The sequence below is a fragment of the Dermatophilus congolensis genome, from assembly GCF_900187045.1.
In the GTDB taxonomy this organism is placed as follows: domain Bacteria; phylum Actinomycetota; class Actinomycetes; order Actinomycetales; family Dermatophilaceae; genus Dermatophilus; species Dermatophilus congolensis.
The window spans coordinates 1,094,380-1,152,050 of the sequence record NZ_LT906453.1 but is presented as its reverse complement, the minus strand read 5'-3'; the positions used below and the strand labels follow the sequence as shown (position 1 = coordinate 1,152,050).

The following is a 57,671-nucleotide window of genomic DNA, read 5'->3' as shown; positions in this document are numbered from 1 at the left end:
GCGCTGGGCGTAATTACTGACCACGGCCATGCACCCACGAAATCCACGTCACAAAAACTTCCGCAACAATCAACGCATCCCGCTCTTACGCAGGAGTTTTCACCCAACGTTAATAACGAAGACCTACCGGAACCTCTCGATACCGTTTACCGTTCCTTGGCAAAGACAGCGATTCACCCCCACGAAGGAGCCGCAATGCGCCCATCCGCTTCGCAGGCTGCTTGGCTGTGCCTAGTCGCTAACGCAATCATCATCATCGTGACCGTATCCCGCGGCACCCATTTCGTATGGCTCACCTGGTTCATCTTCGGCCTGGTCATGCTCATCGGCATCACTGGGGCAATCCTGGGGCTACGCGCTAAAAACATTCCCCTCACCGCGCTCAACACTGCCCTGACCTTGACCGGCATTCCCCTTATCGTCACCCTGGCCTACCTTCTCCACGGCATCTAACCGGCCCTGAAACACCCGAAAACCACGCAATTCCTTTCGGCCGCTTAACAGCTCTTCTACCCACACCAGGCAAGTACCACATGACAGTGGCAGCGCATACTTCACTGCACATTCGCCACTGCGCGATTCGACGACCGCGTCGCCGGAATCACTGAAAGAGCTTTTATGAAAACCAACCTCACCCGCCTGGCACGAGCCTGCCTGTCCACCCTCTCAGCCAGCGCTCTCGTACTGACACTGGCAGGAACAAGCGCCACCGCCGCCCCTGCCGAACCAGCTGCACCAGCCCCCACCACCGCTACTGCTACCGCCGCAGATCCGGCCCTAGACACACTTGTTGCCGGTATCGAGCGCTACCTGGTCAAGAAAGACGGAGAATCCGTCTTCGATGTCGAAAAAGCCCGCCGCGCAGGCGAATCCTCAGAAATCATTGATGCTGGAGAGAAATACAACGAAGTCCGAGACTCCTTCAGCGGCCCCGCTGCCACCGCACGCAGCTTCTCCCTACCCATCTGGGGCAAATACTGCGGACCAGGCCACAGCGGCCCCGGAGACCCCGTAGACACACTCGACCAGCTCTGCAAAGAGCACGACGACTGCTACGGCCAGCGCGCCTACTTCGACTGCCAATGCGACGCCAAACTCAAAGCCGACATCAAACGCCTCTCCCCCACCATGAAACGCAAAGAGCGCATCGTGGCTGCAGCCGTGCGCGTTTGGTTCACCATCTCACCCTGCAAAAAGTAGAAAACGCACTCCCCAGCACAACGGGCCCGCAAGGAAGCACACACCATGCCTACCCTGCGGGCCCGTTCTGTAAGAAACTTCGCTGCGCCCCGCCTCACCCTCGACGGAAAGCAACCAATGCAGACTCCTCACTCGGGAAAGACTCCCAACTACCCGGATGAGCAACCACCGCAGCAGACGCCGGCGGCCACCCATCCTCAGGATGAGCAGACCCTGCCGGAAGATGATCAGCCAACCGACTCGCCAACTGCGGAACCCCCGGGAAATGCCCAATCACCACAACAACATGCGCATCATTAGGCAAAGCATTCACCGACTCGATGATGTCGCGAGCCTCACCGTCATAAATCGCTTTATCGGCCCACAAATCATTAGCGCGCAAGCCACCACGGGTTAACTCTTCCCACGTCTGCACCGTACGCGCTGAGGGCGAAACCACAGCGATATCAGGACGCACATTCTCGCCAACTAGCCACTCCCCCACCATCCTGGCCGCGTTACGACCATCCCGATGCAACGGGCGCTCAAAATCGCCCGCAGGAGAAGAAGACTTAGCCTTCGCATGCCGCATCAGGACAACGACTCGCATGTCCTCCCCTTCTCCGGCGAAACCAGCCAATGCCGACGAAGCAACTAATGAAGAGTCGACCTCAGCGGCACCATGCTCGCCAGCCGCTGAGGCCTGCTGCAGACGCCGACGCATGGCCCCAGGACCCTCAACCGTCTGCACACTCGTCATCGTTTAGCCCTCCACGCCCAAGGTTTCGAGGATCAGCTCACGCACGCGGGCGGCGTCCGCGCTGCCTTTTGTTGCCTTCATTACCTGACCGATCAAAGCACCTGCAGCCTGCACCTTACCGCCGCGAATCTTTTCTGCCACAGAAGGATTCGCAGCAATCGCCGCGTCTACTGCTTCCTGGAGCGCGCTGTCATCATTGACCATGGCCAAGCCACGGGCATCAGCAACCGCCGTCGGCGTACCCTCACCAGCAAGAACACCCTCAAGCACCTGGCGCGCCATCGCATCCGACAGACGCCCCGAAGAGACCAACTGCTCCAACTCAGCAACATCAGCAGGAGCCAGCCCCATATCGACCAACTCACGCTCCTGAGCATTCGCGCGACGCAACACCTCACCCAGCCACCATTTACGCGCCCCAGCCGGGCTAGCACCAGCCAACACGCTCTCATCAATCAGATCCAGCGCACCAGCACCGACCACATCACGCATCTCCAAATCAGTGAAACCCCACTGGCCCTGAAGACGCTCACGACGCAACCCCGGCGGCTCAGGCAGCGTAGCCCGCAACTGCTCAATACGCTCGGCAGTTGTCACAATCGGCAACAAATCCGGCTCCGGGAAATACCGATAATCATCCGCATCAGACTTAGGCCGACCCGAACCAGTAATACCCGTCCCCTCATTCCAGTGACGAGTCTCCTGCAACACCGGCCGCCCAGACTCCAACACCGCTGCCTGACGAGTCATCTCATAACGCACCGCGTCATGCACCGACCGCAACGAGTTCACATTCTTCGTCTCAGTACGCGTACCCAACTTCACCGCAAGCTGCTCTGGCCCCAAACGATCCGCACCAGCACGCGGCCGCAAAGAAACGTTCGCATCACAGCGCAACGACCCCTGCTCCATCCGCGCATCGCTGACCTTCAACGCCTGCATCAACTCACGCAACGCACCCACATATGCCCGAGCCACCTCCGGCGCACGCTCACCAGCCCCATACAAAGGCCGCGTCACAATCTCGATCAACGGAATACCAGCCCGGTTGTAGTCAGCCAGCGAATAATCCGCACCCTGAATACGCCCAGTAGAACCACCGACATGCACCAACTTGCCGGCATCTTCCTCCATGTGCGCACGCTCAATCTCCACCCGGAAAACCGCGCCATCTTCCAACGTCACATCGAGATACCCATTCACCGCAATCGGGTTCTCTGCCTGCGAGGTTTGGAAATTCTTCGTCATATCCGGATAGAAGTAATTCTTCCGCGCAAACCGTGTCACCTGATTGATCTCACAGTTCAACGCCAACCCGATCCGGATAGCCGACTCCACCGCAGCGGCATTCACCACCGGCAACGCCCCAGGCAGCCCCAAACAGACCGGACACACATGCGTATTCGGCTCAGCACCAAAACGCGCCGAACACGAACAAAACATCTTCGTCGCCGTATTTAACTCCACATGGACTTCAAGACCAATCACCGGGTCATACAGCTCAACCACTTCATCGAAATCGATCGTGTCCATCTCCGTAGCGGCAGCAGCCGCAATCGAAGCCAACTCCTTCGCGACCGTGCTCATCGGTCCCCTCCTGTGATGTCAGCAGCCTCACCCTCAAAGGCAGCCACGGCAGCAATAAGATCCGGCATCGACGCCAACACCGGCGCACCCAACCGCTCACGCACAGCCCGCTCCAACCCCGCACCCACACGGTAAAGACGATCATCAGCACGAGCCGGCGCAATAAACTGCATCCCCACCGGCAAACCATCCGCCGACGAAGTACCAACAGGCACACTCATCGCCGGAAGACCAGCCAAGTTCGCCGGAATCGTCAAAGCATCAAGAACATACAAAGCCACCGGGTCATCAATCTTTTCACCCAGCACATACGGAGTCACCGTCGCTGTCGGCGAGGCAATCACATCCACCGACGCAAACGCAGCCGAAAAATCACCAGCAATCAGCGTGCGCACCTTCTGCGCCTGCCCGTAATACGCGTCGTAATACCCCGAACTAAGCGCATACGTACCCAAAATGATGCGGCGCTTAACCTCCGGCCCAAAACCAGCCTCACGCGAAGCAGCCATCACCTGCTCCGCATCCGGCGAAGCCACACCCGCCGGCGCAACCCGACGCCCATACCGCATCGCGTCATACCGAGCGAGATTACTGCTCGCCTCCGAAGGAAGAATCAGATAGTAAGCCGCCACCCCATAACGGAAATGTGGCATCTCAATCTCCACGATCTGCGCACCCGCAGCCTCTAGATCAGCGATCGCAGCAGCATACTGCTCCAACACACCCTCACCGAAACTCTGCGCAGCCTCACCACTGATCAGCTCCGGAATCGCACCAACCCGCAGCCCCTGCAAATCACCACTACGCGCAGCCTCCACAACCGGAGGAACCGGATCAGGCAACGACGTCGAATCCCGCGGATCATGCCCACCCAACACCTCATGCAGCAACGCTGCATCCTCAACTGTGTTCGCGCACGGACCAATCTGATCCAAACTGCTCGCCAAAGAGATCACCCCATACCGGGAAACCCCTCCATACGTAGGCTTCACACCCACCGTGCCCGTAAACGCCGCCGGCTGACGAATCGACCCACCCGTATCAGACCCCACCGCCAACGGCGCCATATGCGCCGCAAGCACCGCCGCGCTACCACCACCAGAACCACCCGGAACCCGATCCAACGACCACGGATTACGCGTCACGCCATACGCAGAATGCTCCGTAGACCCACCCATCGCGAACTCATCCATATTCGTCTTACCCAAAATCGGCATCCGCGCCTGACGAATCCGCTCCACCACCGTGGCGTCATACGGAGGCATCCACCCCTGCAAAAACCGACTCGCCGCCGTCGTAGGCTGCCCCACCGTCGCCGCGATGTCCTTCACCGCAATCGGTACCCCCGCCAACGGCGGCAACTCCTCACCAGCCGCACGCGCCGCATCCACCTCACGCGCTACCGCCAACGCCTCCTGGTCATTACGGTGCAAGAAAGCGTGAACCACACCATCCACAGCATCAATACGGTCCAAAAAAGCCCGAGTGACCTGCTCAGAAGTCACCTCACCGGCACGCATCGCCGCAGCCAACTCAACGGCCGAAGCACGCACAATCTGCTCAGGGGTGCTCAGCATCGGCACCTGCTCCTCACACTCCACAGACGAATCAACAAAAGAAAACGAGCCATCACAGGCCCCAGAAGAAACAGCCACGTCAGTCCTCACCAAGAATGCGCGGCACCACGAAACGGCCATCCTCGGCCTCAGGGGCATTACCCAACACACCCTCACCAGACAAACCCTCACACGGCTCATCTGCGCGCAGCACAGTATTCATCGCCACAGGATTAGCCATCGGCTCCACATCCGCCGAAGCCACCTCACCCACCAACGCGACCGCGTCGAGGATCCCATCCAGCTCACCCGCAAGCCGGCTCAGCTCCTCGTCGTCCATCTCGATACGGGCCAGCATGGCCAGGTGCGCTACCTGGTCTTTCGAAATCGACGCCATGAAACCACCATACGCGGCAAACACCCCCAGCCCCGAGCTGGCCACCATCAACAAGGCTCAACCCCACGCGCAATCTCACACACCCGACGAAACGCCGTCGTCCCCGGCGTCATCACCCCCATATGCCCAGCCGCACCAGACACACACTCCCCAACCCGATGACCACCCACCTCCTCTTCCCACACCCCCGCACCAAAAACCTCCACTCCCACCAAACCCCGCGGATCCACCCCCAACGGCGCAACCCCCACCCCAGACAACAGAAAAACCCACCGCACCGGATCACCCGGAGCAGTACACACAAACCGACGCACCCGACGCACCCGCCCCCACACATCCCACCGCGCATAATCAGCCACCGAACGCACCCCCGGACCCGCCCCCGCAGACCCAAGATGCACCACCACATCAGCAGGCAACCCCACCCGCTCCGCCGCCCCCACCATCGCCGCCCCATAACTATGACCAACCACCGTCACCCGCACCCCTACCGAACCACCAGGCACCCCCAACGCCACTACATCCGAAACCAACGCCCGCCCCGCCGAAACCGCAAACCGCCCCGAAGACGACTCATTCACAATCCCCGTCGGAAACTCATCCCCCACCCAACACAACGCCGCCGTCCGCCCCGACAGATCAGACTCCACCAACACCCGACAACTGCGCTCAGGCATATGAAACCCATACATCCCCGACCCCGTCCCCGGAACAAACACCACCACATTGCGCGTCCGCTCATCCCAACAACCAATCAACTCCACAACATGCCCCACCCCCACCGCATCAAACGCCCACACACACCGCGCCCTACCCCCAGGACGCTCCATCAACAAACGCAGCCACAACCGCACCCGCGCCCGCAAATCACGCCGCACAAACCACGGATAATCCGTCCGCAATGCCACCCACGTCCGCGCCTGCTCCACCCCCGTATACACCGATAACAACCACGACCGCGCCCGCCGCAACACACTCGAAGCATCCCCCACCCGCCTAGCCACCGCCCGCGCCTCCAACTCCACATCAACCACCCGAGCACGCCCCAACTCCGCCCTAATCACCGACGCATTAGCCCTCCCCCGCAACAACGGATCCGCCCCCGGCAACGCACCCACCACCCGCGGCCACAACAACACCAACCGCTCCCGCCCCTGCCACCCCAACGCCACCAACGCCGCACGCACCTCCTCCACTACCCGCACCCCCACCTGCACCCCACCCAACTGACCCCGCATCCGCACCACCGCCGCACGCGCAGCCTCACACTCCACCCCACCCACACCAGCCCCTTCAGCCAACTCCACCACCCGCATCGCCGCCCCAACACCCAACGGAACCCCCAAACCCACCGACTCCAACCCCTCCCGAGCAAAACGCACCCGCACCCCCGGATCCCCCAACACCGCCACCCGCAACACCGGCAACGCCAACCCCGCACACTCCACCCGCGACCCCACCGCCACCTCACCCCCTACCCCCACAACACCCAACACCTGCGACCACCGCCGCACCCCCGCCCGCGGAACCCCACGCACACACTCCTGCACCAACTCCCGCACCCGCACATCCACCTGCGACAACGCATCCGTATGCACCCGCAACTCATCCCGCAACCGCCCCACCTGCCACCACCTACCCACCGGCAACGACTCCAACTCCCCTACCAACCGCGCAACCTGCACACCATGCTCACCCAACGCCTGCGCCAACACCTCACACGCCGAAGCCGCCTGCTCAATCGCCGCAAACACCCCCACTAACTCCGGAGACACCCCCTCATCAGCCACCCCACCCAACACCTCCTGAACCATCCCCACCCCCCGCGACATCTCACGCCCCCGCTGCCGCACAACCTGCGCCAACCACACAAACCCCTCAGGATCCTGCGTCATCCACGGATGCACCACCACCCCAAACAACCGCGCCCTCACCCCTGCTCACCACCAGCAGCAACAGCCTCCACAAAATCCGCCAAATCCGAACACCACAACCCCAACCCCAACACCAAGTCATACGCGGCATGACCAGTCGTAGAACCAGGCAACGCACCATCCAAATACGTCAAATCCCCCGCTAGACCATCACTGCCACCCGCAGCACGAATAACCTCCGCAGCCTGCCGCAACCGCTGCACATCACTGTCATCCATCCCCCCACTCTCGCAGCCAAACACCCCAAAACGACACCATCACGCGCCGAGCAACCCCGCACCAACCCCACCAACAACCACCACAACCCCCGTCACCACAGCAGCCAACACCACCGGAGCCCCACCAACAGCCCGCAACCGCGAAACCTTCACCCCACACCCCAACGCAAACATCGCCGTCGACAAACACACCACCTGAACCCACCGAGCAACCTCCAACACCCCCACCGGCACCACCCCCACACTGCGCACACCCACCGCAACCAAAAAACCCACCACAAACAACGGAACCACCGGCGGCAACGACACCCGCCCCGCCCCACCCCCAGCACGCACACGACGACGCACACCCAACGACAACACCGCCGCCACAGGCGCCAACATCACCACCCGCCCCAACTTCACCATCACCGCCACCGTCAACGCAGCAGGACCCACCACCCCAGCACCAGCAACAACCTGCGCCACCTCATGCGTCGAAGCCCCCACCCACCTACCCGCCTGCACCACCGAAAACCCCACCACCCCAGCCAACACCGGAATCAACGGAATCATCAGCGTGCCAAACAACACCACCAACGCCAACGCCGTCACCACATCAGACTCATCCTTGTCCTCAACCAAATCCTCCACACCCGCCACCGCAGCCGCACCACAAATCGAAGACCCCGCACCAATCAACGTGCGCAACCCACGCGAAACCCCCAACAACCGCCCCACCACCTCAGCAGCAACAAACCCAGCCACCACAACCGCCACCACCAACACCACCGTGCCCCACCCCAACGCCACCACATCCACCAACGAACACGACAACCCCAACGCCACAATCCCCACCCGCAACACCCGCTTAGAAGCCACCGCCATCCCCGGCTCCCACCTACACGGCACCTGCATCACATTCCCCACCACCACCCCCAGCACAATCGCCACCAACAACGCACTCACCGCCGGAACCACCAACCCCACCAGCCACGAAACCCCCATCGCAGCCATCCCCACCAGCACAGAAAACACCAACCCCGGCCACACAACACCCATCCCCACGCCCCTACCTGCACTCACTCCTGCCCCACCTCATCACCCACAGCAGCCGGCCCCCCAGCAAGCAAAGCCACAAACCCCTCCTCATCCAAAATACGCAACCCCAACGACTCCGCCTTCGTCGCCTTCGACCCAGCATTAGCCCCCACCACCACATAGTCAGTCTTCTTACTCACTGACCCAGCCGCCTTACCACCACGAGCCAAAATCGCCTCCTTAGCACCATCACGCGTAAACCCCTCCAATGACCCCGTCACCACCACCGTCAACCCAGCCAACGTCGCCGACACCGACTCATCCACCTCATCGGCCATCCGCACCCCAGCACGCGCCCACGCCTGAACAATCTCCACATGCCAATCAACCTCAAACCACGCACGCACCGACTCCGCAATCACCGGCCCCACCCCATCAGTAGCCGCCAAATCCTCCACCTGCGCAGCCCGAATAGCGTCAATCGACCCATACTTAGCCGCTAACGCACGCGCCGCCGTCGGCCCCACATGACGAATCGACAAAGCCACCAAAACCCGCCACAACGGCTGAGACTTACGCTCCTCCAACTGGTCAAACAACTTATCCGTCGTCACTCGCGGCTTCGAAGGCTCCTTCATCTCCCCCTTAGCCGTGTACTTCGCCGCCGTCCAGAAATACAACTGCTTCTCCGGCGGCAACTCCACCACCTCACCAGCCCGACGCCGCCGCGGCGTACGCCACACCTGCACCCCCTGCAAATCCTCCACCGTCAAATCAAACAACCCCGCCTCACTAGCCAACACCGGCACATCACGAGGCACCCCCTGCTCATCAGCCCACTCAGGCCGCCCCGCCTCCGGGTCAACCAACGCCACCGCACCAGCCTCACCCAAGGCCTCAATATCAAACGCCCCCCTACCCGCGAGCGCGAACAAACGCTCCTTCAACTGGCTCGGGCACGAGCGTGCATTCGGACAACGAATGTCCTTATCGCCCTCTTTCTCATACGCCAACTCAGTGCCACAACTAGGGCAATGCGTCGGCATCACAAACTCCCGCTCACTGCCATCACGCAGATCCGCCACCGGACCCAAAATCTCCGGAATCACATCACCGGCCTTACGCAACACCACCGTGTCACCAATAAGCACACCCTTACGCCGCACCTCAAAAGCGTTATGCAACGTCGCCATACTCACCGTCGAACCAGCCACCGTGACCGGCTCCATCATCCCGAACGGCGTCACCCGCCCCGTACGCCCCACATTCACAAGAATGTCACGCAGCTTGGTCGTCACCTCCTCCGGCGGATACTTATACGCCGTCGCCCAGCGCGGAGCCCGCGAGGTGTACCCCAACCGTCGCTGCGTAGAGGTCTCATCCACCTTGATGACGATCCCGTCAATCTCATGCTCAACGTCATGACGGTGCTCACCGAAATACCGAACCCGCTCCACGATGTCCTCAAACCGGGTCACCGTCACATTGTTCGACGCTGTCGGCAGCCCCCAGCCACGCAGAATGTCGTACGCCTGGCTCTGGCGCTGCACATCAAACCCACTACGCGCACCAATGCCATGCACCAGCATCCGCAACGGCGCCTTACGCGTCTTGGCTGGATCTTTCTGCCGCAACGACCCCGAAGCCGAATTACGCGCATTCGCATACGGCTTCTCCCCGGCCTCCACGCGGGCAGCATTGAATTCAGTAAACAACTCCGTCGGGAAGAAAATCTCCCCCCGCACCTCGACCATCTGAGGAATCGGTACCCGCACCGAATCCTCATCATGCGCATCCGCTGGCTGGGTCAACGTGTGCGGAACACCAGCGATAGTGAGCACATTGGCTGTGACATCCTCACCAGTAACCCCATCACCACGCGTCAACGCCCGCGTCAACTGACCGTTCTCATACAGCAGATTGATCGCCAACCCATCAATCTTCAGCTCGGTCAGGAAATGCAGCTCACCCTCAGCTGTTTCCGTCTCAGCAAGCACGCGATCAAACCACTCCCGCAGCTCAACCTCATCAAACACATTGTCAAGGCTGTACATGCGCTCAAGGTGATCCACCGCCGTGAACTCAGCAGAAACACCGCCCCCCACCTGCTGCGTCGGCGAATCCGGCACCCGCAGCTGTGGATACTGCTCCTCCAAAGCCACTAGGCGCTGATACAGCGCATCGAACTCACCATCAGAAAGAACCGGCTGCTGCTCGTAATACAGCCGCCGGTGTTCCCGCACCTGCTCAGCCAGGTCCTCCCACTGGTGCCGTTGCGCCGACGACAGCTCATCAGCAGCAGAAACGACACCCGCATCAAGGGCAGAAGAAAGACCGGTGCTGTGCGTGGAAGAACTCACTCCCCCATGGTGCCGCACACCACCGGCCTCACTACACAAACTTCAGCCGTTTCTGGCTTTAAGAGAGCCGGAAACTGCCCGCCAACGTATCCAACTCCGCAGACAAACGAGCCACCGTCGCCGCAGATTCTTGCGTGTGACGTGCCTCCTCAGCTGCATGGCTCGCCGAGGAACTCACCGAGCTGATGTTGTTACTGATACCCACCGCAGACTCAGCCGTGTCATGAGCAGAACGACTCATCTCGTTAGTAGTGGCTGTCTGCTCCTCCACCGCCGAAGCGATCGTGGTTTGGCTCTCATTGATGCGTTCAATGATCTGACTAATCGTGATCAGCGCCGCAGCCGTCTCCTCCGCGTCATGCTGAATCGACAACACCCGCTGCGAAATATCTTCCGTAGCAGAAGCGCTCTGCTGCGCAAGATCTTTGACCTCACCAGCAACCACGGCAAAACCCTTACCGGCCTCTCCCGCACGGGCGGCCTCAATCGTGGCATTCAAAGCCAACAGGTTCGTCTGCTCAGCAATTGAAGTGATCGACTTGACCACATCACCGATCTGCGCCGAACTTTCACCCAACTTAGCCACCGTGACCGTGGTCTCTTCTGCAGCCCGCACCGCCTCGCGCGCCACCTCCGAAGCTTTCACCGCCGAACCCGAGATCTCACGGATCGAAGCCGTCATCTCCTCGGTGCCCGCAGCCACCGTCGATGCATCACCGGTCACCGAAGTAGCAGCAGTAGAGGCCGTGTCTGCCGCTGTGCGGGTGTCCTCGGCGTTACGGGAGAGCCGCTCGGCCGTTTGTTGAAGCTGCCCCGACTCACTAGCCAACGAGCGCGCAGTCCCGGCAACCGTGGTGAGGATCTCGTTGAACTGATCGTTCTGGCTATTGAACGCAGTAGCCAGATCATGCAGCTCAGTTACCCCAGCCGGAGTGAGCCGGAACGTCAAATCCCGCGGATCGCGGTTGTTAATGCTGTGAGCATATTCACGAACCACACGACCCATTTGACGGCTGAAAGTCACAAGAACCACGACAAGAGCAGCCGCTAGCACAGCGGCCGAAAGCGCAAGGAAGATCTCGGCAGTTTGACGTGACTTCTGTGCATCTTGGGCAAGCTGCGTTACTCGGTTAGTGAGTGTCTGAACAAACTTGTCAATCGAGCCCATAATCCCAGCAGCCGCGTTCTGGTAATCCTTGCCATACACCAGATCAATAGCGGTTTCACGTTTCTTCGCTGCCGAGAGAGCAGAATCCTGAGCCGTCATATCCCACGCGGCAACCGCTTTAGGCATCTGTGAGGTAGGCACATTTCCAGCCTCAAGAACCAGCCGCATAGCGCGCGTCTCTGCAGCAACAAGAGCCCCCGAATCATCGGAGGCCTTCTTCACCATCGCAAGCTCAGAATCCGGAGTCTCCAGCTGCCGCAAAGTCCCAAGGGCGCGTGCCTGGCGTTTAGTTTCGTCAATTTCTTTCCAATATGCGTCAAGCCATTGCTTATCACCAGTAGAGACATAAGCGCGAACCATATTGGTCAAAAAAGCCGACGATGCAGAAATATCTTGCGCCGCAGCAATCGACGCAAAATGCGTCGAGGCTGCCTTCGTCGAAGCACTGGCAGCGCGCACAGTAAATACCATGCACAGCGCAGCAATAACGGCGAGAATTGCCGTAGCGATCGCAGCTATTCGGGTAATACGAGATTGACTCATGTGAACACGGCCTTCACGAAAAAGGACTCTGGGCCCAGGTTAGGGTTCTTCCCCTATCGGCACCCCCTCCCAGTTCGTGACCCCAGCCAGAGCATCACTCGATCACGCAATCACGTCCTGGCGGAACATCTTCGCCGCATCCACCACCCGTGACTGCACCCCGGCAGCAAACGAGGCCGACACCGCACCAGCCAACCCGCACGCCGGAGTCACCGTAATCAAATCCGCCACCTCAGCCCCCAGCCCGAGCATCCCCAACGGACGCTCCACCTGCTCAGCCAACTCCCGTGCCCCAGGCACCACACCACTCAACGGCACCGGAACACCCGCCCACAGGCCCCCACCGGCCTCCACATGCTCAGCACACTCCTCCCACTGACGCGCACCCAACAACGACACATCCACCGCCACAGCATCAGCCCCCGCCCGGCGCAACAACCCCACCGAGACCCCCGGCGCACAACAATGCATCACCACCGACTCCACCGCGCTGCGCTGCCGCACCTGATCACACATCTGACGCATCACCATCATCGCCTCGTCTTGCCCCACCGCGGCATGACACCGGTACCCCGAAGATGTGCGCAAACTCCCCGACAACACCGCAGGCAAAGACGGCTCATCCAACTGCAGAATCACACTCGCCTGCGGGAAAAGACTGCCGATATGACTCACATGCCCAGCAATACCCTCACCCAATGCTTGGGCAACATCACGCACCGCCCCCTCATCGGCCAACACCCTCTCCCCCCGAAAAAGACGAAGGTTAGCCGCCAACGTCCACGGCCCCACAAAAGAAACCTTGAACAATCCATCCCAGCCATAAAAAGCCGCCGCAACCGCGTCCTTATCCTGCTGCAAAAACGATGACGCCCGCGCCATATCAACCCCAGCACGATCCACCAACCGCCACCCCGACGGCTGCAAATCCACTGCCAACTCAGCCAACACAGCCGCAGAACGCCCAATCATGTCTGCCCCCGGACCCCGCGCCGGCAACTCCGGCATATACGGAACACCCCGCACTCCCGTACCCGCCCAATCCACCGCGCCAACCGTCTGAGCCACCCCATCCACAGCAGCAAAAACGTCAATACCTGCCCACGATCCGATACCAGAAGCTCCAGTCACTGGTACAGATTAAAAGAACACCTATGCTCAGGCCCACCACTTCAAAAACAACAACGCAGCACACGAGCCCCACACGGCTCAGAACCACCCCTCTGGAGGTGACCGGGTGAACACCACCCAACCGGCAAGCACCACGCCACCACAACGCGACACTTTCTCATCGCGCAAAATCTTCATCCTCGCTGCCATCGGCTCAGCCGTAGGCCTAGGCAACATCTGGCGATTCCCCTACGTCGCCTACGAAGGCGGCGGCGGAGCATTCATGCTCCCCTACGCCACCGCTCTACTCCTGGCCGGTATCCCCCTCCTCCTACTCGACTACGCCATCGGCCACAAATACCGCGGCGGCGCACCCCTAGCCCTACGACGCCTCCACCCCAAAGCCGAATGGATCGGCTGGTGGATGGTATTCGTCTGCGTCATCATCGCCTCCTACTACGCCGTCATCCTCGCCTGGGCCGCCCGATACGTCGGGTTCTCCCTCGACCACAGCTGGGGCAACAACCCTGAACGCTTCTTTATGGACACCTTCGTTCAAGTAGCCAAACCACACACACTCAGCTTCGACTTCGTCCCCGGCGTAGCCATTCCCCTGGTCATCGTCTGGATCGTCGTCATCGCGATCATGGCCTCTGGCGTCGACAAAGGCATCGGACTACTCTCAGCCGTCTTCATCCCCCTGCTCGTAACAGCCTTCGCCCTCATGGTTGCAATCTCCCTCACCCTGCCCGGCGCGCTGACCGGACTCGACGCGATCTTCACCCCCGACTGGAGCGCCCTCACCCACCCCAAAGTCTGGATGTCAGCAGTCAGCCAGATCTTCTTCTCCCTATCCGTGGGCTTCGGCATCATGATCACCTACTCCAGCTACGTCGACCGCCGCACCGACATGACCGGCTCAGGACTCATCGTCGGCTTCGCCAACTCCAGCTTCGAACTCCTCGCCGGAATCGGTGTCTTCGCTGCCCTGGGCTTCATGGCCAACGCTTCGGGCGTACCCGTACCCCAAGTAGTTTCCAGCGGAATCGGCCTAGCCTTCATCGCCTTCCCCACCATCATCAGCCAAGCCCCCTTCGGCTCACTGATCGGCGTGCTGTTCTTCCTGTCGCTACTGATCGCAGGAGTCACATCCATGGTCTCCATCCTGGAAGTAGGCGTCTCGGCACTACGCGAAAAACTCGGCCTAGGCCGCATCGCCGGAACCATGCTGCTGTGCCTGCCCGTAGCCACCCTGAGTATCGCCCTCATGGGAACCCACACCGGCCTGCCCGTACTGGACACCCTCGACTCATTCGTCAACAGCTTCGGTATTCTCCTGGGCGCCATGGTGATGATGCTGGCTATCACCTACGTCTTCAAAAAGCTGCCAGCACTACGTGACCACCTCAACTACCACGGAACTTTCAAAGTCAACCGCACGTGGCGGTTCCTAGTCGGCGTAGTCGTTCCCCTCACCCTGGCCTACCTACTCATCACCGACGTAGCGACCCAACTGGCCAAACCCTACGGCGACTACCCGCAATGGTTCGTCAACACCTTTGGCTGGGGAATGACCCTCCTGCTACCGGTACTGGGCATTACTGTCTCCCTTCTTCCCTGGAAACAGTCCGCCACTTTGGACGCCGAGCACGCCCACGAAGACTACGAAGAAGGACTCACCGCCGCCTACACCAGCACAGCCAAGGAGAACCACTGACATGTCCCCTATCGCCATCGTCATGATGACTCTCTTCGGCAGCATCATCTGGGGCGGCCTGACCACCGCCATCATCTACGGATCCTGCGGCATCGAAACCGACGCCGCTAAATACCTCAGCGCCCACCCCGAAATCGACGCCTAAACCACACCACCGCAGGGGGCTTTGTCACCGGGCATCGGTGACAAAGCCCCCTGCCACTTGAGTCAGAACGAGGCAGAACAAGCAGCCTCACTCAGTGTCATCGTCCACCCAATCCAACGTCCTGCTGACTGCCTTTTTCCAGTTTCGGAGCAAACGCTCGCGCTCCTCAGCTGGCATCTGCGGCTCCCAACGCTGGCCCTCCGACCAGTTAGCCGCCACTTCCTTCCCACCGGACCAAAACCCGACTGCGATGCCCGCCGCGTAAGCAGCACCCAGCGCAGTCGTTTCCGCTACCGAGGGCAACACCACAGGCACACCCAACATGTCGGACTGGAACTGCATAAGAGTCGAGTTGGCCGTCATACCACCATCGACCTTGAGCTCACTCAACTCCACATTGTGAGCTTGAGCATCAGCGATCATCGCATCCATCACTTCACGCGTCTGATAGGCGGTAGCCTCCAACGCCGCACGCGCGATGTGCCCTTTATTCACGTATCGAGTCAACCCAGCAAACACGCCACGGGCCTCTGGCCGCCAATGCGGCGCAAACAACCCAGAGAACGCTGGCACGATGTACGCACCACCGTTGTCCTCAACCGTTGCAGCCAGCTCCTCCACCTGTTCAGCTGAAGAAATCAACCCCATGTTGTCGCGAAGCCACTGCACCAGCGACCCCGCCACAGCAACTGAACCTTCCAGCGCATACACCGCCGGTTCATCACCGATCTTGTAACACAGCGTTGTCAGCAACCCGTTTTCACTGTTTACCGGCTTGGTTCCCGTGTTGATGAGCATGAAGCAGCCAGTGCCATACGTGTTTTTCGCCATTCCCGGTTCAAAGCACGCCTGCCCGAAAGTTGCTGCTTGCTGATCGCCCAGAATTCCAGCAATGGGGGTGTTGACCAGGAGGCCTTGCGGCCGCCCGTAGCCGTACACCTCAGAGGAAGAGCGGATCTCGGGCAGCATCGACATAGGGATGCCCATGTCAGCGCAGATCGACTCATCCCATTTCAGGCTTCGGTAATCCATGAGCATCGTGCGCGAAGCGTTCGTCACGTCGGTCAGGTGGACTCCACCGTGCACACCACCAGTGAGGTTCCACAGGACCCAGCTGTCCGTTGTGCCGAAAAGTAGATCTCCTGCTTCGGCGCGCTCACGTGCTCCTTCAACGTTTTCCAGGATCCAAGCCACTTTCGGTCCGGAGAAGTACGTGGCCAGCGGCAGACCACACACCGACTTGTACTTGTCGGGTCCTTCGTCTCCGGCGAGACGGTCACAGATTTTCTGAGTGCGGGTGTCTTGCCAGACGATGGCGTTGTATACCGGTTCGCCAGTGTTTTTGTCCCATACCACTGCGGTTTCGCGCTGGTTGGTGATACCCACTGCCGCGATTTCGTGGCGGTTGAGCTCACCGCGCGATAGTGCCTGTCCTACGGCTTCGCGCACATTGCGCCAGATCTCCATCGGATCGTGTTCCACCCAGCCGGCTTTGGGGAAAATCTGCTCGTGCTCAAGTTGCCCGACCGAGATGATCTTTCCGCTGTGGTCGAACACGATCGCCCGCGAGCTGGTGGTGCCTTGGTCGATGGCCAGCACGTATTTTTTCGGGGTTTCTTGGAGTGCGGCCTCTTGAGTTGTCATGACATACGCCTTTCACGTCCTTGTGACGAAGATCAATAAGAAGTTGCTGAGTTGGTCAGAAGACCATCACAAATAGACCTGCCGCTGTTCCTCCAAGGAGCGGCCCTACAACGGGCACCCAGGCATAGGCCCAGTCGCTTGATCCTTTGCCGCGGATCGGCAGGATGGCATGGGCGATGCGGGGGCCTAGGTCGCGCGCGGGGTTAATTGCGTACCCAGTTGGTCCGCCCAGAGATAGGCCAACACCGACGACGAGTAGTGCCACGGCGAGAGGACCAAGTTCGCCTGGGGAGTGACCAAACTCCAGGATCACTAGCACCATGACGAAGGTTGCAATGGCTTCTGTGAATAGGTTCCACCCGTAGGACCGGATGGCTGGGCCGGTGGAGAATACGCCCAGTTTGTCCTCAGCGGGGGCGTCTTCATCGAAGTGTTTTTTGTAGCTGAGGAATACGAGAACCGCGCCGAGGAAGGCGCCGAGTAGGTCAGCGATGATGTAGATCATCGTGGTGGTGATGTTGATAGGCACGCCTTTGGCGTACTCATCGACTCCGCTGAACAAGATGCCGAATGTGACAGCCGGGTTGAGGTGGGCCCCGGAACGGTAAGCGACATATACGGCCGAGAAAACGGCAAACCCCCACCCGAAGGTGATAGCTACCCATCCCGCTGCGTGTGACTTTGATTTAGGGAGTACTACGCCGGCTACTACTCCGCCGCCGAGAAGAATGAGAACAGCGGTGCCAACTAGCTCGGAGAGGAATATCTGCCCGAGCGCGGGCGCGGTAATAACCGGCGCAGTAACAAAGGCATTCATTTGGGGGGTAGTCCTAACACGTCGTTGGGTAAGGATTGTGTTTTTAGTTGTGGGTGGGGGTTGCCGCGTCCCTTAGACCATAGGGGTGATGTCGGGGGCGCTTAGGCGCACGGCGATCGCTTCGGCGTCTGTTTGTTCTTTTTCTGCTTTGGCTTCGGCCTCGACACGTTCACGATAGGCGTCAATTTCGCGCGCGACAGTCTCTTCGTCCCATCCGAGTAGTGGCGCGGCGATTTCGGCGATTTCGGGCAGTGCGGCCAGCCCGCGGTCGCGCTGTTCGTAGTCTAGGCGGATGCGTTTGCGCACGATGTCTTCGAGGTGCAGTGCGCCTTCGTGGGTGACGGCAAAAGACACTTCGGCTCCCAGGTAGGCGTCTGCTTGCTCCAAGGGGCGTCCGAGGTCGGGATTCTGGGCAATGATGTCGAGGATGTCGGGTAGTTCATCGCCGTAGCGGTCAAGGAGGTGTTGGACTCGTTCGGGGGTGAAGCCTTCGTCGGTGGCGATGCGGTCGCGCTGGGCTTGCCAGGCGGGGTATCCGGATGCGCCCACGAGGGGGATTTGTTCGGTGACGCAGGGACGCTCTTTGGGGCCTTGGTTGCCGTGTAGTCGGGTGAGTGCGAAGTCGATGGCGTCTTGGGCCATGACGCGGTAGGTGGTGAGTTTTCCGCCGGCGATGGCGGAAAGTCCAGGCATGACTTCGGCGACGGTGTGTTCGCGGGAGACTTTGGCTGATCCTCCGTTGCCTTTGACTTTAGGCTGCAGCAAGGGGCGTAGACCGGCGTAGGTGCCGATGATGTCTTCGCGGGTTAGCGGGGTGGCGAGCACGGAGTTGGCGTGTTCGAGGACGTAGTCGATGTCTGCGGCGGTGCAGACGGGGTGGGTGAGGTCTTCGGTCCATTCGGTGTCGGTGGTGCCGATGACCCAGTAGCGGTCCCAGGGAATGATGAATAGGACGGATTTTTCGGTGCGTAGGAAGATGCCTGCGGAGCCGTCGATGCGGTCTTTGGGCACGACGATGTGGATGCCTTTGCTGGCCAGGACTTGCAGTCCTCCGTCTTGGGTGGCGAGGTCTTGGGTTTGTTCGGTCCAAACGCCGGTGGCGTTGATGACGTAGTCGGCGCGTACGTCGAATTCGAGTCCGCTTTCGAGGTCTTTGACGGTGGCGCCGGTGACACGTTGGTTTCCGCCGACGTTGTCTTTGAGGTAGCCGGTGACTTGGGCGCGGCTTGCGGCGAGGGCGCCGTAGCCTTGGGCGGTGCGGACGAGATCGATGACGAGGCGGGCGTCGTCAACACGGGCGTCGTAGAAGCGGATGGCTCCGATAAGGGCGTCTTCGCGGATTCCGGGGAAGAGTTTGCGGGCGCCTTCTTTGCTGTAGTGCTTTTGTGCTGGGACGGCGCTGCGGCCGCCGCCGCCGTATTGGGCGAGCATGTCGTACATGCCGACGCCGAGGGCGCTGTATGAGCGTTCGACGACGGGGGTTTTCAGGGGCCAGAGGAAGGGTTGGGCTTTGACGAGGTGGGGTGCGGTGCGGGTGAGTAGGAGTCCGCGTTCTTTGAGGGCTTCAGCGACGAGGGCGAAGTTGAATTGGTAGAGGTAGCGCAGGCCGCCGTGGACGAGTTTGCTGGACCAGGCGGAGGTGCCGCCTGCCCAGTCTTGTGCTTCGACGATGGCGACGCGTAGTCCGCGGGTAGCTGCGTCGAGGGCAATTCCGGCTCCGGTGACGCCGCCGCCGACAACGAGGATGTCGACTTTCTCGCTGCCCATTTCCCTGAGTGCTTGTGCGCGTTGTTCACGCGTGAGTTGTGTGCGTTGCATGGGCGTGCTCCCGTCATGGCGATTGGTGTTTATTTCCACTTTGTCAGATGGGTGAGCATTTGTTCAGCGGGTGCACGAATGTGCATCTATGGTGGTGGATTGTGGACGAACGACAGATGGTGGAGGTTGCGCGCTCGTATTACGTGGTTGGGGAAACCATGGAGGTGATTGCGGCGCGGTTGGGGGTGTCGCGTTCATCGGTGTCGCGGTTGTTGGCGCGGGCACGTGAGGTGGGGGTGGTGCGGATCAGCATTGTGGATGGTGGGAGTGCGCCGCGGGATTTACAGCGGCATTTGGATCGGGCTCGGGTGCGCGCGCATGTGGTGGATGTGCGTCCGACCAGTACGCCGTTAGCGCGGTTGGATGCGGTGGCGCGCACGGCTGGGGCGTTAGTGAGTGAGTGCATGCATGATGGTGCGTCATTGGGGGTGGCATGGGGGACGACGGTGGCTGCGGTGGTGGAGCAGTTGCCGCCGCGGCCGTTGCGGAATGTGTCGGTGGTGCAGTTGAACGGTGCGGCTAGTGCGCAGTCCAGTGGGATCACTTTTGTGGGGGAGATTTTGGGGCGGGCGGCGCAGGCGTATGGGGCCCGGGTTCACCATTTTCCGATGCCAGCGTTTTTTGATTATGCCGAGTCGCGGCGGGCGTTGTTGCGTGAGCGGTCGGTGCAGCGGGTGGTGGCGGCACAGCAGCGGTTGGACGTGGCGTTGTTTGGAATTGGGGCATTTGCTAGTGAGTTACCTTCGCACGTGTATTCGCATGATTACTTGTCACGTGCGGATGTGGAGCGGTTGGGCCGGTTGGGGGTGGTGGGTGATGTGTGCACGGTGTTTTTGCGGGAGGACGGCACATATGCCGATATCGAGTTGAATCGTCGGGCGACGGGGCCGACGCCTGCGGTGTTGGGGCGGTTGCCGCGGCGTATTGGCGCGGTGACGGGTACGGCGAAGGTGCCTGCGGTGGTGGGCGCGTTGCGGTCAGGGGCGTTGACGGATTTGGTGGTGGATTCGGTGACGGCAGCGGCGTTGACGCGGCGGTTGGATGCGCGGCCGTTGCCGGTGCGGCGGGAGCCGGGGGCAGGGTGATGTGCCCTCGGCTCCCGCCGTGTGGTTGTTAATTGGCTGGGCGTTGTGCACGCAGGCTGCGGCGGAGATGGTCGAGGCTTTCGATGACAGGGCGCCGCAGGGCGGCGGGGGCCTCGGGGTGCGTGTGGAGCCAGGTGGCGGCTTGGCGTACTCCTTCGTGTTCTTCGATGGGGGTTCCGGGTTGGTAGGGGTCCCAGGTTGGGAAGGTGCCGCGGATGATGCGTTGGGCGATTTCTTGGGTGTGGGTGTTCCAGATGGTTGGGAGGTTGTCGTAGTAGCGCTGGGTGTATTCGAGGAGGAGGTGGGCGTGTCCGGGGCGGGCGAATCCGCCGGTGAGGGAGGAGACTTCGTCGTTTGATCCGGGGTCGGCGCTCATGAGGCGTTCCCAGGTGCGTGCTTTGGTGTTGGTGTCTGGGAATGAGGCCAGTGCGCGTAGGTGTCGGACGGGGGCTGCTGAGGTGGTGTCGTGGGCTAGTTCGGTGTCGATGAGTGCGGTGTCGGCGTGGCCGGTTGCGGCGAGGGCTTCGAGGAGTTGCCACCGTAGTTCGGGGGTTAGTTCGAGGCCTTCGATGGTGTGGGTGTGGTTGAGGAGGTCGTGAATCTCTTTGGCTCGTCCGTCGTGGGAGGCAGCGGTGCGAGCGAAGGTGCGGGCCCAGCTCAGTTGGGCGTCGGATCCTGGTGTGACTTCATGGATGGCCTTCCAGGCCAGGTCGAGGACGCGGGCGTTGGCTGTGGGGCGTTCGGTTGCGGGTAGGTATTGGTCGATGGCTGGTTGGAGGTGGTCGAGGAGGTCCACGAGCAGGACGGTGTCGGTTTCTCGGGGGGCGTGGCGGCAGACGATGTCGATGAAGTCGCGTGCGGGTAGTTCGCCGTCGCGGGCTGCGTTCCAGATGGCGGCGCTGAGTCCGGCGCGGGCTAGTGAGGTGTCGACGTCGCTGTAGTGGGCGGCGACGGTGCGGGCTGAGTCGGGGTCGAGTCGAACTTTGGCGTAGGTGAGGTCGTCGTCGTTGAGGAGGACTAGGTCGGGGTTGAGGCCGACTGCTTCGGGTACGCGGGTGTGTTGACCGGTGACTTCGACGTCGATGCTGTGGGTGCGGCGCAGGGTGCCGTGGTGGTCGAAGCTGTAGAGGCCGACGAGGAGTTGGTGGGGGCGTTGGGGCTGTCCGCTTTGTTCGATGATCAGTTCGCAGATGGCGTCGTTTTTGCGGATGACGTGGGGTATGAGGGTGTTGAGTCCGTCGGTTTCGAGCCAGAGTTTGGCCCAGGTGCGTAGGTCTTTGCCGCAGGCTTGTTCGAGGTGTTCGAGCAGATCGGAGAAGGTTGCGGTGGAGAACGCGTGGGCGGCGAAGTAGCTGCAGGCGCCGGCGAAGAAGTGTTCTTGGCCTACATAGGCGACGAGTTGTTTGAGGACGCCTGCGCCTTTGGCGTAGGTGATGCCGTCGAAGTTTTGTTTGGCGGCGGCGACGTCGGGGATGTCGGCGGCGATGGGGTGGGTGGTGGGGAGTTGATCTGCTTGGTAGGCCCAGGCTTTGCGGCGCGCGGCGAATGCGGTCCAGGCGTTGTGGTGTTCGGTGGCTTCGGCGCAGGCCAGTGCGCCCATGTATTCGGCGAAGCTTTCTTTGAGCCAGAGGTCGTCCCACCAGGTGGGGGTGACGAGGTCACCGAACCACATGTGGGCCATTTCGTGTAGGACGGTGTTGGCGCGGGCTTCGTATTGGTTTGTGGTTGCACCGGATTGGAAGACGTATCCGGCGTCGGTGAAGGTGACTAGGCCGGGGTTTTCCATGGCGCCGAGGTTGTACTCGGGGACGAAGATGGAGTCGTATTTGCCCCAGGGGTAGGGGGTGTCGAAGTGGTTGTGGAAGAACTCGAGGCCGGATTTGGTGATGGTGAAGAGGACGTCGGGGTCGAAGGCATCGACGAGGGATGCTCGGCAGAACATGCGGAGGGGGATGGTGAGTTCGGTGTCGTGGTGGGGGCCGACGAGTCCGGTCCAGGTGTCGTGGTATCCGACGTAGGGTCCGGCGCAGATGCAGGTGATGTAGGTGGATAGGCGGGGGGTGGGGGCGAAGGTGACGCGGGCCAGTTCGGGCAGGTTGTTGTGGGTGGGGATGGTGGTTCGGTTGGTTTCGGGGCTGCCGGAGAGGATTTGCCAGGTGGCGGGTGCGGTGACGGTGAAGGTGAAGCTGGCTTTGAGGTCGGGCTGGTCGAATTGGGGGTAGAGGCGGCGGGAGTCGGCGGGTTCGAATTGGGTGTAGAGGTAGGTGTTTGCGTCGCTGGGGTCGACGTATCGGTGGAGTCCTTCGCCGCTGCGGGAGTAGATGCCGTGTCCGCTGATTTCGACGATGTTGCGGCCGTGGTTTAGGTCACGTAGGTGGATGCGGGCGCCGTCGAATTCGATGGTGCGTGGTTGTCCGTTGATGGTGAGGTGAGTGATGTCTTCGCCGATGAAGTCGGCGAAGGTGTCGGTGATGTTGGAGTCGAATTCGATGCGGGAGGTTACGGGGAATGTGAGGAGTGTGGTGTCCGCTGCGGCGGCGAGGTCGATGTCGACCTCGTAGTTATGGATGTACAGGTGGGTGGAGCGGTGGGCGGCTTCGCTGCGTGTTAGGGCTACATTTCCTCGGGTCACCCCCCCCAACGCTAGCGGCCGTTAGAGCGGTTGTGGTCTTAACCGTATCGACTTGTTGGGTAGGGGTGTTCGTTAGTTGGTGGGGTTGCTGCGGCCGGTTGCGCTGATGGTGCCAGAGCCCACTACGCGTGGCCCGTCGTAGAGCACTGCGGATTGTCCTGGCGCGACGCCTCGGACTGGTTCTTGCAGGTGGAGGGTGAGGGTGGTTTCGTCCGTGGTGGGGACAGTGACGGTGACGGGGTATTCGCGTCCGTGTGCGCGTAGTTGTACACCCAGGTGTGCTTCTCCGGTGGGGCGTGCGCTGGACCAGCGGAGGTGGTCGATGTCGATTCGGTCGATGCGTAGGAGTTCTTCGGGGCCGATGGTGACGGTGTTGCTGGTGGGGTCGGTGCCGATAACGTAGCGGGGGCGTCCGTCGGCGGCGGGGCGTTGTAGGTGCAGGCCGCGGCGTTGGCCGATGGTGTAGGCGTAGGCGCCGGCGTGTTCGCCGACGATGGTGCCGTCGGGTTCGGTGATGGGGCCTGGTTCGCTGCCTAGGCGGGCGGCGAGGTAGGCGCGGGTGTCTCCGTCGGCGATGAAGCAGATGTCGTGGCTGTCTGGTTTTTTCGCTACGGAGAAGCCGTGGCGGGCTGCTTCTTGGCGGATGACGGGCTTGGTGGTGTCTCCTAAGGGGAACCAGGAGGCGGCTAGTTGTTCGGCGTCTAGGACTCCGAGCACGTAAGACTGGTCTTTGGCGTGGTCGACGGCGCGGTGGAGTTCTCTTTCTCCGGTTGTGTTTTCGGGATCGCCAGGTTCGATGACGCGGGCGTAGTGACCGGTGGCTACGCCGTCGAATCCCAGGGCGAGTGCGCGTTCGAGCAGGGCGGAGAATTTGATTTTTTCGTTGCAGCGTAAACAGGGGTTGGGGGTGCGTCCGGCGGCGTATTCGGTGACAAAGTCTTCGATGACGTCGTTGCGGAATTCTTCGGCGAAGTCCCACACGTAGTAGGGGATGCCGAGTTTATCGGCGACGCGACGGGCGTCGCTTGCGTCTTCGAGGGTGCAACACCCGCGGGCGCTTTCGCGCAAGGTAGCGGCGTTGGAAGACAGGGCCATGTGCACTCCGATGACGTCATGTCCGGCTTGGACCATGCGTGCGGCGGCTACGGCTGAGTCAACTCCGCCGCTCATGGCGGCCACGATGCGGCTCATGCGGTTTTCTTTCGTGTGGTGAGGCGATGGACGTTGCGGGCGCGTTCTACTGCTTCGGGTAGGCGGGCTAGGGCCAGGTCGATGTCGGCGTCGGTAGTGGTGTAGCCGAGGCTGAATCGTAGGGCGCCGGTGGCGAGTTCAGCGTCGTGGCCGAGGGCGAGGACGACGTGGCTGGGTTGGGTTACTCCGGAGTGGCAGGCCGATGCGGTGGAGCATTCGACGCCGGCGGCGTCGAGGAGGAAGAGCAAGGAGTCGCCTTGGGCTTGGGGTATGAGGACGTGGACGTTGCTGGCGCTGCGTTGGATGGTGTCTGTGGGCGTCCATGCGCCGGTGATGTGGGCGTCGGGAATGCTTTCGAGGATGCCTTGAGCTAGGCGGTCACGTAGGGCAACCAGGCGGGCCACTTCGGCGTCGCGGTTGGTGACGACGCTGTGCAGGGCGGTTTCGAAGGATCGGGCTAGGGCCAGGCCGAGGGTACCTGAGCGTAGAGCTCGTTCTTGTCCACCGCCGTAGGAGATGGGTGCGATGCGGGCGTCGCGGCGGGCGATGAGTACGCCGATGCCTACGGGGCTGCCAAGTTTGTGTCCTGATAGGGCCGCGGTGGTGATACCGGGGTGGTCCAGGGGTAGGTCGAGGACGCTGATCCCTTGGACTGCGTCGCAGTGGAAGGCGATGGCGTGTTCAGCGCAGGTCTCGGCGATGGCGGCGGTGGGCTGGATGGTGCCGATTTCGTTGTTGACGGCCATGACTGTCACGAGGGCCACGTTGTCGGGGCCGCCGTCGTTGGGGTCTTCGATGGCGGCGCGGATGTCCTCGGTGGCAATGATGCCATCGGGGCGGGGGGCGACGATTGTGATGGTTGCGCCTTCGTTTTTTTCTAGGGCGAAGACGGCATCGCGCACTGCTGGGTGTTCGATGGCGCCCATGATGATGCGGCGGCGGTCTGGGTTGTCGGCAACACAGCGGCGGTAGGTGCCCAGGATGCCGATGTTGTCTGACTCGGTTCCGCCGGAGGTGAAGAGCACTTCGGAGGGGCGTACGCGCAGCAGGTCAGCTACGTTTTCGCGGGCTTCTTCTAGAGCTGAGCGCGCTCGTCGACCTGAGTCGTGTTGAGCTGAGGGGTTGCCGGTCATTTGGAGTGCAGCGCTCAGGGCCGCCACGACCTCGCTGCGCGTAGGGGCGGTGGCCGCATGGTCGAGGTAAGCACGTCGCATAGGCACTCAGCGATTCTACGAGCGAGGTGTGGCAGGGGCCACCGGTGGCACTGTTTGTGCGGTGGTGGCTAGTTTTCTTCGCTGGTGGGAGCGTGTTTGGGTGCGGGTTGGTCGAGGTGTTGTAGGGCTTGGGGGATGACGGTGAAGAGGTCGCCGATGATGCCTAGGTCGGCTTCGTGGAAGATGAGGGCGTCGGGGTCGCTGTTGATGACGACGACGGTGGTGGCGGTGCGCATTCCTGCTACGTGCTGCACGGCACCGGAGATGCCGCAGGCGATGTAGAGGCGCGGGGAGACTGATTGGCCGGTTTGGCCAACTTGGGCGGTGTGATCGATCCATCCGGCGTCGACGGCGGCGCGGGATGCAGCTACGGCTGCGTCGAGGCGTTGGGCGAGTGCGCGGATTGGTTCAAAGTTGCCGTTGGTTCCGCGGCCTCCGGCGATGACGATGTCGGCTTCGGCGATGTCGGTGGGGACGCCGTCAACGAAGGTGCTGGGGTTGCGTGGGGTTCGGGTGATGATGCGGGCGGCCCGACCGCTGGGTGGTGTGGTGGCCAGGGCGTAGTGGTGGGGGGTGACTGGGTTGGTGGTGGGGGTGAGTGCTCCAGGGCTGAGGCAGACAATGAGGGTGGGGGTGGTGGAGACGGCTTCGACGACGTGTGTTCCGGCGAAGGCGCTTTGGGTGACGACGTAGCCGTTGGGTGCGGCGGGGTCGGCGGTCACGGCGATGGCGTCAGTGATGAGTCCGGCATCGAGGCGCACGGCGAGGCGTCCGGCGATGTTGCGGCCGGTGTGACTGCTGGGCAGCAGGACGAGTCGGGGGTTGGTGGTGCGGACGAGGTCGGTGAGGGCGTTGAGCGCGGGTAGGACGGGGTGGATGGCGTCTTCGCCTGGGTCGAGGGTGTAGATGTGGTGGATGCCGTGGCGGGCGGCGGCGTCGGTGGCGGCGTGGCCGTGGGCGCCGACGTAGAGGGCTGCGGCGGTGTGTGTTGTTTCGGTGAGGTCGGCGGCGAGGGTGAGTCGTTCGTGGGCAGATCGGGGCAGGGTGTCGTGCTGATCAAGGATGAGGGTGAGCACGTCGTGCATGGGGGTCTCTTCGGGGGCGTGGGCGTGGGGGGTGGTGGATGTGGGGGTCATGAGGGGCGGGTTCCGTGGGCGCGCAGGAGTTCGGCGAGGGCTTGGCCGCCTTGGGCTTCGGGGACGATGGTGTGCCTGCGGTGAGTGGAGGTGGCGGGTGTGGCGCTGCGGACATAGGTGCGAGCGCCGTGGTGTCCGACGGTGGTGGGGTCGATGCCGATGTCGCCTAGTTCCCAGGTGTACACGTGTTTGCTGTTGGCGGCGATGATTTGCCGGTAGGTGGGGTATCTGGGTTCGTTGATGCGGTCGGATACAGAGATGATGGCTGGCAGGTCGGCTTCGACGATTTCGTGGGCGTCGGGGGTGGCGCGGTGGATGCGGGCTACCCCGTTGGTGATGGTGAGTTCGTCGGCGAAGGTGATCATGGGTAGGTCGAGGCATTCGGCGAGCATGGCGGGGATGACACGCATGCCTCCGTCGGTAGATGCCATGCCGGATAGGACGACGTCGATGGGGCCGAAGCAGGCGCTGATGTGTGTGATGGCTGCGGCGAGTACGTGGGAGGTGGAGACGGCGTCGGATCCGGCTAGGGCGGCGTCGGTGACGTGTACGCCGATGTCTGCGCCCATGTGCAGGGCTTTGCGTAGCGCGATGGTGGCGTCTTCTGGCCCGACTGTGAGAACGATCACCTGGTCGTGTTCGTGGTGTGTTAACCGCAAGGCTTCTTCGACGGCGTATTCGTCGAGTTCGTTAAGGATGCCTTCGGTTTCGCGATCTGTGGTGTTGTCGCGGGTGTCGAATCGACGGGTTGCGGTGGCATCGGGGACGAACTTGGCCGTGACGACGATCCTCATTGATTTTCGCCTCCCTGTCGGGACGTGGGCTGTTCGTGGCCGTGGTGGGTGCTGGTTTCCCATGCTCGCATGGGTGTGGCGCCCACCCCTGGTCAGACCGGGCGGGCGCCACTGTGCCTGTGTGTTGGCGTGGTGTCTCAGATGGCGCCGGGGCCGCCAGCCAGGCCGCTGCCGTCGCCGAAGATGTCTTCGCCGAGCATGAGCTGGTGCCACATCTGCACGCCGGAGAGAACAAGCTGGTAGGAGAGCTGAACGTAGGGCATGACGAGCTCGTCGGGACGAACGATGTGTTCGCAGGTGACGACGAGGGTGCCATTGTTGATGCCGACCTTGGCGACGTTGAGTCGCAGGGAGAGGTCATTGGCGGCTTTATACCAAGCCATTTCGTCTTGGGGTAGGTCGGCGCCGATCTGCCATTGGCCGAAGACTCGCATGACGGGAAGGTCGCCCTCGGTGGTGTGGACGAACAGTTGCTGGCCTTCGACTTTGAAGCTGACGTCACCATCGGCGTCGATGTCGGGGCGGAAGCCCTCGTCTTGGAGTGCGTCCAGGACCCGTCCGCGCAAGGGGTGTTCGTCAGATGGCGGCGGGAAGCTGGGAAGGCTGGTGGGATCAGTCATGGGTCAACGGTATCGGCCTGTGGGGTGGGTGCGCGAGGTCTGGCGTGTGCGCACTTCATCGGGGTGTCGCGGCCGGGGGGGTGTTTTTATGCCGTGTGTGGGTTTGGTAATAGCAGTGTGGCGCTGGGGTGTTGTGCTGTGCGTGGTCGTTTGTTAGTGATTTTTATGGGTGTGTATCTGGTGGTTTTTTTCGGGGTGTTTTCGGAAATCTTTTGTTTTTGGGGTTGCGGGGTTCTTCGAGTCATGGGTGCGGCAGGCGGTGGTGTTGGGCAAGATCACATTGAACATGTCGCAGATCTGTGCGGCTAGACGCTCGGATTTCCTGTGCTTCAACAACACTGACCGACTACATGCACTATCGAAGACGCCCTACTGTTGTCGCGTGTCTTCTCCTCTACGACTTCCGCGTCTAGGTGCCGCCCTCGGTGAACGGGGTACTCGGTTTTCCCTCTACGCCGACAATGCTTCTTCAGTCGACTTGTGCCTGTTTGACGAGGCAGGAGGGGCCGAACGGCGGTTACCGATGGAAGACGGGGCGCATGGACTGTGGTCTCTGTTTGTTCCTGGAGTAGGTGCCGGGCAGCGATATGGGTTTCGTGTCGATGGGCCGTGGGACCCTGCTTCGGGGCATCGGCACAACCCGAACAAGCTCGTATTGGACCCATATGCCGAGGCCGTGACTGGGAAAGTCACTTGGGCCCCAGAAGTATTCGGGCATCAGGTAAACGCAGATTTTGCTGGTGACGTCACCCGGCGCGATGACCGCGACAGCGCACCGTTTGTTCCTCGATCTGTGGTGGTCAACCAGAACACATACGAATGGAACGACGCATTTATGCGTCGAGTGCCGTGGACAGAAACATTCGTGTACGAGATGCATGTACGCGGAGCCACCATGCAGCATCCGGGAATACCGGAGGAATTGCGCGGCACATACGCCGGCGTTGCCCATGAGGCGTTCCTCGACCACTTGGAGCGCATCGGTGTCACTGCTGTGGAGCTTCTTCCGGTGCACACATTCAGCGACGAAGTACATCTGGTGAAGAAAGGACTCTCGCAGTTCTGGGGATATAACACGTTGGGATTCTTCGCCCCCCATGAGGCTTACGCCCATGCCAGCACCCCCCAAGGCGTCATTGACGAGTTCAAAGCCATGGTGGATGCGTTGCACTCGCGTAACATCGAAGTGCTCCTGGATGTGGTCTATAACCACACTGCAGAACAGTCCAAAGAAGGCGGCACCCTGTCTTGGCGCGGGGTGGACAACGCTTCCTACTACCGCCTAGACGGCTGGGGGCAAGATATCGATGTCACAGGCTGTGGCAACACCCTTGACCTGCGGGATATCTCGGCTCTGCGGATGACGCTGGACTCACTACGGCACTGGGTGCATCACTACCACGTAGATGGATTCCGTTTCGATTTGGCAGTGGCGTTGGCACGTGGTCGTGACGACGGTTTCGACCCAGGGCATCCCTTCCTCATGGCGCTACGGGCGGACCCAGTCCTGTCGCGGGTGAAATTGATCGCAGAACCATGGGACGTAGGCATCAATGGGTGGCGCACCGGCCAGTTCCCGCCTCCCTTCTGCGAATGGAACGATCGTTTCCGTGATGTGACCCGCACCTTCTGGCTGCAGGATGTCGCCGCTGGCGGAACTAATGGGCACGGAGTCAGCGACATCGCAACCCGCTTGGCTGGCAGTGAAGACCTTTTCGGTAACCAAGACCGCGGCCCATTGGCATCCATCAACTATGTCGCCAGTCACGACGGCTACACCCTGGCTGACGCCACTGCCTACGAGCGCAAACATAACGAAGCCAACGGTGAACAGAACCGGGATGGCCACGGCGATAACCGCTCCTGGAATCACGGCTCTGAAGGCCTGACCCATGACACTGACATCTTGCGCCAGCGCCGCCGCTCAGTGCGTAACTTGTTGGCTACCACCCTGCTGTCCACCGGCACTCCGATGATCTGCGCTGGTGACGAGTTCGGCCGCACCCAGGGCGGTAATAACAACGCCTACTGCCAGGACAACCCCACCAGCTGGCTGGACTGGGATCACGGCGAAACCGAAGAGAACCTCATCGAAACTCTTGCTTTCCTGTCTCAGCTGCGCGCCGACCATCGCGTGTTCCGACAGTCACGTTTCTTCACCGAGCGCCCCAACCCTGTCGACCGTCGAGTTGACGTGCGTTGGTACGGACGCCTTGGACGCACCCTGACCCCGCAGGCATGGGGCGATCCCGACCAGCGCGTCCTGCAGATGATGCTCATCGGCGAAGGGCTTGAAGCCACGAGTTTTCTTCTTGTACTTCACGGCGCGAACACAGCCGGAGAGATCGTTTTGCCCCACCCTCCATACAACCACGTCGGTTGCGAAGACGAACCGCACCACCTGGCCCGCTACGAACTCGTCTGGGACAGCGCCTGGGAAACTCCCGCCGGCGCAGAACACACGTCGCATGACCCAGGCGAGTACGTCACCATGCCAGCCGCGTCGATGCGGGTGTACGAGCTCATCACGAACTAGCTAATACCTAGCGCCCCCGCCTACTAACTCACCAGTAGGCGGGGGCGCTTTTTGATGCCATTACCCAACCGATCTGGTTGCAATGACAGCGATCACAGGCAGACAATGGTCTAGCCGGAACGGTAGCGTCGAGTACGTGAGCAGCTACTCAAAGCCGAAGACCACAAAAACTTCCGCTGTTAGGCCGACCTCTACCAAGCCGACGTCCGCTTCCGCTGCAAAGAAGGCGACGTCCGCCTCCACCTCTTCTACTTCTTCTACCTCCTCGTCTGCGCTGTCCACGCCGAAAGGCCCCATGACGCCCCAACTTGAAACCCACAGCAACATTCCCACCCAACGACCGCTCGGGCGTATCCCGATCACTGGGCTGAGCCCCGTTGTAGAAAACGGCGCTTACCCCACCAAATCTGTCGTCGACGAACAGTTCGCTATTAGCGCAAATGTGTTCCGTGAAGGCCACGACGCTGTCAACGCCAACGTTGTCCTCACCGACCCCGAGGGCACCGAACACACCATCCCCATGACATGCACCAACCCAGGCCTCATGCTCTGGGAAGCAACCGTCAGCGCTGACTGCCCCGGCTCCTGGTCCTACCGCGTCGAAGGCTGGTCCGACCCCTACGCCACCTGGCAACACGACGCCGTCATCAAAGTCGAAGCCGGCATCGACGTAGACCTCATGCTCGAAGAAGGCGCCCGCGTCCTCGAACGCGCACTCACCGTGCCCGGACGCCCCCGCCCAGGCATCGAAGCCGTCAAAGCAGGCATCTGCACCCTGCGCAACCAATCACTAGCCCCCGCCACCCGCCTAGCCGGAGGCACCGACCCCCGCGTCGAAGACGAACTCACCGCGCGCCCACTGCGCGACTGGGTTACCGCCTCCCCCACCATCAACTGGCTCGTCGAACGCAAACGCGCCCTCACCGGAGCCTGGTACGAATTCTTCCCCCGCTCCGAAGGCTGCTACTTCGACAAAACCACCGGCAAATGGGTCACCGGAACACTGCGCACCGCAGCTAAACGCCTGCCCGCCATCGCCGGGATGGGCTTCGACGTCATCTACCTCACCCCCATCCACCCCATCGGCACCACCAACCGCAAAGGCCCCAACAACACACTCAACGCAGGCCCTGAAGACCCAGGCAGCCCCTACGCCATCGGTTCAGCAGCCGGCGGCCATGACGCCATCGAACCATCCCTAGGCACCTTCAAGGACTTCGACTACTTCGTCGCCGAAGCCAGCCGCCTAGGCCTAGAAGTCGCCCTAGACATCGCCCTGCAATGCTCCCCAGACCACCCCTGGGTCAGCAAACACCCCGAATGGTTCACCACCCGCGCCGACGGCAGCATCGCCTACGCCGAGAACCCACCCAAGAAATACCAAGACATCTACCCACTGAACTTCGACAACGACCCAGCCGGCATCTACGCCGAAATCCGACGCGTCATCCAGGTATGGATCGACCACGGAGTCAAAATCTTCCGCGTCGACAACCCCCACACCAAACCCGTCGAATTCTGGCAATGGCTCATCAATGACGTTGCTAAAGACCACCCCGACGTCATCTGGCTTGCCGAAGCATTCACCAAACCACCGATGATGGCCACCCTGGCCAAAGTCGGCTTCCAACAGAGCTACACCTACTACGCCTGGCGCAACACCGCCGAAGAGATCGCCGAATACATGGCCGAACTCACCGACGACACCACCGGCTCCGCCGCCTACATGCGCCCCAGCTTCTGGCCCACCACCCACGACATCCTCACCCCCTACATGCAGTTCGGCGGCCCCACTGCATGGAAACTACGCGCCACCTTGGCCGCCACCTTGTCTCCCACATACGGCATCTACGCCGGATACGAACTCATGGAGTCAGTCCCCCGCCCCGGCGCTGAAGAACAAATCGACAACGAAAAATACGAATTCAAAAACCGCGACTGGGCCAGCTACGCCCCCGGCGGAGAACGAGCCGGACAACTCTGGATGGCCGACTACCTCGGCAAACTCAACCGCATCCGCCACGAACACAACGCCCTCGACTGGCTACGCAACTACACCCCCCACACCACCGACGACCCCGAAGTGCTCTGCTTCTCCAAACGACGCGTCGAAGGCCCCCACGAAGACACCATCATCGTCGTGGCCAACACCGACCCGCACTCCATGCGCGGCACCATGATCCATCTCGACATGGAAGCACTCGGCCTGAAAAAGGACGAACGCTTCATCGCCAAAGACCTCATCACCGAAAGCGAATGGGAATGGGGCAACGAAAACTACATACGCCTGGGCGTGGACTGGGAACCCGTCCACGTCATCTCGGTCCGGAGGTTCTGACCCATGCAAGGCCTCAACCTTTCCCAACCCGGGTTGCAACACGACCCTGACTGGTACAAAACCGCCGTCTTCTACGAAGTCCTCGTCCGCGCCTTCGCCGACAGCAAAGGCTCCGGATCAGGCGACTTCACCGGCCTGATCAACAAACTCGACTACCTGCAATGGCTCGGCGTCAACTGCCTATGGCTGCCCCCGTTCTACGCCTCCCCGCTACGCGACGGCGGCTACGACATCGCCGACTACACCGCAGTCCTACCCGAATTCGGCACCCTGCCCGAATTCACCGAACTCGTCACCCAGGCCCACGCCCGCGGCATCCGCATCATCACCGACTTCGTGATGAACCACACCAGCGACCAACATCCCTGGTTCCAAGAGTCCCGCTCAGACCCCGACGGCCCCTACGGCGACTTCTACGTCTGGAGCGACGACGACACCAAATACGCCGACGCACGCATCATCTTCGTCGACACCGAAACATCCAACTGGACCTTCGACTCCGAACGACGCCAGTACTACTGGCACCGATTCTTCTCCCACCAACCAGACCTCAACTTCGAAAACCCGGCCGTCCAAGAAGCCATGTTCGACGTCGTCCGATTCTGGATGGACCTAGGCATCGACGGCTTCCGCCTCGACGCCGTGCCCTACCTGTTCGAAGAAGAAGGGCACAACGGAGAAAACCACCCCAAAACACACGAATTCCTCGCCAAACTCCGCGCCATGGTCGACGAGGAATACCCCGGACGCATCCTGCTGGCTGAGGCAAACCAAATGCCTCACGAGGTCGTGGACTACTTCGGCACCCCCGAAGCACCCGAATGCCAGATGTGCTTCCACTTCCCGGTGATGCCACGCCTGTATTACGCACTGCGCGAGCAAAAGGCAACACCCATCATCGACGTCCTCAACGACACCCCACCCATCCCCGCCGACGGGCAATGGGGCACGTTCTTGCGTAACCACGACGAGCTCACCCTCGAAATGGTCACCCCCGAAGAACGCACCGCCATGTACGGCTGGTATGCCCCCGACTCCCGCATGCGCGCCAACGTCGGTATCCGCCGACGCCTGGCACCACTGCTGGACAACTCCCGCGCCGAAATCGAGCTCATCAACGCCCTCGTCTTGTCCCTACCAGGCAGCCCCTGCCTCTATTACGGCGACGAAATCGGCATGGGCGACAACATCTGGCTCAATGACCGCGACGCAGTACGCACCCCCATGCAGTGGACACCAGACCGCAACGCAGGCTTCTCCACCGCAGACCCAGGCAAGCTCTACCTACCAGTCATCCAATCCCTGGTGTACCACCACAACAACGTGAACGTGGAAGCCCAAATGGCTTCCAGCAGTTCCCTGTTGCACTGGATGCGCGCCATGCTTCAAGTACGCGGACGCTACCCCGTCTTCGGACTAGGCAGCTTCGACCTACGCGAATGCGACAACGAAGCCGTCCTAGCCTTCACCCGCACCCTCGAAGCCGACCCCAGCAAAGGCCGAGAAGAATCACAACACGTCCTGTGCGTGCACAACCTTTCCTCTCGCCCCCAAGCCGGAACCATCACCCTGCCCGAGCGTTTCGCGGACGCCAAAGTCAAAGACCTCTTCGGCGGCAGCGGATTCCCCAGAATCACCACTAACGACGACGGCCAATGCAGCTACTCAGTAACCATCGGATCACGCGACTTCTTCTGGTTCGAACTCCTGGAGCGTGACGCCGATGGCTGAGCAGCAGGACACCACCCCCACCACCATGGAACTACTCACCGCCTGGATGCCTTCCAAACGGTGGTACACCTCCAAAGGAAACACCCCTGAACTACGACGCCTAGGCGGATTCACCTTCGCAGATCCGGCCGGCAAAGTAGGAGTCGAGGTACTTATCCTCCTGGACTCCTGCGCAGCCACCGACTCCTCCCCCGGTGTCATCTATCACGTACCCATCACCTACCGAACCAGCCCCCTACCCAACGCCGAAGAACACCTCATCGGCACCCTGCAACACCCCCAACTCGGGAAAAACTGGGTCTACGACGGCGCCGCCGACCCCGTCTACGTCGCCGAGCTACTCCGATTCAGCCTCGGCGGCGGAGTCAGCACCACCGGCGAAGGTGAAGGGTTAAACGACCCAGCCCGCGGAATCCCCCTCCACACGCCACGGGCAGTGAAGGTCATCTCCAGCCGCATCCTTTCCGGAGAACAATCCAACACCTCGATCATCATCGAAGGACGCATCGGAAGCGGCACCCAAGAAACCGCGCGACGACTCATCGTCAAACTCTTCAGAGTCCTCTCCTCGGGGTTGAACCCTGACGTCGTCCTACAAAGCGCACTAGCTACCTCCGGATCACGCCTGGTACCCGAACCATTCGGATGCCTCACCGGCACGTGGGAAAACCCACACGGAGGTATCGCCCAAGGCCACCTTGCCTTCGCGCAGGAATTCTTCACCGGAACACAAGACGCGTGGCGCACAGTCACCAGCGCACTCGCCACCGGAGAGGACTTCACGGCCCGCGCACACGATCTCGGTGTCGCTACCGCCCAGGTGCACGTCGACCTGGCCCGGGTCTTGCCCACCAAACCCGCCGAAGAAGATCACCAAGCACAAGTCCGCTCGTGGCAACAACGCAAAGACGCAGCATTGGCGGCTGTACCGGAGCTGGCCGTCCACAAAGAACAGATCGACGCGATCTTTCAAGCCGCCCAAGCAGCTCAATGGCCTGACCTACAACGCATCCACGGTGACTATCACCTCGGCCAGGTTCTTGATGTTCCTGAACGCGGATGGGTCCTGCTGGACTTCGAAGGTGAACCGTTGCGCCCTCTGCACGAACGCAACGAACCCGACCTCACCATGCGCGATGTCGCTGGAATGCTGCGCTCCTTCGACTACGCCGCCGGATCCCGGGCCCAGGAAGCCCCCGAAGAAGCAGCAACCGCCCAAGCGTGGGCAACCGCAGCACGTGAAGCCTTCTGCGACGGCTACGCCTCAATTGCCAGCGACCCACGCACCGGAGCGAACGCACTTGTGCTGCGCGCTCTGGAACTAGACAAAGCCCTATACGAGGTCGTGTACGAGACTCGGAACCGACCAGCCTGGGTGAGCATCCCCACCGCTGCGGTCGAACGTCTCGCGTCACGACCATCTACCCCTGAAGAAGGGAACAACACCGTGACGAGCAGCTCTGAGCAGTCCAAGAACGGCGCACCCGGTGCCGGTGACACCCGAGTCACCGACCCCGACGGCGCGCTACCAGTACCCACACACGAACTCGACCTTCTAGTCCGCGGCGGCCACGGCGACCCCCACGGCGTCCTGGGCCTGCACCGCCACAACGACGGCGTCACCTTCCGAGCTCTGCGCCCCGACGCCCGCACCGTCACCGTAAAACTTCCCGACGGTTTTTCAGCCCCGATGCGTCACGAACACGAAGGCGTATGGGTCACCCACATTCACGGCACTGACGTGTCCGACTATCGCCTCGATGTCACCTACAGCGACGGACAGGTTCACCATCAGGATGACCCTTACCGTTTCTGGCCCACGCTAGGCGAAATTGACCTGCACCTCATCGGGGAAGGACGCCACGAAGAACTGTGGCGAGTGCTCGGCTCGCACATCCGCCGCTACGAAGGCGGCCGCATGGGCGACGTGCAAGGAACCAGCTTCGCTGTGTGGGCCCCCAATGCCCGCGCGGTGCGCGTAGTCGGCTCCTTCAACAACTGGGATGGCCGCGCCCACCCGATGCGTGTCCTTGGTGGCTCCGGCGTGTGGGAACTGTTCATCCCCAACGTCGGTGAAAACACGACGTACAAATACGAAATCTGTGGCGAAGACGGCTACTGGCGCGCTAAAGCCGACCCTCTGGCACGAGCCACCGAAGTACCACCTCTGAACTCTTCGGTTGTCACCCAATCCCACTACACGTGGAACGACGCAGAGTGGATCGCCCAGCGCGAAGCGGTTGCCGACCCTCACAACATGCCGATGAGCGTCTACGAATGCCACCTCGGCTCCTGGCGTCAAGGGCTCAGCTATGTCGATGCGGCAGATGAGCTCGTGAAGTACGTCAAAGATTTGGGCTACACGCACGTGGAGTTCCTTCCACTGGCGGAGCACCCTTACGGGCCAAGCTGGGGGTATCAAGTCACTGGCTACTACGCCCCCACATCTCGCTTCGGCACACCAGACGAATTCCGTTACCTGGTCGATGTTCTTCACCAAAACGGCATCGGCGTCATCATGGACTGGGTACCGGCACACTTCCCCAAAGACGCCTTCGCGCTAGGCCGATTCGACGGAAAACCGCTCTACGAACACCCCGACCCTCGCCGTGGCGAGCACAAAGACTGGGGAACCTACATCTTCGACTTCGGTCGCCCGCAGGTACGTAACTTCCTCGTCGCCAACGCCTGCTACTGGATCGAAGAATTCCACATCGATGGGCTGCGAGTCGACGCCGTCGCCTCGATGCTGTACCTGGATTACTCTCGCGCCGAAGGTGAATGGGTGCCAAACGAGTTCGGCGGGCACGAAAACCTCGAGGCAGTCCAATTCCTGCAGGAAACGAACGCAACTCTGTACCGACGCTACCCCGGCGTAGTCACCACCGCCGAGGAGTCAACCAGTTGGGGCGGCGTGACCAAACCGACCTACGCCGGCGGCCTCGGTTTTGGCTTGAAGTGGAACATGGGCTGGATGCACGACACCCTCGGCTATGCCTCGCTACCACCAGTGAACCGGCAGCACAGCCACCACCAGATCACGTTCTCCATGGTGTACCAGTACAACGAGAACTTCGTTTTGCCGATCAGCCACGATGAGGTCGTGTACGGCAAGGGCTCGATGCTGCGCAAGATGCCCGGTGACCGGTGGGAGCAGCTCAGCGCGCTGCGGGCCTACTACGCTTACATGTGGTCGCACCCAGGTAAGCAGCTGCTTTTCATGGGTCAGGAGTTCGCTCAAGAAAGCGAATGGGCCGACGGGCGCAGCCTTGACTGGTGGCTACTAGATCAGGCTCCACATTGGCAGATCCACAAACTCATCAAAGACTTGAACCACCTGTACACCAGCCGTCCGGCTTTGTGGGAGGTCGATCACGACCCGGCGGGCTTCCAGTGGATCGATGCGAACGACTCCTCTGGAAACACGCTTTCGTTCCTGCGCTACGGCGATGAAGACACCCAAGGGCGGCGCCCGGTCGTTGCTTCCGTGGTGAACTTCTCGAGTATGGAGCACCACAACATGCGGATCGGGTTGCCTCATCCGGGTGCGTGGCGCGAAATCCTCAACACAGACTCCACCGAGTACGGCGGCGCTGGTGTGGGCAACTTGGGCCGGATTGAAGCCGAACCGGTGCCATGGCATGGGCAGCCGTACTCGGCGACGATCACGATCCAGAAGATGTCTGCGGTCTGGTTTGAGCCAGAAGACCAAGATGAGGGGCACACGCCTGCATCGCTAGAGGTGCGTGGGGCTGCACGCCCAGAATTGTCGAACTCTCCAGTGGTGGAAGGCGAAGTTGTGCGCAGTGACCTGTCTGAAGCTGATCTGCGCGCCCCTCGTGTAGGTCGTTCAGCGGGTTCCTCCGCGCGCGGGGCAGAGCCTGAACAGGCCCCATTGGGCTGGCCTGAGGAGAAAGGCTCGAAGCGTAACTGAGGGTCTCGTTTTTTAAAGCAGTGGGCGTGTTGCTGGCAGCTGTAATGGGTGCCAGCAACACGCCCACTGTCGCATAAACCCGGGAAATGCCTAGAGATTCAACGCTTTTCAAAGACATAGAGGGGCTGATTATCGGAACCCACTGGTGTGTGCGACAGCCCACACAGCCACCCACACCCGGTACGTTCCGCATGCCGAAAAAATTTTGCCCCTCGTCGCCTCACGGTTGACACCGGGACCAGACCTGACAAGGAACCCACTGTGCCTGCCGTCCGCAAACTTGCTTGCACTCTGCTTGCCACCACCCTCGTCGTTGCGCATGCCAATGCCTCATCAGCCAACGAACACGACATTCCCGGCACCGCTGGAGCCAAAACCGTCACCGGTGCCACTGAACCGCCACGCCCCGCCTTCTACGAACCTCCTGCCTCCATCACAGGCAAGCCAGGCTCTGTGATCCGTTCCGAAGCTGCCGACACGGTCGCTGACCCGCTCAAAGTGCACGACAAAAACTTCACGCACCGCCGGGTCATGTACACGACCAAAGACCGCCAAGGACACCCCATCGCCGCTACCGGTCTAGTGATCGTGCCCAAAGCGCGCTGGATTGGCCCGGGCAAAAAACGCCCACTCATCGTGCACGCACCGGGCACCCAAGGCACCGGTGACCGATGCGTTGCCTCCCGCCAATTCCAGAAATTCAGCCAGTACGAAATCCTCTTCATGAAGGACCTTCTCCTACGTGGCTATGCCATCGCCGTACCGGACTATCAGGGCCTAGGCACACCAGGAACACACACGTACATGGTTCGTGGTGCACAGGCACACGCTGTGCTCGACATGGCTCGCGCTGCCCGCTCCATGGATCTTCCCGGTATCGACGGCTCCACTCCCATTGGCCTCAACGGGTATTCCCAAGGTGGTGGAGCCGTCGCCGCGGCAGCAGAACTTGCTCCTGAATACGCCCCCGAACTGGACATCAAAGGTGTAGCTGCCGGCGCTGTCCCAGCAAACCTGGCTGCCGTAGCAGAAAAGATCGACGGTGGACCGTACGCCGCATTTGGCCTGTACTCGGCACTCGGTTTGTTCAGCTCCTACCACCTCGACCCCAAAAAATATGTCAACGACAAAGGGATCGACCTGCTCAAGAAAGCCGAAAACCACTGCACGCTGGAGCTGAAAACATTCAAAAACCTCGACACCGCCAAATACACCCAGACCGGGAAAAAACTGACATCGTTCTTTGACACCGCCCCGTTGAAGGACGTAATCGAAGACAACCGCATCGGTCGCCGTACCCCGAAAGCGCCCGTTTTGATCACACATGCACGCGGTGACGATGTCATCCCTTATGCAGTGGGTAAGCAGCTCGCTAAAGATTGGTGCTCCCGCGGCGGCGATGTGCAATTCCGCACCCACTTGGATGGCATGCACGCTTTGGGGGCATTCCCACACGCCGCAGCAGCCCAATTGTGGTTCGAGGGAAGGTTCGCTGGGAAAACGAACCAGCGCAGCAACTGCAGCTCTTTGAAGTAACAACCAAGCCTTACACCAACAGGGGGGTGGCCAACTTTGCCCGAATTGGCCACCCTCTTTGCTGCACAACTGGCCGTGGCGGGTGAAAAGATTCTCGTATGGCTATCAACCGCGCTGGACAGCTTGCTGAACCCTCAGACCTCATCGACATCGCCGAAATCGTCACTGCCTACTACACCCGCATCCCTGACGCCGCTAACCCTGACCAACAGGTCGTTTTCGGCACTTCAGGCCACCGCGGAAGCAGCGTAAAAACCTCCTTCAACGAACAGCACATCCTGGCCACCACCCAAGCCATCGTCGACTACCGCACTGAACAGGGATACGACGGCCCCTTGTTCATCGGCCGTGACACCCACGCTCTGTCTGAACCAGCCATGACAAGCGCACTAGAAGTACTCGTCGCCAACAACATCACCGTCATGGTCGATACCGAAAACGGCTACACCCCCACGCCAGCGATCTCTCACGCCATCCTGCGAGCGAACAAAGGAAAAATTGGTGGCGTCACCGACATGCCAGCCCACACCGGGTTGGCTGATGGGATCGTCGTCACGCCCAGCCATAACCCGCCCACTGACGGAGGGTTCAAATACAACCCGCCCCATGGCGGCCCCGCCGACACAAACGCCACGACCTGGATCGCCAACCGTGCTAACGCCTACATCGCCAAGGCCCTTGATGGCGTGAAACGAGCGCCACACACGCAGGTCACCGCGCACGTCACGCCCTATGACTTCAAAGGCATTTACGTTGCCGATCTCGAAAACGTCATCGACATGGACGCGATCAAAACTTCAGGCATCCGCATCGGCGCTGACCCCCTGGGCGGCGCCGCCGTAGCGTACTGGGCCGCTATCGGTGAGCACTACGGCCTGAACCTTGAAGTGGTCAACCCTCTGGTCGATGCCACGTGGCGCTTCATGACTCTGGACTGGGACGAAAAGATCCGCATGGACTGTTCCTCTCCTGCGGCGATGGCTTCTCTCATCGCCATGAAAGACACCTACGACATCGCTACCGGCAACGATGCCGACGCAGACCGACACGGCATCGTCACCCCCGATGCCGGACTGATGAACCCCAACCACTTCCTCGCCGTAGCAATCCAATACCTCTACTCACACCGTCCCGGGTGGCCAGCCAATGGATTCGTCGGCAAAACGCTTGTCAGCTCCGCGATGATCGACCGGGTTGCAGCCACGCTCGGCCGCGAACTGGTCGAAGTACCGGTTGGATTCAAATGGTTCGTTCCTGGACTTCTCGATGGATCCGGCCCCTTCGGGGGAGAGGAGTCCGCTGGCGCCAGCTTCCTACGATTCGACGGAACTGTCTGGACCACCGACAAAGACGGCATCATCCTGGCCTTGCTTGCCAGCGAAATCCGAGCAAAAACAGGTAAGAGCCCTTCCGAGCACTATGCCGAGCTCGTGGCCGCGCATGGCGAGCCTGCCTATGCCCGTGTTGATGCCCCCGCGAACCGCGAACAAAAAGCCACATTGAAAAACCTCTCGGCTACCGACGTGACCGCTGAACAACTCGCTGGTGAGCCAATCACTGCCAAACTCACTGAGGCACCCGGCAACGGCGCCCCCATAGGCGGCCTCAAAGTGATGACCGAATCTGCATGGTTCGCTGCCCGTCCATCTGGCACTGAAGACGTCTACAAAATCTACGCAGAATCCTTCAAAGGCCCTGACCACCTTGCCCAGGTGCAAGAAGAAGCGAAGAGCGTTGTCGCAGCAGCTCTAGGCAGCTAGCACATATGTGTTGGGGCGGCCTGCCCAAATACTTCAGGAGGCCACCCCAACACATATGGACCGCTGCTGCTCGATACTGATCAGACGTGTGAAAACTGCGCCTGTCCCGCAAAACCACCAGTGGGGGCTGCGCCGAAGGTGTTATGACCAGCCGTACCACGACGTGCCGCGAGAATTCCGAAAACAACCGGGCCCAGCAGCGGGATCAGTTGAATAAGCAACCACCAGGCAGAACGTCCTGTGTCATGCATGCGGCGAGATCCGACCGCCAGCATGGGCACCAACAGCACCAGGCTCACCACATTCCCCAACGGTCCTAGCGCCGTGAGCTCAGATACCGTGAACGGGAAAAGAACTGCATCAATCAGGGTCGTGACAAACATTGCCGCGACACTAAAAGCGAAAAACCACCAGTACTCGCTGCGGCGAGCACGGCCAGAGAAAACGAAGAACTGTCGCAAGCATGTGCCGATGGCCTCACCAGGTTTAAGAGTGTTCATGCAGATCAGCCTGGCCGCCGGGCCCGTCACCGCGGCGTTCTCACACAGCTGCGCAGGGGTTGTGGACAACACCGCACATCGTGCACAGCCTCACCCCAACGGCAAAGACACTACCGAGGCACCACCAGCTACCGACTCACCTGAGACTCTGCTGCTCTTGTCCGGTACAGTCCGAGCGTGCGACTGCCGCAGCCCCTCAACCACCCCTACTCCCCCACCAACTACCCGTACCGAAGCCAACGCAGCCAACACCAAAGCATCACTATCCCGGTGCACCACCGCTGCCGCTAAATCACGAACAACATGCCCGCACGAACGAGCCACCCCACCACTTCCCTGCAGCACCCCACCCTGTGCACATTCCAGCCGCCCCTGACCACGCGCCTGCGTAAACACACCCTGCACCGCACGCGAAACATTTATTCCTGGCTCCACAATCCGACGGGCAATTGTCGCCCCGGCAACCGCTGTTACCGTTGCCCCTGCCCGACGACACGACAACACAAAACTCTCATCGACTTCCCGTGCTGTACCGCACTGCGGATCAAACCAGGGCCCACTTTTAGCCCGAAAAACATCTGCCCGAACAGCTACATTCACCAACCCCATGCCAATCCCCGAGGGCCACGTCCACCTGCCCCGCATGTCATCATCAACCACCAGCCGATCCCACCGCGCCGCCCGCGCAGGCAACTGGCTCACCACTGCCCCCCGCACCACATCACCCGAGCATTCCAACGCCGCATCCATCGCCGACAACCATCCGGCACGCACGTGGCAATCATCACTAAGAAAAATCAGCCACTCCACCGCAGGGAACCGTCGCAACACTGTACCCACCTGGGCATTCCTCACCCGTGCCGGAGCTGTATGCCGCAACCCCACCACACCGCCAGCCACCCCAGCCAAGGCTTGCTTCGTCACTCGAGCCGTCACCACCTCAGCCGACTCATCTGCAACCAACACCGCAAACCGTCCCGGCTGCGCCGAGGCCTGAATCTGCTCCGCCAAGCCACGCAGCAACACCGGCAACCGTCCAGAGGAACGCTGCGTAGTTACCGCAACGACCACACGGACAGCACGATTCGGGCTTACAGACATGGGGCACCTCAGCAAAAGAACACTTCCGACCAGCACCGACATGCCAGTCAGCCCCCACTGTCCATGCTAGAAACCCAACTCTTCCTCCCCCGCTTCAGACACGCACTGAGATACAAAAAGACGGGCGCGCCAGCCACACTCAGCTGCACGCACCCGCCAAGGGCAGATGTACTTCTCGCCAATCAGAACAGCGCAGCCATCAACGCGCGCCGTGCCTTCAACACCCGCTCGTCACGGGAACCAACAACCTCAAACAACTCCAACAACCGCGCTCGCACCGCATCGCGCTCGTCCTCAACCGTGACCCGAATCAGGTCAATCAACCGCGCGAACGCGTCCTCAACATGGCCACCAGCCACATCAATATCAGCAACCGCGAGCGCTGCCTGCACATTCTTGGGATCTTCGGCGGCTGCTGCCCGCATCGCGGCAGCATCGACTGTGGCTAGGCGTTCGAGCAGGCCTACTTGGGCCATTCCTGCGGTAGCTGCCGAATCTTTGGGGTTCTGCTCCAGTGCCTTGGCGTAGGCAGCACGAGCGGCGGCATAGTCGCCTGCTTGGATCGCGTCGAATGCTTCTTGGTGCAGCGGCGGAAGCTCTTCGGCTGGGGCCGCGCCAGTGCTTTCTGTTGCTTCGATGCGGCCGGTCACTCCGTTTTGAGCCGCAACCGTCAACAATTCGTTCACCATCGGAGCGAGCTGCGGGGCAGGCTGCACGCCAGGGAACAACGGAATCGGCTGCCCAGCGATCACTCCGAAAGTCATCGGGATCTGCTGAGCCTGGAATGCCTGCGCCACTGCCGGGAACGCGTCAACATCAAAGGCCACCACCCGCAGCCGTCCCTGCACTATGGAAGCCGCTGCGACGGCCTGCTCCACCGCCTGTTCAGTTTCTGGGCGAGAAGCCGAGTACAAGACGAACAACGCCGCAACATCACGGGTTCCCAGGACAAGCTCCTGGAATGTCGCTTCCGTACCGTTCACACGCAACGCGGCCGCGCCACCTTCAGTGGGTGCCTCAGCAGAAGCCGCAGGCGTCCCCTGCCCCAATGACGACAAATCAACAGCGCCGCGCATAGCGCCGGACGAGAAGGAAGGAGTGCTCATGGACACATTCTCTCCTACAGATCACCTCTGATGCGACCTTCGTTACCAACTGTGGCGCACCGATATCCCCGAAACATAATGATTGAAAAGTCACACGCAGCTAACTAACGAGACCCGCCTTGCAAGAGGCACCTCGTCTTTACAGTGGACCCATGACTGCAACTACATCCGGCCTTTTCACCCATATCGACCACGTGGGCATCGCTGTGCGTGACCTCGACGAAGCAATTCGCTTCTACGAGGACAAGTACGGGATGAAGATGGTTCACCGCGAACAGAACGAAGAGCAAGGCGTCGCCGAAGCAATGATGGCCGTCGGGGACTCCACCTCCTGCATCCAGCTCCTAGCCCCTCTGAACGAAGACTCCACCATCGCCAAGTTCATCGGGAAAAACGGTGTCGGAATCCAACAGATGGCCTACCGCGTTGAAAACATCGACGACGTGTGTGCCACGCTGCGCGAGCGCGGGCTACGCCTGCTCTACGACACTCCCAAAACCGGTACCGCTGGCAGCCGTATCAACTTCATCCACCCCAAAGACGCTGGAGGTGTCCTCGTCGAGCTAGTCGAACCAGCTACCGGCGCGCACTGAAAGCACCCCACAGTCACTCTCTGCGGTCGCCCCCTCTACACGGGGCCGACCGCAGATGTATACGCACGCCCAGCACCTCGCGGCACAGCGCGTTGATCTACTTAACGCACAGCGCCACCAGGACGCCGACGGTTGCGGGCCCGCCAGCAACTGGTGTGCCAATGACGCCGATCCTCGATTCCCCCGAAACTGACGAAATCATCAGCAGGCCAAGCCACCACGTGCGGCACGCCCGAAAACCATTGCTGACACCCCGGACACAAATACGTTCTTCCCGACGCCGCCACGGAACGAACATTCCATAACCCGTCCGGGTGCTGCTCACTCTTGGTAAAACCACCCAACGCCCGCCCCACACCAATCGGACGAACATCATCACGGCGACGGTTGTGGCGAGGCATACAGGTATTCTCGCAGGGAGCCACAAGCTTCTTCCAAGACCTAAAGAGATCATTGGACAAGAACGCCCCCTCCACCGTTTCATCCCTGAGAGGACCCCACCTGTGAGCAGCCAGCCGACCCGACGTGACATTCTCCGCGGATCCGCACTCGGCGCTAGCGTCCTCACTCTCGCTGCCTGTTCCACCCCACAGCAGAGCTCCCCTGCCACTACAACCACCACCAGCAACACCCCCAGTGCACCAGCAACTACCGGCGCACCCAATTCAGGACCTGCCCCCGTTACCTTCGGCAAGCTCCACGCGCTGGCCCACGTCGACAATAAACGTCTGCGGCTGCACACCACCTCCGGGGACATCCTCTTCTGGGGCGGAGCCACTCTCACCGGCCATATTCCTGGCAGCCGCACCGGATACCTCACCGGTACTGCAGCGCACTACCGCCGCTGGTACCAGCAGATGCACAACTTCGGCCTGCACTTCGTCGTTTTCAGCCGCTTGCATCCCGCAGCCGCCTACGCCGAGCTAGCGCGCCACAACACCGAAAACCCGCAATCTCCGCTCTATCTCATTCAGGTGCTCTCCCGCACCGACAGCGACGAAATCCTCGTCGTCCCCGGCTCTCCTGAGCCCCCAGCTACCAGCCGCAATAACGACGCCCGCAACAGCACCAGCAACGCTGAGGAAGAAACCCCCAGCCTCGACGAGAACACCACCAGCAAACTCGACGACCACGCACAACACCTCATCCACGCTCTAGCTGGCAAAGACGAAAAATACGACACCGACGTCACCTCGTGGCTGGCAGCAATCCTGCTCGACCTGCACTGGAACGCAGACCAACTCGCCCAAGCAGACCGCTCCATCCCTAAGCCCAAACCCTTCGCCGGCACCTACATCACCTCCAGCAAAAACAGCACCACCACCGAACACTGGGCCGCCGAACGCCTCGAACACATCGCCACCCTCCTCAGCAAACTCAACCGCACCATCCCCCTAGCCGTCATCGGCCGCCCCGAAAGCGACCCTCTGCGCCGCCCCAACATTGCAGTAGCCCCCAACGGCTCACTCACCGCCACACCCACCCCCAGCACCACCCCAACCCCCACCAGCTCCCCCACCCCCAGCAGCACCGCCACCCACCCGCCAGCCCCCACCGGAACCGACCTACGCCCAGACCACATCGCGGCCACCAGCGACTGGCCAGGCGGTACCTTCGCCTACTACGACGCCCCGCCCTACCGCCCCGAATTCATCGCCGCGAACGAAAACTACGGCTCCGACCCTGACCCCTACCTGGCCTACATCCGCGAACTCCAAAAATCCATCGACGGCCCCCTCGTCCTTGGCGGGCTCGGTGTCAGCAGCTGCATCGGCTCTGGCTTCCCCGGATCAGCAGGCCGAAGCCAGGGCTACCACAACGAAAAACACAAATTCGAAATCGACAGTTCTCTCGTCGAACAGCTCGCCGCTGGCGCGCTCAGCGGCGCAATCATGAGCAACTGGCACGACGACTGGTCAGCAGCAACCTGGAACACCGCCAACCGCGCTGCCTTCATCGACCGCACCGAACGCCCGATCATTGACCATGATCCCCTCACCGCAGACCAATGGCTGGGCATCGTCGCTTTGGATCCTCGCCGCGCAGGTGAACGCGTCGTCCACAAAGCCCCCAAAGCCGGTCTACAACGCGTCCTAGTCGACCACGACGCCTCCTGGCTCTACTTCACCCTCGAATTCGCAGGACGCATCACCTCACCCGTCGAAATCGGATTCGACCTACTCTCCAACGGTGGACTACGTCTACCCGGCGGAAGCGGAGAACCCATCCACGACGTAGCCATCCGCACCGTCCCCACCATGAGCACCACCTACCTGCTTATCCGCCAAGTCCTCGACCCCCTCCAGATCGACGGATTGCCCCTACTGGCCATCCCCAACAGCGCCCACATTGGCTGGAACATGCAGCGCATCCTGCGATCCACCGCATCACTGGCCGCGCTGGACAAAAACAACGACAACGAGGACGAAACCGACCAACAACGCCGCGAACGCCTCGCCAAGCTACGCTTCCTCGACGCCGGCGACCTCATCCTGGGCTCTTGGAACCCAAAGGACCCCGACTTCGACAGCCGCGCTACCTGGCACATGGCCCGCCCCTCCTCCGACGGCCCGGCCATCCTGCGCTACCGCCTCCCCTGGGGCCTACTCGACATGCTCGACGCACCACGACGCCTGGCATTCAACCCCACCAACCGGGACGAAAACCAAGTGCCCGTCAAAACCATGACCATCACCATCGAATCGAGCACCCCCGGCAGCCCCGTTTCCTTCCCGCTGCCCATTCCCTCGTGGTCCGCTGCTCGCTACACCGAACGCGTCAAAAAGGGAGCAAAACTACTCAGCGAAGTGTTCACCAACGCAGCCACCCCCGTCGAACGCCTCACCGCCGCGACATCCAGCCCCACTCCCACCTCAAAGCGGTAGCCTGCCCGAGTGCGCCTCGTCATCGCGAACTGTGCCGTCGACTATGTCGGCCGCCTCAACGCCCACCTTGCCCTCGCGCCACGACTTCTCATGGTCAAAGCCGATGGCTCCGTCCTCGTCCACAGTGACGGCGGCTCCTATAAACCCCTCAACTGGATGTCGCCTCCCTGCACACTGACCGAAAAAGAACCCGAACAGGTCGAACGCGAAGCAGGAATTACCCGGATTTGGGTGGTGAACCACAACAAGACCGACGACTACCTCCGTATCAAAATCGCCGAGATCCTTTCCGACACCTCTATCGAACTAGGTGTCGACCCTGGCCTAGTTAAAGATGGAGTGGAAGCCCACCTACAAGAACTCCTCGCTGCCAATATTCACTTCCTCGGCGAGGGACACACCCTTGTTCGTCGCGAATTCCCTACCGCCATCGGCCCGGTAGATATCATGGCTCGCGATGCCAACGGACAATCCGTCGCTGTAGAGATCAAACGACGCGGCGAAATTGACGGCGTGGAACAACTCACCCGCTACCTGGAACTGCTCAACCGAGATCCGCTCCTGACCTCAGCTGGACCTGTACTGGGTGTCTTCGCTGCACAAGAAATCAAACCTCAGGCACGCACACTGGCCACCGACCGCGGAATCCGCTGTCTCATCCTGGATTACGACCAGCTGCGCGGCATCGACGACTCTTCTTTCCGACTTTTCTAGCCCCAGAAAGGCCCCGCCATGACAGGCGTCGCGATCGCTGCCCCTTCACCAGCGGCGGTCGAAGCCGCCACAGCCGTATCCGCAGATGGCGGCAATGCTGTCGATGCAGCAATCGCCGCCGTCTGCGTGGCTACTGTCACCGAATTCGGGATCACCGGGCCCATGGGCGGCGGATTCATCAACGTATGGCAGCCCGGCCACGAACCTGTCGTCATCGACGCCAACACCGAAATGCCCGGTCGAGGTATTACTGCTGACCGCCTCGGCCGCGGTCTACGGCGCTTCGACTTTGACTATTTCGGGCCTGTCACCCTCTACGGCGGACACGCAAGCGTAGGAACACCAGGGCTGTTCGCCGGTCTGGACCATGCGCACCGCAGGTGGGCGCGGTTACCGTGGCACACCCTGATCAACAACGCTGCCGTCGTCGCCAGAGATGGCTTCCCGCTTGGGGCGTCCGCAGCGTTCTGGCTCGACCGCGCAGCGGATCATCTTTTTGGCTGGAACGCTGAATGCGTTGATTACATTCGTCAAGCCCCCGACCGCAGCCGACCAGTCGCTGGGCAAATCATGCGCTCAAGTGACCTGGCACGTAGCTTCGAAACCATCGCCCGCGATGGTGTGTCCACTCTCTATATCGGCGAGATCGCCCACATCATCGCCGAAGACATGGCAGCTAACGAGGGGCTCATCAGTCGGGAAGACCTTGCGGCCTACCGCGTGGTTGAACGTCCTGCCCTACGTGCCCGGATAGGCGAATACGACGTCGCTACTAACCCTCCCCCATCGATTGGTGGACCGGTCTTAGCGGCGTGTCTACGCACGCTAGAGCACCGCTGCACCGGCGATCGGATCAGCGCAGCAGACATCATCGAAACCTTGCGCCTGGTTTTGGGATACCGGTGGTCTGTCATCGACCTTGCCGAAGACCTCGCTGAAGCCGGATCAGAACTCATTCGGCTCCTCGATGCGGAGGGTCCACAGCGGCTTTCTCTGTTGTCATCATCACCAGACACAGTGCATGTTTCGGTCGTCGATGCTGATGGCATGGCGTGTTCCATCACCACCTCGTGCGGTTACTGCTCAGGGTACATCGCGCCAGGCACCGGGCTCATGTTCAACAATGCTCTGGGAGAAGCTGAGCTGAACCGACGTGGTTTTCATAGCATGCCGCCGGGAACCCGGATCGCCTCGAACATGGCCCCCACCACAGCCCGCACCGATGGTGGAGCTGTTCTTGCTGTGGGTTCTCCAGGAGCGGACCGAATCACGACAGCGCTGTTCCAGGTACTTGCCGCTCTGGCTTTCGATAAGGCTTCTTTACAGGAAGCTATCGTGCATCCGCGTATCCACCTCGCGGCAGAGTCAGAAGGAATCGTACTTCGGCTGGAGGCGCATCCTGCCGCTGAAAAAGCAGCCCAAGCATCAGGGCTGCCCGTGATCCTTTCTGAAGGATTAACCATGTACTTCGGTGGTGTAGGGGCAGCTGCTCGTGACTGTGACGGGATCCTTCACGCTGTTGGGGATCCGCGCAGGCAAGCAGCCACTGCCGTTCACCTGTGAGGGGTAACGGTCTGGGAGCGGAAGTGAAAGACTCCTGCCATGGTCAATATCACGCGTGTTTACACCCGCACCGGCGACGACGGCACCACTGCATTGGGCGATTTTTCTCGTGTTTCTAAAACGGATGTGCGCTTGGCTGCCTATGCCGATGTCAATGAGGCGAATGCAGCGATCGGGGTGGCTATCGCTTCCGGTGAGCTTGATGAAGATGTTCGTGAGGTGTTGCTGCGGGTGCAGAATGATCTCTTCGACGTGGGGGCAGACCTGTGTAATCCTCTGGCCTCGGCGTACGAGTTCGAACCGTTGCGGGTGAAAAGTGAATGGATCACTGAGCTTGAAGCGGACTGCGACCGGTTTTTGACCAGAACAGAGAAGCTTCGTTCGTTTATTTTGCCGGGCGGGTCACTGGGGGCGGCTTATCTGCATGTGGCAACAACAGTGACCAGGCGTGCAGAGCGGTCTGTGTGGGCTGCGATTGAAACGTATGGAACTCAGGCGTCTTCGACCGATCGGCACGCGGAAGATCATGTGCCTGGTGGCGTCAACATCTTGACGGCGCACTACCTGAATCGACTGTCCGATTTGTTGTTCGTGCTAGCTCGGGTTGCCAACATCGATCACGGTGGCGATGTGTTGTGGAGGCCTGGTGGCGGCCGGGATCAGGCTCCAAGCCGCTGATGGAGGGACCGTCAGTATTCTGCGCGCCGGTCCAGGGGCGGAGAGGATTCTGCCCAGGAGCGCAGTGCTTTGTAGGACTCTGTGGGGATGATTACCTCGAAGGTGGTGTCATCCCCATCGATGGGCATTCCGGCGCAGCGGACGAGTCGAAGGTCGGGTTGGCTGGATAGAAGCCAAGGGGGCGCTGCGGGGGCCACCTCAACTTCGGTGAGTTCGACTGTCGGGCGAAGCCAGCGGTGGGCAGGAGTGGTGGTGAACCCGACAAGGGGGTACCAGTCGAGGGTGCGTGCGGACAGCGCGAGAAGCCCGGATTGCCATCGGCCAGTGTTGGCGAACCGGATAGCTCCGATGTTGATACCTGAGTGGCGAGAGATGAGGTGACGACGGATCAGGAGCGCGATCAGAAAGAGAAAGGGGAGGAAGAAGACCGCGAGGATCAGAAGCTCGATCAAGCTCAGACCCATGTCGTGCACCTTTCTCGGCAGGATGGGCCTGGGGCGATCAACGACGCGTTGTGATGGTTGCGGTGTCTACAGCGATGGTGACGATGTTGTCGTCGACGGTGACGAATCCGCCGTCGCAGTCAGCGGTAAAAGAGGTTTTGTCAGTTCCGGTGATGTGGACTTCGCCGTGGCCAAGTGAAGCCAGAACTGGGGCGTGGCTGGGAAGGATTCCCATGGGGCCTTCGTCGGCGGGAACAGTGACCTTTGTGGCTTCGCCGTCCCAAACCTTGCCGTCGGCGGCGACGAGGGTGACGTTGAGTGCAGACACGGAGGACCTCCTGGGTGGGGGCGGCGATTGGGCGTCGGGACGGTGGCTGCTTTCCCCGGCGCGGTGGGCCGTGTCGGGGTGGGCGTGAGTTGTGGGAAGTCTACGTCAGTGAATTGCCCACTGGGGTGGTTTTCCCCGGGGGCGGGTGGGGGTGTGGCGTGGGTGGCGGTGCGGTAGCGGCGTGGCTGGTCGTGTCGTGGGGTGGGGGTGTGCTCGGATGGGAGAGAGTCGGTCTCGTGCTGTGCTGCCTGTGGTGGTGGCTGGGTGGGCGAGAGGGTTGTCGGCGTTATGTGAGGAGTTGCGTTGTCTTCGTGTCCGTTGATTTCGATCGTGGTGCCGTTGTTTAACTCGGAAAGGACGATCGGGGGGACGTTATCGAGTGCGTTGACGCAGACGTATCCGCGGGTGGAGGTCGTTGTTGTCGATGATGGGTCAACTGATGGTGGGGCTCGGATTGTTGAGGGGTTTGGGGCGGCGGTGCGGTTGGTGCGCACGGAGAATCGTGGGGTGTCGGCGGCGCGTAATCGGGGTATTGCGCAGGCCCAAGGTGAGTTTGTGGCGTTGTTGGATGCTGATGATTATGCGTTTCCGGGGTATGTGCAGGGGATGTATGACGCGTGGGTGGCTGCTGGTGGTGGGCGTCGGTTTGTGACGTCGGAGGCGTTTGTGTTGAGTAATGAGGGGGTTTTTCCGGGCAGGAAGGTGCTTCCGGTGGGTCCGGTTGCGCCTGCTGAGCAGCGTTTTTCTTTGTTGCAGCAGAATTTTGTGTCGATTTTTACGTTGTTTCCTCGGGGTTTGGTGGATGAGGTTGGGGGGTTTACGGAGGGGTTGGCTTATTGCGAGGACTATGAGTTGTGGTTGCGTGCGGTGTTGGCTGGGTGGGAATTGGTGTTTTGTCTGGAGCCGCAGGCGATGTATCGGCGTACGGAGGTCTCGGCGTCGCGGGCTGAGGGGCGGATGCATGAGGCGTTGCGGGATATTCATCGGGGGGTGTTGGAGCGTGAGGGTGGGCGTTTGTCGGTGAGGGAGCGGCGTTTGTTGGAGTTGTCGGTGGCGTGGGGTGTGGCGGGTGTGCATGTGCGTGCTGGTGAGGTTGCGTTGGCGCAGGGGCGGGGGCGGCAGGCGCGTGCGGCGTTTGTGCGTGCGGCTCAGTTGATGCCTTCGGATCGAAGGATGCGGTTGAAGGCGGAGTTATTGCGGTGGGGGCCGTTGCGTGGGGTTTTGGCCAGGTTGCAGCGTCGTCGTCAGGTTGAGGTGGGGGATGCGGATCCGCGGTTGTGAGGCTGCGCATTCGGTTGAGGTTGTCGTGTGCAGCTTTTCTTCCATGGGCTTTTTGTCATGAGGGGGTGCGTTTTTGACTTGCGCAGCGACCTGTTTTTAATACCGCCGTATTGGCGTCTTTGGCCGTTAGGATCGGCTGCAATCACGTGCCTTAAGGCACACGTGAATTCGCTGCGGTGATGTGGTCAGTTCGTGTGCGTAGGTACGGCCGGCGAGCATCTCTGGGGAGGATTCATGGCACAGCAACTCGATTCGGACGGCACGGGCTCTCCACTGGCGACAGCTGTGCGGCATTGGAAACTGCTGGTAGCTGCGACACTGGTTGGTGGGGTGGCTGGTGGAGCGGTGGGGGCGGTGATGCCTGGGGAATACACAGCGGAAACTCGTTTAGCTGTTGCTGCAGGCAGCGATAACGCTTATGCGATTGCTGGTTTTCCGGTGGCTGCTCGGGATTTGGCAAGTAACTATGCGCGGTTTGTCACCAATGGCGCTTCGGACGGCTCGTGGTCCCAGCCCGGCGTGTCGAAAATTACTGCCACTCCTATCCCTGAGTCAGGGGTGATCCGGGTGAGTGCGACATCGCGAGATGAGAAGGCTGCGATGCAGGGCGCAGAAGCAGTGGCGAAAAAGTTGTTGTCGACGGTGGATGCGGCGATGTCAACACAGAAGCCGCAGGCAGCATTGCAGGAGTATCGGAAATTGGCTCCGCAGGTGTCCAAAGCATGGGCACAGGTATCGGTGGCCGAGAGCACATTCGGTAAGAAACCTAATGCGGAGAATGCGCAGGCGTTGGCGCAGGCTCGGGCCGTGCTGGCTGAGGCGCAGTTGATCCAGAACGCGCAGGGCGATAAGTACCGGCAGCGGGTAGCTGAGCCATCTCCGGTATCGCAGCTGCAGGTGATTGCGGCACCGTCTTCGTTGGGGACTAACAGCAGCTCGAAGGTCGCTTTCGGTACGACTGCGGGGGCTGGTGTGGGGCTGATCGTGGCATTTGGGGTGGTGGCAGCGCGTGATCTGCGTGGTGTTCGCAGTCGTCGTAGTGGGCGCCATGAGGGAGATGACTTAGGTAGCACTGGTGAGGGCGATATGCGGGTGGACGGACGCTGATGGCTATAGCTGCCGTGCAAGCCGATGAGTCGGGGCATGCTTACGCTACAAGGGCGCAGGCACGGTCATTACGCTGGCGCAGCATTCCTATAGGGGTCTGGCTGTTATTTGCGGGGTTGGCTGCGAATGTGTTTTCGGGCCACGCCGATGACATGGGGTTACCGATTGGTCTGGATCGGGTGCTGTTGCCGGCAGCGTTTGTTGCGGCGTTGATGGACCGTCGGGCTCGGTGGTGGCGGTTGCGGTCAGCGCATATAGCGATGCTGGCGTTCGCGGCGGCTGCGACAGGGTCGTATCTGTCAATGCCGTGGACTGTGAGTTTGCAGTCGTTTTTCACGTTGTTAGACCGGGTCTATATTCCGTTTTTGCTATTCGCGTTTGCGCCGTATTTTTTGGGGACGGCAGCACGGCGGGCGTTATTTTTACGGATGTTGACGTTGTTGGGCGTGTATTTGACGGTGACAACGATCGCTGAAGCGTTGGGCGCAAACTTTTTGCTTTTCCCTCGTTACATCGCAGCACACCGGGAACAGTTAGCGTCCATGGCGGCGATGTCTGAGGACGCTACGCGGGCCGGTGGGCCTTTCTTGTTTGGTGAGCCCAACGGAATGACATTAGCGATCTGTGCTTTTGCTGCCACTGTCGCGGCCTGGCGTGAGCGTGGCCGGTGGCGTGTAGTGGCGTTGGTGACGGCGCCGTGTGCTGTGGCTGCGCTCATCGCGACGATGACGCGGTCGGTGTGGCTTGGGACGGTGCTGGCGGTGGTGTGTGTGGCGGTGACGCGGTGGCGGTGGTTTTTGTGGCTGCCGGTAGCGGCTGTTGCTGGGGTGGGATCACTGCTGGTGGGGGCATGGTTGTTCCCACAGTTGGCTGCGGATGCCTCGCAGCGTGCGGGAATGTCGAGTTCGTTGTGGGATCGGGTGACCACCAATGATGCGGCGATGCAGATCATCGCGGCGGAGCCGTTGACGGGGGCGGGATGGCAGCAGTTCATTCAGGTGGTGCCTGATTGGGCTCGCCAAGCGGATGTGGTTCCGTTGGCAAATACGCACATCGAGGTGCATAACGTGGTGTTGTCTCGGGGCGCGGAATTGGGTGTGCCGGGTTTAGTGCTGTTTGTGCTGGCGTTGCTATTGGGGCCTGTGGCTGCTTTGTTCCGGCGGGTGCGTGTGGATCTGGTTCCGTGGCAGTTGTTTTCGCTGTCAGTGTTTGTGGTGTGGTTTACCGTGTCGATGACCAGCCCTAACCCGTACCCGTTGCCGACGTTCCTTATGTGGTTTGCGGCGGGGTTCGCGCTCGCTCTGCCGCAAGAGCCAGTCTCAGCAAAGACGGTAGTGGCGTGAAATTAACAGTAGGGGCTTTATCTCCTGGCTTATTTAGCCGGTGTGGCTGCCTGTCCGGTGTGTGGGTTTACTTCCCCGCCAGGTACGCCTTCAGGGGCGTAGCCGAGTTGAATGACATGAACATGCTCCCAGGGAAAGTTGCGTAGTTGTTCGTAGCTGGGAGTGCCGCCGAGGATAGCTTCCCAGGGGTCTTTGCCGGTGCGTTGTTTTTCGTGCAGGCCACTTTCAACTCCGATGGATGGCACGTCAGCAGATTCAGTGACGATGAACCCGTATTTTTGTGCGGCTTTAGCGACGGTTTTCCCTAAGGGTGTGAGGTTGAGGGCATCGACATTCAGGGAAGGGTCCAGGCGTAGCCGGGACCCCATGGGCGGAGCGCTACGTTCAGTGGAAGTGCCGTCGGTGCGGTTGGCCGGGACCACGATGGGTTGGGTGGCGATGCTGGTTAATCCGAGATTCATGGCATGGGGGATGTTGCCGTTGCGAGCTTCAGCTAAAGAAATCATCGACCCGATGGTGACTAGTCCAGATGCGGAAGTGCCATAAGGAACGGGGAAAACTCCGTTACTGCCCGAGGCGTGGTCCAGGCGCCCTCCCCAACAGGCAGACCAAGATCCTTCACCTTTTTTCTTCACTTGCCAGAATTCCCAGACTTGGTCGGTTTGCGGTGACCAGATGGCTAGGGCTCCGTCGTTACCTTTAGCAGGAGTGGCGTCAGCAGGGATAGGCACATTAGTGAAGTGAGCGGGGCCATCATAAAGGCCAGGCGGGGTGCCTGGTTTCTTTTGGCAGTTGTCGAAGGTGAGGTTTGTGCGGGGCACGTGGGCATCAGCGACAACAAATGCCGAGTTGTAGTGATCTGTGTTGAGCGGCACGAGGGATTTGTTCGCAGCGAATTGGCCACGAATATTGTTCATGAAGTGCTGGCTGTCGGGATCAGTGGCTGCACCGGAAATATCAACTGTGTATGGGTTGGTGTTTCCTTGCCCGAAGATCAGGGATGGATGCTCTGTTTTTCGCTGCACATCACTATCTGGTGAGGCAGACGGCTGGTTCGGCGTGTGCCCTATTCCGCACGAAGCGAGCATGGATACGGCTGCAGCGATACTCACTGCACCTATCCGGGTTGCCCAAATACGGCGGTAAGGCTTGTTTTTTGCGCCTGTGCCCACTGGTTCTCCTCGCGACGCGTACAGAACAATGCCGCTCCTGACGGCAAACCCCTAATGCCACGTGATCACCTGTGTAAACGCGTACAGCAACAGGCGAAATCACCTGGCACTGATCTTTTGCAACGCCGTTGCCTGTCAGGCCACCCACCCACCGTACCGACAAATCTGGCCGCAAAACGCCCGAGTTGGGCTCGTGTCGCAGGGGCGCGTTTTTCGCTCTTGTTCGCCCTAGTGTGGATTCTGTGAGCAGTGCAAGCATCGTCATTCCCGCCTATAACGAAGGCAAAGTCATTGGCCGTTGTCTTGATGCGCTCGTGAGCACTGGGATAGACGCCGAGATAGTTGTTGCTGTCAACGGCAGCACCGATAACACCGCC

At 60.9% G+C, this 57,671-nt stretch carries 47 protein-coding genes (1 of these 47 running past the window's edge); 20 read left to right on the top strand and 27 right to left on the bottom strand.

All coding sequences use genetic code 11. The features are described from left to right. Positions 1-195 precede the first annotated feature (195 nt). Both CKV89_RS04895 and CKV89_RS04890 read left to right on the top strand, forming a co-directional pair. A complete protein-coding gene (locus CKV89_RS04895) occupies positions 196-453 on the top strand; it encodes a hypothetical protein (RefSeq protein WP_028327052.1) in 258 nt (85 codons plus the stop codon). Positions 454-618: 165 nt separating this feature from the next. Next, positions 619-1,200 (top strand): phospholipase A2 family protein, encoded by a 582-nt coding sequence (locus tag CKV89_RS04890; protein WP_051277476.1) that lies wholly within the window; start codon positions 619-621, stop codon positions 1,198-1,200. A gap of 94 nt (positions 1,201-1,294) precedes the next feature. Here CKV89_RS04890 and CKV89_RS04885 read toward each other — a convergent pair whose 3' ends face one another. From CKV89_RS04885 to CKV89_RS04845, 10 genes are all read right to left on the bottom strand, one after another. Further along, entirely contained in the window at positions 1,295-1,939 is a 645-nt protein-coding gene (locus CKV89_RS04885) for a SixA phosphatase family protein (protein ID WP_028327054.1), read from the bottom strand. 3 nt (positions 1,940-1,942) lie between these two features. After that, the gene (gene gatB, locus CKV89_RS04880) at positions 1,943-3,472 is read right to left on the bottom strand and encodes an Asp-tRNA(Asn)/Glu-tRNA(Gln) amidotransferase subunit GatB (protein WP_034401058.1); all 1,530 of its coding nucleotides are present in this window, start codon (positions 3,470-3,472) and stop codon (positions 1,943-1,945) included. 50 nt (positions 3,473-3,522) lie between these two features. Next, positions 3,523-5,103: an Asp-tRNA(Asn)/Glu-tRNA(Gln) amidotransferase subunit GatA gene (gatA, locus tag CKV89_RS04875; RefSeq protein ID WP_034400919.1), complete on the bottom strand. Its 1,581-nt coding sequence runs from the start codon at positions 5,101-5,103 to the stop codon at positions 3,523-3,525. Positions 5,104-5,182: 79 nt separating this feature from the next. Next, on the bottom strand, positions 5,183-5,479 hold the full coding sequence (gatC, locus tag CKV89_RS04870; protein ID WP_028327057.1) for an Asp-tRNA(Asn)/Glu-tRNA(Gln) amidotransferase subunit GatC: 297 nt from the start codon (positions 5,477-5,479) through the stop codon (positions 5,183-5,185). Between the two features lie 47 nt (positions 5,480-5,526). Then, entirely contained in the window at positions 5,527-7,413 is a 1,887-nt protein-coding gene (locus tag CKV89_RS04865) for an alpha/beta hydrolase (protein ID WP_154657623.1), read from the bottom strand. After that, positions 7,410-7,631 carry a hypothetical protein gene (locus tag CKV89_RS11775; protein ID WP_154657624.1) on the bottom strand — a complete coding sequence of 74 codons (222 nt, stop codon included), beginning with the start codon at positions 7,629-7,631 and terminating at the stop codon, positions 7,410-7,412. The genes CKV89_RS04865 and CKV89_RS11775 overlap by 4 nt, the downstream gene beginning before the upstream one ends. 39 nt (positions 7,632-7,670) lie before the next feature. Next, a complete protein-coding gene (locus CKV89_RS04860) occupies positions 7,671-8,696 on the bottom strand; it encodes a YeiH family protein (RefSeq protein WP_231935453.1) in 1,026 nt (341 codons plus the stop codon). Beyond that, the gene (ligA, locus tag CKV89_RS04855; protein ID WP_028327060.1) at positions 8,693-11,011 is read right to left on the bottom strand and encodes an NAD-dependent DNA ligase LigA; all 2,319 of its coding nucleotides are present in this window, start codon (positions 11,009-11,011) and stop codon (positions 8,693-8,695) included. The genes CKV89_RS04860 and ligA overlap by 4 nt, the downstream gene beginning before the upstream one ends. Before the next feature lie 58 nt (positions 11,012-11,069). Further along, positions 11,070-12,722: a methyl-accepting chemotaxis protein gene (locus CKV89_RS04850; RefSeq protein ID WP_051277477.1), complete on the bottom strand. Its 1,653-nt coding sequence runs from the start codon at positions 12,720-12,722 to the stop codon at positions 11,070-11,072. 102 nt (positions 12,723-12,824) lie between these two features. Further along, the gene (locus CKV89_RS04845) at positions 12,825-13,853 is read right to left on the bottom strand and encodes a uroporphyrinogen decarboxylase/cobalamine-independent methonine synthase family protein (protein WP_028327061.1); all 1,029 of its coding nucleotides are present in this window, start codon (positions 13,851-13,853) and stop codon (positions 12,825-12,827) included. A gap of 106 nt (positions 13,854-13,959) precedes the next feature. On the opposite strand from CKV89_RS04845, the gene CKV89_RS04840 reads away from it, so the two are divergent. Beyond that, positions 13,960-15,549: a sodium-dependent transporter gene (locus CKV89_RS04840; RefSeq protein WP_034400921.1), complete on the top strand. Its 1,590-nt coding sequence runs from the start codon at positions 13,960-13,962 to the stop codon at positions 15,547-15,549. A 1-nt stretch (position 15,550) separates the two neighbouring features. Further along, a complete protein-coding gene (locus CKV89_RS11770) occupies positions 15,551-15,694 on the top strand; it encodes a MetS family NSS transporter small subunit (protein WP_154657625.1) in 144 nt (47 codons plus the stop codon). 87 nt (positions 15,695-15,781) lie between these two features. Here the strand turns inward: CKV89_RS11770 and glpK are convergent, their stop codons facing one another. The 3 genes from glpK to CKV89_RS04825 form a co-directional block, all read right to left on the bottom strand. Continuing rightward, entirely contained in the window at positions 15,782-17,338 is a 1,557-nt protein-coding gene (gene glpK, locus CKV89_RS04835) for a glycerol kinase GlpK (RefSeq protein WP_028327062.1), read from the bottom strand. A gap of 55 nt (positions 17,339-17,393) precedes the next feature. Continuing rightward, a complete protein-coding gene (locus tag CKV89_RS04830; protein ID WP_028327063.1) occupies positions 17,394-18,155 on the bottom strand; it encodes an MIP/aquaporin family protein in 762 nt (253 codons plus the stop codon). Positions 18,156-18,227: 72 nt separating this feature from the next. Then, on the bottom strand, positions 18,228-19,973 hold the full coding sequence (locus CKV89_RS04825) for a glycerol-3-phosphate dehydrogenase/oxidase (RefSeq protein ID WP_028327064.1): 1,746 nt from the start codon (positions 19,971-19,973) through the stop codon (positions 18,228-18,230). 101 nt (positions 19,974-20,074) lie between these two features. Between CKV89_RS04825 and CKV89_RS04820 the strand changes: the two genes are divergently transcribed. Beyond that, entirely contained in the window at positions 20,075-21,058 is a 984-nt protein-coding gene (locus CKV89_RS04820) for a sugar-binding transcriptional regulator (protein WP_028327065.1), read from the top strand. Between the two features lie 28 nt (positions 21,059-21,086). On the opposite strand, the gene pepN is transcribed toward CKV89_RS04820, so the two are convergent. The 6 genes from pepN to CKV89_RS04790 all read right to left on the bottom strand — a co-directional run bounded on the left by pepN (position 21,087) and on the right by CKV89_RS04790 (position 28,645). Beyond that, the gene (gene pepN / locus CKV89_RS04815; RefSeq protein WP_034400923.1) at positions 21,087-23,690 is read right to left on the bottom strand and encodes an aminopeptidase N; all 2,604 of its coding nucleotides are present in this window, start codon (positions 23,688-23,690) and stop codon (positions 21,087-21,089) included. 72 nt (positions 23,691-23,762) lie between these two features. Beyond that, positions 23,763-24,881: a tRNA 2-thiouridine(34) synthase MnmA gene (gene mnmA, locus CKV89_RS04810; protein WP_028327067.1), complete on the bottom strand. Its 1,119-nt coding sequence runs from the start codon at positions 24,879-24,881 to the stop codon at positions 23,763-23,765. Continuing rightward, entirely contained in the window at positions 24,878-26,095 is a 1,218-nt protein-coding gene (locus CKV89_RS04805) for a cysteine desulfurase family protein (protein ID WP_028327068.1), read from the bottom strand. The genes mnmA and CKV89_RS04805 overlap by 4 nt, the downstream gene beginning before the upstream one ends. 68 nt (positions 26,096-26,163) lie before the next feature. Next, complete coding sequence (locus CKV89_RS04800; RefSeq protein WP_051277479.1) at positions 26,164-27,231, bottom strand: electron transfer flavoprotein subunit alpha/FixB family protein; 1,068 nt, start codon at positions 27,229-27,231, stop codon at positions 26,164-26,166. Then, the gene (locus CKV89_RS04795) at positions 27,228-28,025 is read right to left on the bottom strand and encodes an electron transfer flavoprotein subunit beta/FixA family protein (protein WP_051277480.1); all 798 of its coding nucleotides are present in this window, start codon (positions 28,023-28,025) and stop codon (positions 27,228-27,230) included. The genes CKV89_RS04800 and CKV89_RS04795 overlap by 4 nt, the downstream gene beginning before the upstream one ends. A gap of 137 nt (positions 28,026-28,162) precedes the next feature. Next, positions 28,163-28,645, bottom strand: coding sequence for a T3SS (YopN, CesT) and YbjN peptide-binding chaperone 1 (locus CKV89_RS04790; protein WP_028327069.1), 483 nt, complete (start codon positions 28,643-28,645; stop codon positions 28,163-28,165). A gap of 382 nt (positions 28,646-29,027) precedes the next feature. On the opposite strand from CKV89_RS04790, the gene glgX reads away from it, so the two are divergent. Next, positions 29,028-31,181, top strand: a complete 2,154-nt coding sequence (gene glgX, locus CKV89_RS04785; RefSeq protein ID WP_028327070.1) for a glycogen debranching protein GlgX — start codon at positions 29,028-29,030, stop codon at positions 31,179-31,181. Positions 31,182-31,325: 144 nt separating this feature from the next. Here the strand turns inward: glgX and CKV89_RS11765 are convergent, their stop codons facing one another. Next, positions 31,326-31,463, bottom strand: coding sequence for a hypothetical protein (locus tag CKV89_RS11765; protein ID WP_154657626.1), 138 nt, complete (start codon positions 31,461-31,463; stop codon positions 31,326-31,328). 13 nt (positions 31,464-31,476) lie between these two features. Between CKV89_RS11765 and CKV89_RS04780 the strand changes: the two genes are divergently transcribed. From CKV89_RS04780 to pgm, 5 genes are all read left to right on the top strand, one after another. After that, positions 31,477-33,519: an alpha-1,4-glucan--maltose-1-phosphate maltosyltransferase gene (locus CKV89_RS04780; RefSeq protein ID WP_034400926.1), complete on the top strand. Its 2,043-nt coding sequence runs from the start codon at positions 31,477-31,479 to the stop codon at positions 33,517-33,519. 3 nt (positions 33,520-33,522) lie between these two features. Then, on the top strand, positions 33,523-35,250 hold the full coding sequence (gene treS, locus CKV89_RS04775; protein WP_028327072.1) for a maltose alpha-D-glucosyltransferase: 1,728 nt from the start codon (positions 33,523-33,525) through the stop codon (positions 35,248-35,250). Further along, positions 35,243-39,184, top strand: a complete 3,942-nt coding sequence (glgB, locus tag CKV89_RS04770; RefSeq protein WP_051277481.1) for a 1,4-alpha-glucan branching protein GlgB — start codon at positions 35,243-35,245, stop codon at positions 39,182-39,184. The genes treS and glgB overlap by 8 nt, the downstream gene beginning before the upstream one ends. 261 nt (positions 39,185-39,445) lie before the next feature. Further along, positions 39,446-40,720 carry a lipase family protein gene (locus tag CKV89_RS04765; protein ID WP_028327073.1) on the top strand — a complete coding sequence of 425 codons (1,275 nt, stop codon included), beginning with the start codon at positions 39,446-39,448 and terminating at the stop codon, positions 40,718-40,720. Positions 40,721-40,818: 98 nt separating this feature from the next. After that, complete coding sequence (gene pgm, locus CKV89_RS04760; protein ID WP_028327074.1) at positions 40,819-42,480, top strand: phosphoglucomutase (alpha-D-glucose-1,6-bisphosphate-dependent); 1,662 nt, start codon at positions 40,819-40,821, stop codon at positions 42,478-42,480. A gap of 80 nt (positions 42,481-42,560) precedes the next feature. On the opposite strand, the gene CKV89_RS04755 is transcribed toward pgm, so the two are convergent. The 3 genes from CKV89_RS04755 to CKV89_RS04740 all read right to left on the bottom strand — a co-directional run bounded on the left by CKV89_RS04755 (position 42,561) and on the right by CKV89_RS04740 (position 45,187). After that, on the bottom strand, positions 42,561-42,980 hold the full coding sequence (locus CKV89_RS04755) for a DUF805 domain-containing protein (RefSeq protein WP_028327075.1): 420 nt from the start codon (positions 42,978-42,980) through the stop codon (positions 42,561-42,563). Positions 42,981-43,070: 90 nt separating this feature from the next. Continuing rightward, positions 43,071-44,081 (bottom strand): hypothetical protein, encoded by a 1,011-nt coding sequence (locus CKV89_RS11760; RefSeq protein ID WP_154657627.1) that lies wholly within the window; start codon positions 44,079-44,081, stop codon positions 43,071-43,073. Positions 44,082-44,263: 182 nt separating this feature from the next. Then, positions 44,264-45,187, bottom strand: a complete 924-nt coding sequence (locus CKV89_RS04740) for a co-chaperone YbbN (RefSeq protein ID WP_028327078.1) — start codon at positions 45,185-45,187, stop codon at positions 44,264-44,266. 152 nt (positions 45,188-45,339) lie between these two features. Between CKV89_RS04740 and mce the strand changes: the two genes are divergently transcribed. Beyond that, positions 45,340-45,780 carry a methylmalonyl-CoA epimerase gene (gene mce / locus CKV89_RS04735; RefSeq protein ID WP_028327079.1) on the top strand — a complete coding sequence of 147 codons (441 nt, stop codon included), beginning with the start codon at positions 45,340-45,342 and terminating at the stop codon, positions 45,778-45,780. A gap of 101 nt (positions 45,781-45,881) precedes the next feature. Here mce and CKV89_RS04730 read toward each other — a convergent pair whose 3' ends face one another. After that, a complete protein-coding gene (locus CKV89_RS04730; protein WP_084441018.1) occupies positions 45,882-46,181 on the bottom strand; it encodes a hypothetical protein in 300 nt (99 codons plus the stop codon). 102 nt (positions 46,182-46,283) lie between these two features. Between CKV89_RS04730 and CKV89_RS11755 the strand changes: the two genes are divergently transcribed. From CKV89_RS11755 to CKV89_RS04710, 4 genes are read left to right on the top strand one after another with little or no spacing between them, the layout of a single operon-like run. After that, positions 46,284-48,665: a hypothetical protein gene (locus CKV89_RS11755; RefSeq protein WP_028327080.1), complete on the top strand. Its 2,382-nt coding sequence runs from the start codon at positions 46,284-46,286 to the stop codon at positions 48,663-48,665. Positions 48,666-48,674: 9 nt separating this feature from the next. Further along, positions 48,675-49,379: an endonuclease NucS gene (nucS, locus tag CKV89_RS04720; RefSeq protein ID WP_028327081.1), complete on the top strand. Its 705-nt coding sequence runs from the start codon at positions 48,675-48,677 to the stop codon at positions 49,377-49,379. A gap of 18 nt (positions 49,380-49,397) precedes the next feature. Then, positions 49,398-50,942, top strand: coding sequence for a gamma-glutamyltransferase (locus tag CKV89_RS04715; protein ID WP_028327082.1), 1,545 nt, complete (start codon positions 49,398-49,400; stop codon positions 50,940-50,942). Positions 50,943-50,981: 39 nt separating this feature from the next. Continuing rightward, positions 50,982-51,620 carry a cob(I)yrinic acid a,c-diamide adenosyltransferase gene (locus tag CKV89_RS04710; RefSeq protein ID WP_028327083.1) on the top strand — a complete coding sequence of 213 codons (639 nt, stop codon included), beginning with the start codon at positions 50,982-50,984 and terminating at the stop codon, positions 51,618-51,620. 11 nt (positions 51,621-51,631) lie between these two features. On the opposite strand, the gene CKV89_RS04705 is transcribed toward CKV89_RS04710, so the two are convergent. Continuing rightward, complete coding sequence (locus CKV89_RS04705; RefSeq protein WP_028327084.1) at positions 51,632-52,084, bottom strand: DUF2550 family protein; 453 nt, start codon at positions 52,082-52,084, stop codon at positions 51,632-51,634. A gap of 37 nt (positions 52,085-52,121) precedes the next feature. Then, positions 52,122-52,391: a F0F1 ATP synthase subunit epsilon gene (locus CKV89_RS04700; RefSeq protein WP_028327085.1), complete on the bottom strand. Its 270-nt coding sequence runs from the start codon at positions 52,389-52,391 to the stop codon at positions 52,122-52,124. Between the two features lie 303 nt (positions 52,392-52,694). Between CKV89_RS04700 and CKV89_RS04695 the strand changes: the two genes are divergently transcribed. From CKV89_RS04695 to CKV89_RS04685, 3 genes are all read left to right on the top strand, one after another. Beyond that, positions 52,695-53,672, top strand: a complete 978-nt coding sequence (locus tag CKV89_RS04695; protein WP_084440983.1) for a glycosyltransferase family 2 protein — start codon at positions 52,695-52,697, stop codon at positions 53,670-53,672. Between the two features lie 234 nt (positions 53,673-53,906). Beyond that, complete coding sequence (locus CKV89_RS04690; RefSeq protein ID WP_028327086.1) at positions 53,907-54,779, top strand: YveK family protein; 873 nt, start codon at positions 53,907-53,909, stop codon at positions 54,777-54,779. Continuing rightward, entirely contained in the window at positions 54,779-56,122 is a 1,344-nt protein-coding gene (locus tag CKV89_RS04685) for an O-antigen ligase family protein (RefSeq protein WP_084440984.1), read from the top strand. The genes CKV89_RS04690 and CKV89_RS04685 overlap by 1 nt, the downstream gene beginning before the upstream one ends. Before the next feature lie 29 nt (positions 56,123-56,151). Here CKV89_RS04685 and CKV89_RS04680 read toward each other — a convergent pair whose 3' ends face one another. Further along, the gene (locus CKV89_RS04680) at positions 56,152-57,234 is read right to left on the bottom strand and encodes a hypothetical protein (protein WP_154657628.1); all 1,083 of its coding nucleotides are present in this window, start codon (positions 57,232-57,234) and stop codon (positions 56,152-56,154) included. Between the two features lie 302 nt (positions 57,235-57,536). Here CKV89_RS04680 and CKV89_RS04675 point away from each other — a divergent pair, with 302 nt between their 5' ends. After that, a protein-coding gene (locus CKV89_RS04675) for a glycosyltransferase family 2 protein (RefSeq protein ID WP_034400933.1) crosses the window boundary here: on the top strand, positions 57,537-57,671 show its 5' end (the start). Its footprint extends 696 nt past the window's final position; only the first 135 of its 831 coding nucleotides appear in the window; it begins with the start codon at positions 57,537-57,539; its stop codon lies off the right edge, out of view.

Bases quoted from the DNA above. Each gene is read 5' to 3' on its own strand.
- CKV89_RS04895 (WP_028327052.1), top strand. From the start codon at position 196: ATGCGCCCATCCGCTTCGCAGGCTGCTTGGCTGTGCCTAGTCGCTAAC.
- CKV89_RS04890 (WP_051277476.1), top strand. From the start codon at position 619: ATGAAAACCAACCTCACCCGCCTGGCACGAGCCTGCCTGTCCACCCTC.
- CKV89_RS04885 (WP_028327054.1), bottom strand. From the start codon at position 1,939: ATGACGAGTGTGCAGACGGTTGAGGGTCCTGGGGCCATGCGTCGGCGT.
- gatB (WP_034401058.1), bottom strand. From the start codon at position 3,472: ATGGACACGATCGATTTCGATGAAGTGGTTGAGCTGTATGACCCGGTG.
- gatA (WP_034400919.1), bottom strand. From the start codon at position 5,103: ATGCTGAGCACCCCTGAGCAGATTGTGCGTGCTTCGGCCGTTGAGTTG.
- gatC (WP_028327057.1), bottom strand. From the start codon at position 5,479: ATGGCGTCGATTTCGAAAGACCAGGTAGCGCACCTGGCCATGCTGGCC.
- CKV89_RS11775 (WP_154657624.1), bottom strand. From the start codon at position 7,631: ATGGATGACAGTGATGTGCAGCGGTTGCGGCAGGCTGCGGAGGTTATT.
- CKV89_RS04850 (WP_051277477.1), bottom strand. From the start codon at position 12,722: ATGAGTCAATCTCGTATTACCCGAATAGCTGCGATCGCTACGGCAATT.
- CKV89_RS11770 (WP_154657625.1), top strand. From the start codon at position 15,551: ATGTCCCCTATCGCCATCGTCATGATGACTCTCTTCGGCAGCATCATC.
- glpK (WP_028327062.1), bottom strand. From the start codon at position 17,338: ATGACAACTCAAGAGGCCGCACTCCAAGAAACCCCGAAAAAATACGTG.
- CKV89_RS04830 (WP_028327063.1), bottom strand. From the start codon at position 18,155: ATGAATGCCTTTGTTACTGCGCCGGTTATTACCGCGCCCGCGCTCGGG.
- CKV89_RS04825 (WP_028327064.1), bottom strand. From the start codon at position 19,973: ATGCAACGCACACAACTCACGCGTGAACAACGCGCACAAGCACTCAGG.
- mnmA (WP_028327067.1), bottom strand. From the start codon at position 24,881: ATGAGCCGCATCGTGGCCGCCATGAGCGGCGGAGTTGACTCAGCCGTA.
- CKV89_RS04805 (WP_028327068.1), bottom strand. From the start codon at position 26,095: ATGCGACGTGCTTACCTCGACCATGCGGCCACCGCCCCTACGCGCAGC.
- CKV89_RS04800 (WP_051277479.1), bottom strand. From the start codon at position 27,231: ATGACCCCCACATCCACCACCCCCCACGCCCACGCCCCCGAAGAGACC.
- CKV89_RS04795 (WP_051277480.1), bottom strand. From the start codon at position 28,025: ATGAGGATCGTCGTCACGGCCAAGTTCGTCCCCGATGCCACCGCAACC.
- CKV89_RS04790 (WP_028327069.1), bottom strand. From the start codon at position 28,645: ATGACTGATCCCACCAGCCTTCCCAGCTTCCCGCCGCCATCTGACGAA.
- CKV89_RS04780 (WP_034400926.1), top strand. From the start codon at position 31,477: ATGACGCCCCAACTTGAAACCCACAGCAACATTCCCACCCAACGACCG.
- treS (WP_028327072.1), top strand. From the start codon at position 33,523: ATGCAAGGCCTCAACCTTTCCCAACCCGGGTTGCAACACGACCCTGAC.
- glgB (WP_051277481.1), top strand. From the start codon at position 35,243: ATGGCTGAGCAGCAGGACACCACCCCCACCACCATGGAACTACTCACC.
- pgm (WP_028327074.1), top strand. From the start codon at position 40,819: ATGGCTATCAACCGCGCTGGACAGCTTGCTGAACCCTCAGACCTCATC.
- CKV89_RS04755 (WP_028327075.1), bottom strand. From the start codon at position 42,980: ATGAACACTCTTAAACCTGGTGAGGCCATCGGCACATGCTTGCGACAG.
- CKV89_RS11760 (WP_154657627.1), bottom strand. From the start codon at position 44,081: ATGTCTGTAAGCCCGAATCGTGCTGTCCGTGTGGTCGTTGCGGTAACT.
- CKV89_RS04740 (WP_028327078.1), bottom strand. From the start codon at position 45,187: ATGAGCACTCCTTCCTTCTCGTCCGGCGCTATGCGCGGCGCTGTTGAT.
- mce (WP_028327079.1), top strand. From the start codon at position 45,340: ATGACTGCAACTACATCCGGCCTTTTCACCCATATCGACCACGTGGGC.
- CKV89_RS04730 (WP_084441018.1), bottom strand. From the start codon at position 46,181: ATGCCTCGCCACAACCGTCGCCGTGATGATGTTCGTCCGATTGGTGTG.
- CKV89_RS04715 (WP_028327082.1), top strand. From the start codon at position 49,398: ATGACAGGCGTCGCGATCGCTGCCCCTTCACCAGCGGCGGTCGAAGCC.
- CKV89_RS04710 (WP_028327083.1), top strand. From the start codon at position 50,982: ATGGTCAATATCACGCGTGTTTACACCCGCACCGGCGACGACGGCACC.
- CKV89_RS04705 (WP_028327084.1), bottom strand. From the start codon at position 52,084: ATGGGTCTGAGCTTGATCGAGCTTCTGATCCTCGCGGTCTTCTTCCTC.
- CKV89_RS04690 (WP_028327086.1), top strand. From the start codon at position 53,907: ATGGCACAGCAACTCGATTCGGACGGCACGGGCTCTCCACTGGCGACA.
- CKV89_RS04685 (WP_084440984.1), top strand. From the start codon at position 54,779: ATGGCTATAGCTGCCGTGCAAGCCGATGAGTCGGGGCATGCTTACGCT.